This is a genomic window from Nocardioides sp. GCM10023255 (assembly GCF_042653125.1).
GTDB lineage: Bacteria > Actinomycetota > Actinomycetes > Propionibacteriales > Nocardioidaceae > Nocardioides.
The window spans coordinates 217,936-272,981 of record NZ_JBHSHU010000013.1 but is presented as its reverse complement, the minus strand read 5'-3'; the positions used below and the strand labels follow the sequence as shown (position 1 = coordinate 272,981).

The following is a 55,046-nucleotide window of genomic DNA, read 5'->3' as shown; positions in this document are numbered from 1 at the left end:
CGGTGTCCACCCGGTAGGAGTAGGTGTTCCCGCTGCACAGCGAGTTCGCGACGAACGAGTTGATCGCGATCACGGTGTTGGTGCCGCCGACCAGGTTCGGGCCGCCGGAGTCGCCGAAGCAGGTGCCGCCCTTGTTGGAGTGCAGCTTGATGAACTCGTCGCTGATCGAGTTGTTGCTCGCCACCAGGGTGGTGGCGGCGTAGAAGCGGGTGAACGCGTCGCCCGGCGTGGGCTTGCAGTTCGGGTCGCACTTGCCGCCGCCGCGGACGAAGTTCTGCACCCCGAAGCCGACCACGTCGACCTTGCTGTTCATGGCCAGGCTGTCGACGAGGTCCTGGCTCGGCAGCGCGCCGTACTGGCCGAGGGTCGCCGAGGAGGGGATGGCGCCGCACGCGTAGTTGGCGGCCGACGGGGTGTGGCAGCCGGGCTCGCCGAAGACGATCACCGCGACGTCGTGGGTGTCGAAGCCCGGGAGTCCGCCCGCGCCGCCGATCTGGAAGTCGGGGTCGTAGTAGTAGCTGCCGACGTACCACTGCAGCTGCGACGAGGGCGTGTTGGCGAGGTTCGGCTCGAAGGTGACCCGCACCAGCGGCGCGCCCGTCGTCGAGTTGGTGCCGAGCGCCGAGGTGCTGTCGCTGAAGCAGTGGGCCGCGGTCAGCATCACCGTCGGTGAGAGCAGCGTGCCGGAGCAGGCGAAGACCCCGTTGTCCTCGTAGGCCACGTAGGGGTGGTCGTAGCCGTCGTAGGTCCCGTTGGTCACCGCCGAGGCCGGCAGCGCCAGCCCGACCATGGCCAGGACCACTCCGACCGTCATGAGCACGATGCGACGCATGTGAGGTTCCCTTCGTCCCGAGCCGGCAGGGTGCCGGCGTCTGCACCGACGTTCGTCCTCGGAGTGCCCGTGGTCCATGCCCACGATGGGGTATCCGCGGCGGCCGGCGGTGGGCTACGGGTGCCCCGATACGCTCGCGCCATGGACCTGGGCGGCCTCGGATGAGCTGGTTCGAGCGCAACACCCACCACTGGGACGCGTGGTCGCTCGACGAGCTGCTCGCCGCGAAGGGTGACGCGCGCGTGAGCCTGGTCGTCCCGGCCCGCAACGAGGCCGCCACCGTCGGTGACGTCGTCAGCCGGGTGCGCGAGGCGTTGGTGGACACCGTCGCGCTGCTCGACGAGATCGTGGTCATCGACTCCGACTCCACCGACGACACGTACGCCGTCGCGACCGACGCGGGCGCGGTCGTGCACCGCTCCGCCGAGATCCGCCCCGACCTCGGCTCGGTGCCCGGCAAGGGCGAGGCGATGTGGAAGTCGCTGTTCGTGACCCGCGGGGACCTGATCGTGTTCATGGACGCCGACCTCGTCGACTGGGACACCCACTTCGTGCCGGGGCTGCTCGGGCCGCTGCTGACCCGCCCGGAGGTCGCGTTGGTCAAGGGGTTCTACGAGCGGCCGATGCTCCACGGGCCGGGCGCCGGGTCGCTCGACGGCGGCCGGGTCACCGAGCTGGTCGCCCGCCCGCTGGTCGCCCTCGAGCACCCCGCCCTCGCCGGGCTGGTGCAGCCGCTGGCGGGGGAGTGGGCGGTGCGGCGCTCGCTGTTCGAGTCGCTCTCCGTCCCGACCGGGTACGCCGTGGAGCTGGCCGCGCTCGTCGACACCGCCGCCGCCCTCGGGGTGGAGGCGATCGCGCAGGTCGACCTCGGCCGCCGGGCACACCGTCACCAGGACCTGCTCGACCTCGGGGCGATGGCCACCCAGATCCTCGCCGCGATCGGCAACCGATCGGGCACCGGGCAACGAAGAGAGCACGTGGACCAGATCGCCCTGCGCCAGTACCGCCCCGGCCGCACGCCCGGGGACCGGATCGAGCCGGTCGACCGCGTCGTACGCGTCGACGAGCGGCCGCCGGCCCGGACCGTCGTACGGACCGCCCCATGACGCTCAGGCTGCGCCGGCACGCGTTCGGCGACGACGCGACGCTGATGATGGCGATCGTCAACCGGACGCCCGACTCGTTCTACGACCAGGGCGCGACCTGGGCCGAGGACAAGGCGTTCGAGCGGGTCGCGACCGTGGTCGACCAGGGCGCCGAGATCGTCGACATCGGCGGCATCAAGGCCGCGCCCGGCATGTTCATCGACGAGGCCGAGGAGAAGGCGCGGGTCGTGGACTTCGTGGCCCGGGTGCGCTCGGAGTTCCCCGACCTGGTGATCTCGGTCGACACCTGGCGCGCCTCGGTCGGCGCCGCGGTCTGCGAGGCCGGCGCCGACGTGCTCAACGACGCGTGGGGCGGCGCCGACCCCGAGCTGGTCGACGTGGCCGCGGCGTACGACGCCGCCATCATCTGCACCCACACCGGCGGGGTGACCCCGCGGACCAGGCCGTTCCGGATCGAGTACGACGACGTGGTCGCCGCCGCGATCGCCGACACCGTCGCCTACGCCACCCGGGCCCTGGAGGCGGGGGTTGCTCGCGAGTCGGTGGTGATCGACCCGGCCCACGACTTCGGCAAGAACACCTTCCACTCCCTCGAGCTGACCCGCCGGCTGGGGGAGATGGTCGGGACGGGCTGGCCGGTCCTGGTGTCGCTGTCCAACAAGGACTTCGTCGGCGAGAGCCTCGACCTCCCCGTCGGGTCGCGGCTGACCGGGACGCTGGCCGCCACCGCTGTCTGCGCCCTCGCCGGCGCGCGGGTCTACCGGGTGCACGAGGTGGTCGAGACCCGCCAGGTGGTCGACATGGTCAACACGATCGCCGGGCGTCGGCGGCCGGCGCGAGCGATCCGGGGGCTCCAGTGACAGTCCGGCACGTTTCTGCTCCCCAGCCCCGGGTCGGCACGCGAGAACGTGCCGGACTATCCGTAGTGCTCGTCCCCGGGGTGCTCGCGCTGCTGCCGGAGTACGCCGGCCTGACCGACCCGGTGGCCGAGCTGCGGGCAGCGTGCCTGGCGGCGGTCGGGTCGCTGACCGGTGAGGTGGAGGTGGTCGCGTCGGCGCAGGGGCGGCGGGTGGCCGAGCACCTGCTGGAGGTGTCCGGTCCGCGCGCGGGTGGCGAGACGTCGTACCTCGTCGTCGGCAACGGCTCCGCGATGCGCACCGAGAAGGCGCCCGGGCACCTCGACGAGCGGGCGGCCGCCTTCGACGAGGCGCTCGACAAGGCGCTGCGTACGCCCGACCCGGCCGCGCTGGCCGACCTCGACGAGGACCTCGGCGCGCAGCTGTGGGCCGACGTGACCGCCCTGCGGGCGCTCGGTGGCCTGCTCACCGACGCGCACGGGACGACCGTGGACTACGCCGACGACCCGTTCGGCGTGCAGTACTGGGTGATGAGGTGGCGATGCGACTCCTGACCGGTGCCGGCACGACCGGCGCTGAGCTGTCCGACGACGACCTGGCGGAGGTGTACGCCGTCCCGTCGACCCCGTGGCTGCGGGTCAACATGGTGAGCACCGTCGACGGGTCCGCCACCGGCGGCTCGGGGCTGACGGGCTCGATCAACAACCCCGCCGACAAGCGGGTCTTCGACCTGCTGCGCCGGCTGGCCGACGTCGTCGTGGTCGGCGCCGGGACCGCGCGGGCCGAGGGCTACGGCCCCACCGACCTGCCGCTGGTGCTGGTCAGCCGGCGTGCCGAGGTGCCCGAGAAGCTGCGCGGCGCCGAGCCCGGCCGGGTGCTGATGGCGACCTGCGGGCACGCCGAGCGCCTCGAGGAGGCCCGCGAGCTGCTGGGGGAGGAGCACGTCCTGGTCTGCGGCTCGCACCGCGTCGACCTGGCCGACCTGCGCGACCGGCTGGTCGCCCGAGGCTGGACCAGCATCCTCTCCGAGGGCGGCCCGCACCTGCTCCACGACCTGGTCGCGCAGGGCGTCGCCGACGAGCTCGCGTGCACCTGGGTGCCGCGCCTGGTCGCCGGCAGCCACCCGCGGATCACCGACGGCCCGGAGCTCGACGTACCCCTCACCCTGCAGTCGCTGGTCGAGGAGGACGGCACCCTGCTGGGTCGCTGGCTGCTCTGACCCCTCACCGACCGGGGGGCCGCCGGAGGTCCACGACCGGCTCAGTAGGTTCGACCGCGGGAAAACCATGCGTGAGGGAGAACAGATGAACAACGTAGGTGTCGTCGGATGCGGCCTGATGGGCGCCGGCATCGCCGAGGTGTGCGCGCGGGCCGGGCTCGACGTCGTGGTCGCCGAGTCCACGGAGCAGGCCGCGGCCGCGGGGCGCAAGCGTCTCGAGACGTCGCTGGGGCGGGCCGAGGCCAAGGGCAAGATCGAGTCCGCGGCCGAGGTGCTGGAGCGGATCCGGATCGTCACCGACCTCGAGGAGCTGGCCGACCGCCAGGTCGTCGTGGAGGCGATCGTCGAGGACGAGGCGGCCAAGGTCGAGCTGTTCCGGCGGCTGGACGGGATCGTCACCGACCCGGACGCGATCCTGGCCTCCAACACCTCCTCGATCCCGATCATGAAGCTGGGCGTGGTCACCTCGCGCCCGCAGCAGGTGATCGGCATCCACTTCTTCAACCCGGTGCCGGTGCTCAAGCTGGTCGAGCTGGTGCCGAGCCTGCTCACCTCCGACGAGACCGCGAAGCGCTCACGCGAGTTCGTCGAGGGCGCCCTGGGCAAGCAGGCCATCGACTGCCAGGACCGGGCGGGCTTCGTGGTCAACGCGCTGCTGATCCCGTTCGTGCTCTCGGCCATCCGGATGCTCGAGTCCGGGTTCGCGACCGCCGAGGACATCGACCGCGGCCTCGTGCTCGGCGCCGCCCACCCGCAGGGCCCGCTCGCGCTGGCCGACCTGATCGGGCTGGACACCACCAAGGCCGTCGCCGAGTCGCTCTACGAGGAGTTCAAGGAGCCGCTGTACGCCGCGCCGCCGCTGCTCGCCCGGATGGTCGACGCCGGCCTGCTGGGTCGCAAGGCCGGCCGCGGGTTCTACGACTACCGGTGACGCCGGTGCCCGAGGAGCTGCGCGTCGAGCGCACCGGAGCGGTCGTCGAGGTCACCTTCGACCGGCCGCACCGGCACAACGCGTTCACCCGCGAGATGTACGCCGCGATGCGCGACCTGTGCGCGCAGCTGCGTGACGACGAGTCCGCGAAGGTGCTGGTGCTGCGCGGCGCGGGCGGCCGGGCGTTCGCGGCCGGCAACGAGATCAGCGACTTCCTCGAGGCCGACGCGGTCGCCTACGAGACGTGGATCCGTGAGCTCCTCGATGCGCTGTTCGCGCTGCCGCAGGTGACGGTCGCCGCCGTCGACGGGGTCTGCGTCGGCGGCGGCCTGGCGGTCGCCACCCACTGCGACCTGCGGATCGCCACACCTCACTCGCGGTTCGGCTACCCGATCGCGCGCACCCTCGGCAACGCCCTGTCCGCCTCGGTCGTCTACCGCTGCGCGGCCGTGTTCGGGGAGTCGCTGACCCGCGAGATGCTGCTGACCTCCCGGCTCGTCGACGCCGACCGGGCTCACGCCGTGGGCGCGCTGCTCGCGGTCACCGACGACCTCGACGCCGAGCTGGCCACGGTCCTCAACGGGCTCGCGCACGCCTCCGGGGTGACCCTGCGTGCGACCAAGGCGCAGCTGCTCGACCGGGCGCGCCGGCTCGAGACCCCGCCCGCGGGCGACGAGGAGCTGCTGCGCGAGGTCTACACCGGCCCCGACTTCGCCGAGGGCGTCCGCGCCTTCGTCGCCAAGGAGAAGCCGGCCTTCCGCTGACCCCCGCCGAGTCGGCGCTTCTTGACGCGGAAGGCGTCGACGAACGCCGACTCGGCGTGCTGGTGGGGTCGGTCGGGTCAGGCCCAGCGCGGCTCGTCGGCGCCCCACGACCGGCCGATCCAGCGGTACGCCGTGGGGGCGCCGTGGAAGCCCAGCACGGGCGGGGCGCAGGTGACCGTGCCCGCCGAGCCGGTGCCCGTCACCACGGGCAGCTCGGCGTCGTCGACCGCGAGCGGGGCGGGTGCGCCCGGCAGGGGCGGCTGGGCGAGCAGCTCGTGCCCGACCCGCGCGAGCGCCACCGAGACCCGGTGGCTGCCACCCTCGCTGCGCTGGCGGGCCAGCGCGGTCAGCACGCCGGCCGCCAGCAGGTGCCCGGCGGAGTGGTCGAGGGCCTGCGCCGGCAGCGCCCCCGGCGTCTCCCCGCCGTCGGGGCTCTCGGCCAGCGCGATGCCGATGGTGGCCTGGACGATGCTGTCGAAGCCCCGGCGCGCCGACCACGGGCCGCCGGAGTCCCAGGTGCTGACCCGGGCGACCACCAGGCCCGGGTGCCGCTCCGCGAGGTCCTCGTCGTCGAGGCCGAACCGGGCCAGCGACCCCGGCCGGTAGCCGCTGACCACCACGTCGGCGCGCTCCAGCAGCTCCTCCAGGGTGGCGCGACCGTCCCGGCTGCCGAGGTCGAGGAGCGCCGAGCGCTTGCCCTGCCCGGTGTCGAGGTGCTGCATCTCGATCTCGGGCGTGCGCGGGGAGTCGATGCGCAGCACGTCGGCGCCGGCCAGCGCGAGGTCGCGGGTGGCGACCGGTCCCGCGATCACCCGGGTCAGGTCGAGGACCCGGACGCCGGAGAGCGGCAGCGGTCCGGCCTCGGGCCAGGGCCGCGCCTCGGCGTCGCCGAGCAGCCCGTGGTCGAGCAGGGGGCGCCGGTCGATGGCCGCCGCCTGCGGGTGCGCCGCCCAGGTGGCCGCGTCACGGACCCGGAACACGATCGCGCCGGCCTCCGCCGCGTCGTCCTCCAAGGCACCGGCGTCACGAGCCGCCACCGCGGCCCGCATCTCGTCGGGCCCGGCCTCCTCGGACAGACCGAGCAGCGCGCGCAGCCGCTCGGCGTGGTGGGGGTAGTTCGCGTGGCTGCGCACCCAGCCGTCGGCCGCCGGCCAGAACCCGGACAGCGGCGCCCACGCGTCGACCGGCTCGCCGTCGCGGCGGAACATCCGCTCGCTGCGGTACGACGCCGCCACCCGCTCGGGGGCCACCGTCACCGGCCCGACCTGCTCGTGGTGCCGACCGCGGCGTACCTCCCCGACCAGGCCGGCCGCGAGCGACGCCACCGCGACGCTGTCCGCGGCCAGCTCGCCGACGGCCAGCGAGGAGGCCAGCGGCACCGGACGGGGGAGCGGCTGCACGCGCTCGAGGAGCTCGGGGTCACCCCCGAGGTCCGACCACGCCCGCTGTCCGAAACGCCCCACTGCTCCCATGACCTGCTCCTCCCACGGCACCCGGGGGACGGGCGCGCTCCCGGGGTCAACCCTGTCAGCGCCGCATCGCGATCCCGCGCACCGCCCCGGGACGTCATGCGCATCGTGGCCTCCAGCCCTCAGGACGCATGACGTCCGCCCACCGGGATTCAAAGGCTTGTGAATGCAATCACAAAGTCGAGGGGGGTCCGACCCGGCGCCTGCAGGACCTCGACCGGGGATGCGTACCGTCGATGACGTGCTCCCTCAGGCAGCCTCCCCGAAGCTCCTCGCCCTGGTCACCTCCCTGACGGCCGACGCGCCGCCGGGGCTGCTCCCCGCGCGCGAGCAGATGGCGCTCTCGCTGGGCTGGCACATCGTGCTGGCCTGCTTCGGGGTCGCCTTCCCGACGATGATCTTCGTCGTCCACCGCCGCGGCATCGTCCGCGACGACCCGGTGGCCCTCGGTCTCGCGCAGCGGTGGGCGAAGGTCTCGGCCGTCCTGTTCGCGATCGGCGCGGTGTCCGGGACCGTGCTGAGCTTCGAGATGGGCCTGTTGTGGCCCGGGCTGATGGGCCGCTTCGGCGACGTGCTGGGGCTGCCGTTCGCGTTCGAGGGCCTCTCGTTCTTCGTCGAGGCGATCTTCCTCGGCATCTACCTCTACGGCTGGAACCGGATGCCCCCGCGTCGACACCTCGCGATGCTGGTGCCGATGGCCGCGGCCGGCGTGGTCGGGACCTTCTGCGTCATCTCGGTCAACGCGTGGATGAACAACCCCACCGGCTTCCGCATCGTCGACGGCGAGGTCACCGACGTGCAGCCGTGGCGGGCGATGTTCAACGACGGCGTGTGGCTGCAGTTCGCGCACATGTGGGTGGGGGCGTTCATGCTGGTCGGCTTCGTCGTCTCGGGCGTGTACGCCGCCGGCATGCTCAAGGGCCGGCGCGACGAGCACCACCGGCTCGGGTTCACGGTGCCGTTCGTGTTCGCCACGGTCGCCGCGCTGGCCCAGCCCCTGATCGGCCACGTCCTCGGCCTGCGGATCGCGACCACGCAGCCCTCCAAGCTGGCGGCGTTCGAGCTGGCCACCACCACCGAGAGCCCCTCGCCCCTGCACCTCGGCGGCATCCTCGTCGACGGCAAGGTCGAGTGGGCGCTGACCATCCCGCGCCTCGGCTCGATCATCTCCCGCAACTCGTTCACCAAGCCGGTGCCGGGCCTGGACACGATCCCGCCCGCGGACCGGCCGCCGGTCAACATCACCCACCTCGCGTTCCAGTCGATGGTCGGGATCGGGACGCTGCTCGCGCTGGCCGTGCTCGTCTTCTGGCTGGCCCGCTGGCGGGGCCGCGACCTGAGCGCCCACCGGTGGTTCCTGCGCTTCGCGGTCGTCTCGGGGCCGCTGGCCGTTATCGCGCTCGAGTGCGGCTGGATCGCCACCGAGGTCGGCCGGCAGCCCTGGACGGTGTGGCAGGTGCTGCGCACCAACGACGCGGCGTCGACCAGCACCGGCCTGTGGTGGAGCTACGCCGCGGCGTTCGTGGTCTACATCGGCATGACCATCGGGGCGTACGTCGTCCTCCGCTCGATGGCACGTCGCTGGCGGGCCGGTGAGCAGGACCTGCCGAGCCCCTACGCGCCCGGCGCCCGCGAGCTCGACCGTACGACGGGCCGGTGACGCTCCGATGACGCTCGCGCTGGCCGTGGCGGCGGCCCTGTTCGTCGGCGTGATCGCCTACGCGCTGTTCGGCGGTGCCGACTTCGGCTCCGGCTTCTGGGACCTGACCGCCGGTGGTGACGAGTCCGGCAGCGAGCTGCGGACCCTGATCGACCACAGCATCGGCCCGGTCTGGGAGGCCAACCACGTCTGGCTGATCTACGTGCTGGTGATGTGGTGGACGGCCTTCCCGACCGCCTTCGCCGACGCGATGACCACGCTGATCGTGCCGCTGCTGCTGGCGCTGCTCGGCATCGTGCTCCGCGGCGCCAGCTTCGCGTTCCGCAAGTACTCCGCGACCCTCGGCCAGGCCCGGCTCTTCGGGGTCGTGTTCGCGGCGTCGTCGCTGATCACGCCGTTCTTCCTCGGGACCGTGGCCGGCGCGATCGCGTCCGGTCGGGTGCCGGGCGGTGCCTGGGACTCCTGGATCAACCCGACCTCGCTGTTCGGAGGCGCGATCGCGGTCGGCACCTGCGCCTTCCTCGCGGGCGTGTTCCTCACCGCGGACGCCTCACGAGGCGGGCACCCGGCCCTCGCCGCCCGGCTGCGGGTGCGGACGCTGGGCGTCGGCGTGGTCACCGGCCTCGTGGTCTTCGCCGGGCTGGTCCCGATCCAGCACGACGCCCCGACCCTCGCGCACGGGCTCGAGCACCGGGCCGCGCCCCTGATCGTGGTGTCCCTGCTGGCGGGTGCCGCGACCCTGGTCCTGCTGGCGCGCCGCCGCTTCGGCACCGCCCGGCTCACGGCGCTGGTCGCGGTGGGCACGGTCGTGTCGGGCTGGGGCGTCGGGCAGTACCCCTGGCTGCTGGTCGACCACGTCACGATCGCCGACGCCGCGGGCGCGCCCGCGACGCTGCAGGGGCTGCTGGTCGTCGTGGCCCTCGCGGGCGTGATCGTGCTGCCGGCGCTGGCCTACCTGTACACGCTCACCCAGTCCGAGCGCTGGTCGCACGACTGAGGACGCCGGACGTCCGTACGGATCGGTGGCCGGGGCGACCAGGCCGTAGGACGCCCCGGTGTGGCCGGGCCGGAGGTCAGGACTGCACGAGCGCGGTCCAGCACAGGTGCGTCCCTCCGCCGGGCGACTCGTGCATCTCCAGGGTCCCGCCGTGCTGCCGGGCCCGACGGCTCAGGTTGCTGAGCCCGCTGGAGCGCGTCGGGTTCCCGAGGCCGCGACCGTCGTCGGTGGCCCGCACGGTCAGCAGGCCGTCGCTCAGCGTGACCTGCAGCCGCACGCTCGAGGCGCCGGCGTGCCGGGCGGCGTTCGCGAGCGCCTCGCGAGCCACCGCGACGACGTCCTCGGCGAGGTCGTGGGACACGACCTGGTCAAGCGGTCCCGAGAACTCCGCGTGGGCCGCGAAGCCCAGGGCCGGCCGGGACTCCTCGACCACCGCGAGCAGCCGCTCCTTGAGGCCGCCGACCGCGGACGGCCCGCGGCTGAGCCGGAAGATCGTGGTCCGGATCCGCCGGATGGTCGCGTCGATGGCGTCGACGTACTCACCGAGCCTCAGCTGGTGCTCGGGCTCCCCGACCCGGTGGACCATGCTCTGCAGGCCCATCCCGGTCGCGAACAGCTCCTGGATGACGTGGTCGTGCAGGTCCGCGGCGATCCGCTGGTGCTCGCGCAGCACCGCCAGCGCCGCCTGGTCGGCCCGGGACTGGTTGAGCTCGAGGGCGACGCTGGCGTGGCCGACGTACGCCTCGAGCTGGTCGAGGTCGGTGCTGTCGAAGCTGCCGTGCTCGGCGATCCGGCCGACCACGACGGCGCCGACCAGCCGCGGCCCCTGGACGAGGGGGACGGCGATCAGCGAGGCCACCGGCTGGTCGAGGACCGGCTCCGGGTGGTCGCGGTCGCGGTAGGTCTCGACGAGCAGCGGACGGCCCTCGAGCAGCACCTGCCCGAGACGGCTGAGCCCCAGCGGCACGTGCCGGCCGGCCAGGTCCTCGGCGCGCAGCCCGACCGCGGCCTCGCCGACGACCTCGTCGCCCTCGAGCACCGCCAGCACCGCCACGTCACCGTCGGCGCCGTGGAGCGCCCCCTGCAGCGCCACCTCGAGGGGCGTGTCGTGGCCGCCCGCGAACAGCAGCTGGGTCGCCTCGGTCGTGGCGGCCTGCCAGCGGCGTCGGCGCTCGGAGTCCTCGTAGAGCAGGGCGTTCTCGATCGCCACCGACGCCGTGCGGGCCAGGCTGCTGACCAGCTGCTCGTCCTCGTCGGAGAACGCTCCCCGCCTGCAGTCGGTCAGGTAGAGGGTGCCGTACGTAGACCCGCGGACGTGCACGGGGACCCCGAGGAAACCCGTCATCGCGGGCTGCCCCTCCTCGCGGCCGAGCACGTCGACCTGCTCCTCGCTCATGCCGGTGTGCACGAACCGCTCGATGGTCCCGGCCTCGCCCAGCACGGCGAGTGCGGCGTACCGGGCGCCGACGAGGTCGCGGGCCGCCCGCACCAGCCGGTCCAGCACGACCTCCAGCTTGAGGTCGGCGCTCACCAGCGCGTTGGCCCGGAGCAGGGCGCGCAACCGGCCCTGGGCCTTGAGCACCTCGGAAGCACGCTCGGTCAGCCGGACCAGCGAGTCCTCCAGCTCCAGTCGCGGCACGTCGGGGAAGGTCAGCAGCTCGTCCGGTCCGGCGACCGACAGGTCCTCGCCTGTTCCGGGTGCGCTTCCCGGGGTCTCCTCCGCCGACCCCGGGGACTCGGAAGGCAGCCGATCCGGCTCGGCGGGTGCCTGCGGGGGCGGGTGCGTCATCTGGCCCTGCACCTGCCCGCGCGGCCGGGCGATCTCCAGGTCGGGGTGCTCGGCGAAGGAGATCACGGCTCCGGCCGGCTTCCCCCCGTCGAGGTGGGACGCGAAGTACATGTCGGTCCACTGGCTCGTGCCCGGACCCGGGCACGGCGTCAGCACGGTCACCGGACCGGGCAGCTCACCGCGCAGTGCCCTGCCGAGGAGCTTCGCGGCCCGCTGCGCCTCGGGATCGTCGCCCGCGGCCGCACAGATCGCTAGGTAGTCGGTCCCGGGCCCGCACTCGTCGGGGTCGCCGCCGTTGTCCTTGCAGAACGACACCCAGGCGTCGTTCACCCAAACGATCACACCAGCGGCGTCGAGCACCGCGGTGGCGATGGCGTCGGTGCCGGCCGGGGCGCGCTGCTCGTCGACCGAGCTCCCGGGACTTCGCTCCGCCCCCATGGTCCCCTCCGTCCTCGGGGCCGAGCAGGGCAGACCGTTCGTCCGTCGCATGCCCGCAACCCCGAGCTCCCTCCCGGCTTGCGTCGAGCCACACCGGGGACAGGGGCGGGCGGACCTCCGGGGTCCGGGGAGGTGATTTCCTCACCATAACCCCCGCGAACCCCCTGAAGAAGGGAGAATGCGTACGCCCACATGTCGAAACAACGGCATCGGCGTAACGTCGTAGGGCAACGGGGCGACACTCGGGGGCGTCCTGCGGTGACTCGCGCGCCTCAGGGGACGGCAGATGTACGACCACTCGCGCTTCCTGCACACGATGTCGGAGCTCAGCGCCCGGCTGGTGACGCCGGACGACGTCGACGCCGCGCTCGAGGACGCGTGCGCGCGGATGGTCGGCCTCTTCGACCTGGCCGGCGTGGCGATGGCGCTGACGCAGGGGGGCGAGCTGGGCCCGGCCGCCGGCCACCCCGGCGAGATGGTCGCCCTCGGGCGGGCCCAGCGCACGCACGGAGGAGGCCCCGGCGTCGAGGCGTTCCGCACCGGCGAGGTGCTGGCCATCGCCGACCTGGAGGAGTACGCCGGCCGGTGGCCGGAGTGGTGCGCCGCCGCGCGCGCCCGTGGGGTCGGTGCGGCCGTGGGCATCCCGCTGCGGCTCGGCGCCCGGTCCCTGGGCGTGGTCGACCTCTACGCCAAGGGCCTGCGGGACTGGCCCGGTGAGGACCTCGAGGCCGCAGCCGCGCTGGCCGACCTCGTCGTCGCGCTCCTGGTCAGCACCGCCGCGCTGCGCGAGCAGGAGCAGCTCGCCGGGCAGCTCCAGCACGCCCTGGACTCCCGGACCGTCATCGAGCAGGCCAAGGGTGTCGTCTCGGCGCGGCGGGGGGTGTCGGTCGACGAGGCCTTCGAGCTGATCCGGCGTCACGCCCGCAACCACCAGGTCACGGTGCGCGCCGTCGCCGAGGGCGTGGTCGGCCTCGGTCTGGAGGTCTGAGTCAGGCCGGCGCCGGCGCGCCCCGCCCGGCCTCCGGCTCACCCTCCGCGTCCTCCCCCGCGTCCTCGTCCTCAGTCTCGTCCTCCCTTTCGCCGGGCTGGCGTCGCGGCAGCGAGCCCGCGGTGAACAGCGCCCCGAGCGCGATGAGGGCGAGCAGCGCCACCGAGCCCCGCAGGCCCGCGATGCGCGCGGACTCGTTCTCGTCGACCACCGCCGCGGCGGTGTCGCCCTCGACGCCGGCGTCGGAGAGCGCGCTCTCCAGCTGGTCGTTGGACAGGAACGGGATGCCGCCGGCCAGGTCCGTCTCGGCCTGCGACGACAGGTCGGCCGGGACGTCCGGGTTGTCCTGGATCCCGGTCAGGAACGACGACGTCAGTCCGGAGATCAGCACGGCGCCGGCGAGCGCCGTACCGATCGAGGCGCCCAGGTTGGTCACGGTGTTCTGCAGCCCACCCACCTCGGCGCTGCGCTCGTCGCTGACCGCCGACACGGTCACGGCGCCGAGCTGCGAGGCCAGGGCCCCGATCCCGAGCCCCGCGAGGAGCAGCGGCCAGGTGACCACCTCGGGCCCGACCCCGACCTCCAGCGACGCCACCAGGGCGACCAGCGCCACGAAGAGGGTGAGGAAGCCGAGGCGGACGACCCGACGTGGCGAGGCGTGGGGGAAGAACTTCGGGATGCCCACGGCGCCGAGGAGCAGCGTCGCCGACAGCGGCATGATCCGGACACCGGTCTCCACCGCCGACAGCCCGAGCGCGACCGAGAGGAACAGCGGCACCACGAAGAAGAGGCCCGCCTGGAGGAGGTACTGGAAGAAGAACGACATGAGCCCGCTGCGCAGCCTGAGGTTCCGCAGCAGGGCCGGGTCGAGGAGCACCTCCTGGCCGGCCACCTGCCGGCGGTGCTCCCAGGCGAGGAACAGGCGCAGCACCACGCCGCCGCCGAGGACCAGCCAGACCACCGGGGAGAGGCCCAGCCAGGAGGGGGCGTCGGGCTTGGGGTTGACGAACCCCCACTCGCCGCCGCGCAGGACGCCGAGGACGACCATCGCGAGCCCCGTTGCCGACAGCACGGTGCCGACCAGGTCCAGCCGTGCGGAGGAGTCGGCCGGCTCGTCGCTCATCTTGCGCGCCTGCACCACGATGACCAGCACCAGGATGACCTCGCCCGCGAAGACGTAGCGCCAGGACGCGTACGTCGTGAGCAGGCCGCCGATCAGCGGCCCGACCGCCACGGCGATCGCGCCGGAGGCGGCGACCAGCCCGTAGGCGCGCGGCCGCCCGGGGCGTGGGAAGTTCGAGGCGACCAGGGCCACGATCGCCGGCATGATCAGCGCGGCGCCCATCCCCTCGAGGAGCGACCAGCCGATGAGCAGCACGGTGAGGTTCGGCGCCAGCGCCGTGGTGAAGGAGCCGATCCCGTAGACCACGCAGCCGATGGCGAAGGCGCGCTTGCGACCGAGGATCTGGCCGACCTTGCCGCCCGTGATCATCAGGGAGGCCATCACCAGCGTGTAGAGCGTGATCGCGGTCTGGATGCCGGTCACGGTCGTGCCGACGTCGGAGGCGACGGTCGCGATCGACACGTTCATCACCGAGCTGTCCAGCGTCATCAGGAACTGCGCCGTGGCGAGGGTCATCAGCACGGTGCCGGATGCGCTGCGTGCGGTGGCGGTCGTGTCGGTCATGACCTGTCTGCCTGCCTTCCGAGCGCGTCACCCACCGCGCTGACGAGGATGCGCGCCACGATGCCGATCAGGGCGAGGTCACCGAGCATCTGGACGATGACGACGGCTCGGGTCGACTGCGTCGTGGCGGTGATGTCGCCGAACCCGACGGTGGCGAAGACCGTGACGGTGAAGTACGCCGAGTCCAGGCGGTTCAGCGGCTCGTTGAAGCTCCCGGGCGACGAGTCGCTCATCAGGTAGTAGGTGGTCGAGAAGATGGTCAGGAAGAGCACCACCGTCGTGGCCAGTGCCTCGACGGCTCGCAACCTCGGGTGCGAGGAGCGCCGGATCTCCCGGATGTGCCACACCACCAGGGCGGCGACCAGGGCCAGACCGGTGGCGAGCGTCAGCATCGACACCCCGTTCATCCGCGACATCGGGAGGAACGCGTACGCCGCCACGATGCCGAACGCGACCAGCAGCGACCGGACCAGCGACACGAGCGCCTGCCGCCGGCTCGCGGCCGGCCGACGGGTGCCCGTCGGAGCCACAGCGGATCCCATGGTCCGAGTGAAGCGGCCCGGGCCGCGCGCCGTCTCACCCACAGGGGGTGATGTGAGCGGACCGGCCCGGGTCGACGCTGGAGGGGACAGTTGCCAACGAATCAGGAGCTCGTGATGTCCAACACGCACCTGGACTCCTCCAGTGCCACCGGCACTGCCGCGAGCCAGCCCGCCACCTCAGGATCGCGGCGAGCGGAGGAGCCGACCGGCTGGACCGGCTGGATCATCTTCGCCGCGACGATGATGCTGCTCATGGGGACCTTCCACGCCATCGCAGGCCTGGTGGCGCTCTTCCGTGACGAGTACTACCTGGTCGGCCGCAACGGCCTCGTGGTGCACGTCGACTACACGACGTGGGGATGGACCTACCTCATCGCCGGCATCTTGATCGTCGCCGCCGGCGTCGGCCTCTTCGCCGGTCAGATGTGGGCCCGCATCGTCGCCGTCGGGCTCGCGCTGCTCAGCGCCGTGCTCAACATGGCGTTCTTCTCCGCGTACCCGTGGTGGTCGGCGATCATGATCACGCTCGACGTGCTCGTGATCTGGGCGATCACGGTGCACGGCTCGGAGATGAAGGCCATGCGCTGACGCGCACCCGCTGACCACGGGGGGCCAGCACGACGGGACCGACCGCAAGGACGCGGCCGGTCCCGTCGGCACGTCCGGACCGGTCGCCGGACGCGACGGGTCACTCCACGACCGTGATGCTCGCCAGCTGCAGGCCGTGGGCCCGCAGGGCCGCGACCAGGTCGGCGAGGTCGTGCTCGTCGCCGAGCCGGGCGCGCAGCACGCTCTGCACCTCGCTGGGCCGGGCATGGGCCGGCAGCAGGGCGCGTCGTACCGCCGGCCCGAGCTCGCCGCGCACGACGACCTCGTAGCGTCCGGGACGCCCCGGCTCGTCGGCCACGAGACCGGGCACCGACGCGGGCGCGCTCACGGCGCGCCCCCGGCCGGGTCCCGCTCTTCCGGCGTCCCGGGCTCGGCAGTCCCGGGCGCGGGCGTCCCGGGCTCGGGCTCGTCGTCCAGGAGCCGTCTGATCTCCAGCACCTCCAGGCCGTGTGCCCGTAGCCGGCGCAGGAACGCCGACAGGGCAGCCTGGTCCTCGAACCGGCCCGACAGGACGGTGGTGACGTCGTGGCTGGCCATGTCCACCTCACCGAGGTCGTCGAGGACCTCGGTGGTCGGGAGCAGTCCGGTGATGCGGACCTCGTAGGTGTGCTCTGACATGGGTTCGCCCGGTCTCTCGAGGTGACGGTGACGGGTCACTCCCAGCACAACGCACCGCCGGTGGCGGCGTCCTCACCCGGACGGGATGAGCAGGGGTTCGGGCTACCCCACCGGGGGCTGCTGCTCGAAGAGCCCGAGCTCGCGCGCGCGCCGTACGGCGCTGTTGCGGCGGTTGACGCCGAGCTTGCGCAGGATGCTGCGCACGTGGGTGCGGATGGTGTTCACCGAGACGAACATCTTCGCGGCGATCTCCTCGGTGGTGAGCAGCTCCTCGAGGTGACCGAGCACCTCGCGCTCCTTGGCGGTCAGCGGCTCGACCACGAGGTTGCTGAGGTCCGTGGGGTCCTCGCGGGGCACCTGCCGGGTGGCGGGTGTGCCCACGGGCGCGGTGGCGGTCGTCCCGGGGGAGGGGGAGCGGGTCGACTCGCGCAGCCGGGTGGCCGACGAGGTCTTCAACCAGCCGTGCCGACCGAGCAGCTGGGCGTTGCTGGCCAGCAGGTGGCGCACGGCGGGGGCGGCCTCGCGGAAGGGCCGGCGCAGCTCCTCCGAGGCGGCCAGCACGAGCGCCCGCTCGACGAGGGGGGTGGCGTGCCGCGGCGAGTGTCGTCGGGACTCCTGCACTCCCTCGACCAGCAGCCGGGTGACCTCGACCGGCAGCGGCCGCACGGAGCTGCGGGCGAGGGTCAGCGACCGCTCCAGCGCGTCCGGCTCGCCCTGCTCGGCGTACGCCGCCGCGGCGACGACCGCGCCGCCCAGCCCGTCCTCGAGCACGATCCCGTCCAGCGCCGCGAGGGCGCGGTCGGCCCTGCCCTGCGCCACCGACAGCTCGGCGGCCTGCAGCCGCAGCCAGCCCGCCAGCCAGGGGTCGTGGGCGTCGGCGAGCGCGCACACGGACTCCAGCCGTGCCATGACCGGCTGCTCCGCCCCGGCGGCGGCCTCGACGTGCGCGAGGACGCCCGAGGTGATGGTCCGGCAGACCGGGTCACCGACCAGGCCCCGGGAGGCCCGGGCCGCGGTGAGGTGCTGGCGGGTCAGGGCCAGGTCGTCACGCTCGAGCGCGACGAGGGCCAGGGCCACGGACGCAGCCGGGTTGCGGTTCTCGGGCAGGACGTGGGCGTCCTCGGCGAGGGCCAGCGCCTGGAGCGCGCGCCGTCGCGCATGGGTGAGCCGGCCGTCGAGGGCGTCGGCGAGCGCGTGGTAGCCGATCGAGGCGGCACGGACCCGGGCGGGGAGGTCGGTGACCTCCTCGACGCGTGCCAGCGCGGCGCGGGCCTGTCCCAGCTCGCCGCGGCGCAGTGCGATGACGGCGCCCGCGAGGTCGACGAGCCCCTCCAGCTCGGGGCGGACCAGGCCCGCGACGGGCCGGCGCACCGCGTCGAGCGTGCGGACGGCCCGCGCCACCGCCGCCTCCGCGGACCCGGCGTCGTCGGCGGTGCACGCCCGCACCGCGTCGATGACCGCCACGGCCAGCACGATCGGGTCAGCGTCCTCGCTCGACGTGGGGTCGTCCGGCGGCATGGCCCGGCGCGCGCGGGAAAGCTCCTCGGCGCAGGTCGCTGCGTCGGAGGCGGCGAGGGCGAGCGCGGCCCGGACCGCGCACGCCGGCGCGTCGGCGAGGTCGGGCGGGATCCGACGGGCGATGTCGACGAGCCGCTCGTCCTGGCGCAGGACCAGGCGCGCGATGAGCAGGTCGTCGACGAGCCGGGCGGCGACGTCGCCCCACAGGGCGCCCGTGGCCAGCTGGGCCACCGAGCGCGAGGTCATCCCGCGGGCGTGCAGCCAGGCGGCCGCACGCCGGTGCAGGTCGGCCGCCGCGTCCGGGTCCTCCCAGGCGAGCTGGGCGCGCAGCAGGTCCCGGAAGACGGGGTAGTACCGGTGGCAGCCCGGCTGGTCGGGCACCGGCTCGAGGAACATGTTGGCCCGGGCCAGCTCAGCCAGTCTCCGGTCGGCAGCTGGGCCGGCGAGCTCCTCGGCCAGCTCGGGGGTCAGCACGTCGGGCACGCACGTCTGCAGCAGCAGCCTGCGGGTCTCCGGCTCCTGGACGCCCAGGACCTCGGCGAGCAGGTAGGCGTTGATGTCGGCGTCCTGCGCGACCACAGCGGCCACCGACTCCTCGGGGTGCTCGTGCCGCGACAGGGCGCGGGCGGCGAAGCGCAGCCCGGCCGCCCAGCCGTTCAGCCGGGCGTTGAGGTCGTGGACGGTGACGTCGCCGAGATCGGCGCCGCTGCGCCGCAGCAGCTCGCCCGCCTCGGGATCGGTGAGGGCCAGGTCGGCCCCGCGGACCTCGACCAGCGAGTCGTCGAGCCGGTAGCGGTACAGCGGCAGCACCGGGTCGACCCGGGTCGCGAAGACCAGGCGGAGCGCACCGTGGGCGTGGTCGACGAGATAGGACAGCTCGGCGGCCAGCTCGGGGTCGCGCAGCTCGTAGCCGTCGAGGACCATGGTCCATCGTCGTACCGATGCCGAGAGCACCGCGGCCAGTGCTTTCAGCCGGGAGCGTCCCAGCAGCAGGTCCGGGTCCGGCTGCTCGGCGATGCGGGGCAGCCGCATGCCCAGCCGGGTGAGGCAGTCCATCAGCGGCTGCCACAGGCGGGAGTCGTCGTCCTCGAAGGTGATCCAGCCGACGAGGTCCTTGCGGGGCGACCGGCCGTCACGCAGCCACTCGGCGACCAGGGACGTCTTGCCGGACCCCGCAGGGCCGCTGACCAGGACCAGCGGTGTGGCCGTGGCGCCGTCGAGCGCCGCGACGAGACGCGGGCGGCACACGTGGAGCGGTGGCACCTCCGGGATCCCGGCCCGGGACGAGGTCGAGGGGTCGCGCATGGCTGCCTGGCCGGTCGTGCTCGGATCGGTACCCATCACCCTGCCTCGTCGTGGTGCGAGTCTTCCCCCGTCGAAAACGCTAGGAGGGGGTGTGGTGGGCCTCTAGGGGACGAGGGCGGGCAAGTCGGGACCTTCGGCAGGTTGTGTGCAGAACAGCCATCTCATCCGTTTCGTGTGAGGCGAGCCGCCTCTGCTGCGTTGGACAGTGGCGATGACCGTGCTGACCCAGGCGAGGAGGACACCCGTGAGCCAGACACAGGACGTCGAGGTCCTCCGGGCGCGGATCGCCGAGCTGGAGGCGCGGCTCGCGACCGCCGAGGCCCCGCCCGAGGAGAAGCACCACGTGCGCGGGCTCAGCGCCGTGGCCGGTGTGCTGGTGGTCCTGGCGTGCGTGCTGGCGCCGCTGTCGGTCACCTCGGTGTGGGCCAGCCGGGTCATCTCCGACACCGACCAGTACGTCAAGACCGTCGCGCCGCTGATCGACGACCCCGGCGTGCAGGCCGCGCTGGCCGACCAGGTCACCCAGGCGGTGCTGGACAACATCGACGTGGAGCGCGTGACGAGCGGGACGCTCGACGCGCTGGCCGCGCAGAAGGGCGTGCCCCCAGCGGTGTCGTCGGCCATCCCGGGGCTGCAGATCGCGCTGGTCAACGGGATCAACGGCTTCGTGGCCGACCAGGTCGACAAGATCATCGCCTCGGACCAGTTCGCGCAGGTGTGGGACCAGGTCAACCGGGTGGCCCACGAGCAGATCGTGGTCCTCCTCTCGGGGGAGCAGGGCGGGGCGGTGACCGCCCAGGGCGACAGCGTCACCCTCAACCTCGGTCCCGTCGTCGACGAGGTGAAGAGCAGGCTGGTCGCCCAGGGGTTCACGCTCGCGGAGAAGATCCCGACGGTGGACAAGACGTTCGTCCTGGTGCAGTCGAGCTCGGTCACGAAGGTCCAGTGGGCCTACAGCGCGCTGGAGAAGCTCGGGACGTGGCTGCCCTTCATCGCGGTCGCCCTGCTGGTCGGCGGGGTGCTGCTGGCCCGTGACCGGCGCCGTGCGCTGCTGCGCGGCGGCCTCGGCATCGCCGCGGCCATGATCCTGCTCGGGGTCGCGCTGGCCGTCGCCCGTACGTGGTACGTCAACGAGACGCCCGGCAACGTGCTCACGCCGGAGGCGGCCGGCAGCGTGTTCGACACGCTGGTGCGGTTCCTGCGGACCGGGCTGCGGGCGGTCGGCGTGCTGGGGCTGGTGCTGGCGTTCACCGCCTTCCTGAGCGGGCCGTCCACGGCGGCGGCCCGGACCCGGCACGCCTTCACGCACGGCATCGGCTCGGTGCGGGGCAGCGCCGAGGCCGCCGGCTGGCACACCGGCCGGCTGGGCACCTGGACGTGGGCCCACCGGACCGCGCTGCGGCTCACCGCGGCGATCCTGGGCGGCGTGGTGCTGATGTTCTGGAACCAGCCCACCGGCTGGGTCGTCGTGGGCATCGCTCTCGTGGTGGTGCTGGTCCTGGCCGTCATCGAGTTCCTCGCCCGGCCGCCCGCGCCGACATCACCCGCAGCCACGGCGCCCGCAGCGCCAGCGCCGACGCCGACGCCGTCGGAGCCGAAGCCGCCGGTGCCCCAGCCCTGAGAGCGGGGGCCGCTCAGTCCGGGGGGTGGTGGCCGTGGGCGACGCGGGGCTGCCAGTCGTACACCACCGCGGTGCCCAGGAACAGGTCCTGGACCGAGCGGTTGTCGCGGCTGACCGCCACCCACAGCACCCCGACGGGGAGCAGCGCGACGGCGAGTGCCCGGATCGTGCAGCCGACGAAGCCCAGCGCCCGCCCGCCGCGCCCGACCACACGCAGCCCCATGACGAGGTAGCCGTACGTGCGGCCGCTCAGGGTCCACGAGACGGTCAGGTAGCTCACGGTCACGACGAACGCCGACGCGAGGCTGAAGAAGAGCCCGGCGTGGGGCATCTGGAAGCCGCGCGGGTCCACGAGGAACAGGAGGGCGGCGAGACCGAAGTAGCCCGCCAGCAGGGTCAGGGCCACGACCGCGGCGTCGATGACCGCGGCGACCATCCGGGTGACCAGGCCCGCCCGGTGCCCCTGGTAGGGCCGGGCCTCCCGCGGGACGGGGGAGACCCCGCCGCCCGCTGTGCCGGCGGACACCGCGGCCTCAGGCGTTCGCCGGGCCGGGCCGGCGTCCGTGGCGCAGCAGCAGCCGGTCCACCGCGCGACCGACCGCCTGGTCGGCCTCGATGCCCTGCATGCGGACCCCGCGAACGGTCTCCGAGGCCATGGAGCCGGTGGACTCGCGGATGATCTCGGGCAGGTCGACGCCGTCGATCACCTGCTCGGCGAGGGCGATCAGGTCGACCTGCGCCAACGCCGCGTCCACGACCGGCTTCAGGTCCACGCGGCGCAGCACGGTCGAGGTCAGGTCGAGCCGGTCCAGGACGGCCTCGATGTCGAGCCGGCTCGCGACGGCGTCGAGGTCGAGCCGCTGGGCGACGGCGTCGACGTCCACCCGGCTCACCACCTCGCTGATGCTGCGCTCGTCGAGCTGGGCGAGCACCTCGCGGACCACGGCGCGCAGGTCCACGCGCTGGAGGACGGTGGCGGTGAGGTCGAGCCGGTCGAGGACGGCCTCGATGTCCAGCCGCTGCGCGACCGCGTCGAGGTCGACGCGACGTACGACCTCCGCGATCAGCTCGTCGAGCAGCCGGTCCAGCGTCCGGGTCGCGCTGCGGACGGGGGAGGAGCGGGCCACGGACGCGACTGTCGGCCCCAGGACCGGTACGACGACCGATCTCAGGACCGACAGTGGGGACAGCCTGCGCATCGCGTCGGTGGCCGTGGGACTCACGCGGACTCAGACGAGGGCCTTCTCCTTGAGTCGCTCGTACTCGGGCTGGGTGATCACGCCGGCGTCGAGCATCTTGCGCGCCTGGGCGATCTGGTCGGCCGGACTCGCCTTGGCGGCGACCTCGCGGATGTAGGCGTCCTGCTGGGCGCGCATGTCACTGACGTCGCGCTGCTGGCGCTCGGCCATGCCGCGACCCCGGGCGATCAGGTAGACCATCGCGGTCAGGAAGGGGAGGAAGATCAGGCAGATGATCCAGACGGCCTTCATCACCCCGGACGTGTCCCGGTCCCGGAAGAGGTCGGCGATGATCGAGAACATCACCATCAGGTACGCCACGAAGGCGAAAGAGATCACGATGAACCACACAACGTCCCAGAACGACATCGCAGCGTCCTTTCCTTAGGTCTACGACTGCACTCGAAGTGTCCTCGGGCGGGCCGTGGTCCCGCCTCATCCTGCGCGGACGATCCACGCTCACGCCTCCGGGGTGATGCGACCCGGGGCCCGCGGGTGTGGCATGGGCTGACGAGGGCAGCGGGGCCGGGTGAGCGATGGTGGTGGTGTCATGAGGTACGAGGTGCACGTGGCCGGGCTGGTCCCCAGCGAGCAGCTGGCCGAGGAGGTCGCGGGGCTCGGCGAGGCCGGCGTGGTCGAGCACGAGGTGTGCACGGTCCTGTCCGGCACGTTCGCCGACCAGGCGGCGCTGCACGGCTTCCTGCACCGGCTGTGGGCGCGGCGGCTGCAGGTCGTGCAGGTACGCCGCACCCGACGCCGCCAGCCCTGACCGGGTCAGCCGTCGCGGCCGGCCCGGCCGATCTGGCGCACCAGCTCGTTCATCCGCAGCGAGACCTGGTGCACGTGCGGGATGTCGTTGAGCACGACCGTGCCCTCCTCGCTGGCGGCCGACACCTTCAGCGTGCCGCAGCCGACCATCCGGTCGATCAGCCCCTGGTCGAAGGCGACGTCGTTGATCCGGTTCAGCGGGATGTCGCGGCCGGAGCGGCGCAGGATGCCGGTCCGGGTCGCGAGCCGCTCGGTGGTCAGCGTGTAGGTGCGGTTCCACCAGGCCAGCGCCGGCCACACGCCGAAGACCAGCACGACGCCGGCGAACGCCACCCAGCCCAGGGTGTCCAGCCAGGCGAGGAACCCGTCCTCGGGGCCGAGGGCCAGCACCACGACCAGCCCGACCAGCGCCGCGATGCAGATCAGCATGGCGCCGAGCAGGTGCTTCCAGTGCTCGTGCATCTCGAGGACGATCGTCTCGCCGGGCGAGAGCTGGTCGGCAGGCAGTCCCATGCCGCCATGGTCGTGGCCGGGACCGGCTCCCGCTCAGGGTCGGAAGTCCCACGCTGGGGAGAGGGGCACACGCGCGCCCCTCTCCCCAGTGCTCGGGTCAGTCCCCGTCGCGGCCCAGCCCGGCGTGCGCGTCGCGCAGCTCCCGCTTGAGGATCTTGCCGCTCGGGTTCTTCGGGAGCGCGTCGGCCACCACGACGTACTTGGGCGCCTTGTAGTGCGCGAGCACCTCCCGGCTGTGCGCGAGGACCTGCTCGGAGGTGAGCGTGACGCCCTCCTTCGGCACGACCACCGCCGCGACGGCCTCGACCCAGCGGGGGTGGCTGATCCCGAAGACGGCGACCTCGGCGACGCCGTCGAGGCGGTAGATCGCCTCCTCCACCTCGCGGCTGGCGACGTTCTCGCCGCCGGTCTTGATCATGTCCTTCTTGCGGTCGACGACGTAGAGCCGGCCCGCCTCGTCGACGTACCCGAGGTCCCCGGAGTGGAACCAGCCCTCGCGGAACGCCTCGGCCGTCTTCGCCTCGTCGCGGTAGTAGCCCAGCGTCGCGTGCGGCGAGCGGTGCACGATCTCACCGACGGTGCCGGCCGGCACCGGCCGGTCGAGGTCGTCGACGATGCGGGTCTCGACGTTGAGGGCCGCGCGGCCGGCCGAGCCGGCGTGCGCCAGCTGCTCGTCGGGACCGAGGATCGTGGCCAGCGGGGCCATCTCGGTCTGGCCGTAGAAGTTCCAGAGGTCCACGTCGGGCAGCCGACGCTGGATCTCCTTGAGCACCTCGACCGGCATCGGCGAGGCGCCGTAGTAGCCCTTGCGCAGGCTGGACAGGTCGGTGCTGTCGAAGTCGGGGCAGCGCAGCAGCCCGATCCACACCGTCGGCGGGGCGAAGAACTTGGTGACCCGGTGCTCCTCGACGGCGCGCAGGATCGCAGCGGGGTCGGGGCCGGGCAGGATGATGCTGGTCGCGCCGAGGTAGACGTCGGTGCCGAGGAAGCAGTCGAGCTGGGCGCAGTGGTAGAGCGGCAGCGTGTGCAGCTCGACGTCGTCGGCGGTCATGTTGCCGTCGAGGGCGCAGGAGACGTACTGCCACAGCAGCGACCGGCTGGACAGCAGCGCGCCCTTGGGTCGGGACTCGGTGCCGGAGGTGAACATCATCCGGACCGGGTCGTCGTCGGCGACCAGCACCTGCGGCGGGGTCCCGTCGTGGTCGAACCACTCCTGGGCGTCGGTCCAGCCGTCCGGGACCGCCGCGTCGCCGAGGCGTACGACGGCCCGGGTCGCGACCGTCCCCTCGGCGGCCGCCAGCGCCTTCTCCGCGGTCGGGAGCAGGGCGTCCTCGACCACGAAGGCGGTGGCCCCGCTGTGGTCGAGGATGAACGCGATCTCGTCCCCGTTGAGCATGAAGTTCACCGGCACCAGGACGACGCCGGCGCGGGCGGCCGCGAAGCTCAGCACCGCGAACTGCCAGCAGTTGTGGCAGAGCAGCGCCAGCCGGTCGCCCTGGGCCAGCCCCGCGGCCACCAGGGCCGCGGCGGCCCGGTCGACGACCGCGTCCAGCTCGGCGAAGCTCAGCCGGGTGGGGCCGTCGACGATGGCCGGCTTGTCCGGGACCCGGCGCGCGGTGCGCCGCGGCAGGTCGCCGAGCGACTGCTGACGCGCCTGCTGGACGAGCTGCTCGACGGCCATGCGGACTCCTCGGGTCGGTGGTGTGGTGCCCGTCACGTTATCCGCGGTCGGGTTGGTCCCGCGTGGGTCCGCGGCCCACTACCGTTGCGCCATGCGACTCGACTGGATCCCGGCGTCGGCGGCGGCGTTCGTGACCGGGGCGATGGCACTGACCTTCGGGTCGCTGCTGCTCCCGACGGGGTCCGACTCGGCGGACACGCTGCGCATCGTGCAGCAGCAGGACGGCCGGTGGCTGGCCGCGGCCGTCGTCTTCTTCATCGCGGCGGTCGCGCTCACCCTCGGGCTGCCTGCGGCGCTGAGCCTCTTCGACCGCCGCGGCCGAGGGCTGGCGATGGTGAGCACGGTCGTGCTCGCCATCGGGTTCCTCGGCACCGCCGGCTACGCGATGCTGATGGTGTTCTTCCGGGCGATGGTGCTCAACATCCCCATCGACGACCAGGCGCTCGACAACGTCAGCCACGAGGCCGGGCTGGCCGTCTTCCTCTACGGCTGGATCGCCGGCTTCTACGTCGGCGAGCTGCTGTTCGCGATCGCGCTGCTGCGCGCCGGCACGGTGGCGCACTGGGTGCCCGCCGTGCTGCTGGCGCACGTCGCCTCGCTGACGGTGAGCAACCTGCTGCCCCAGGCGCTGTCGCAGAGCCTGGTGCTCCTGGTGGCCGTCGGGTTCGCCGGGGTGGCCATCGAGGCCGTCACCCGCGACAGCGAGCGCCGCCGCGCCACGCCGGTCCGGCTCTGACACCGCCTCGCCCCGGCAGCGGTGGTAGGCCCTAGGGTGGCGCGCGTGATCGACGGGGAGCCCGCGCGGCAGGTCCAGGACGAGCTCGAGGCGGCACAGGAGGCGGTCGCCGACCACCAGCGCCTCACCGGCCGGGTGGACCGGGCGCAGCGGGCGGTGCAGGGGGCGAGCCAGGTTCTCGTCGAGGCCAGGTCGGTGCTGGGTCGGGAGACCTCGGACGTCGCGAAGCTGGAGTCGTTCAGCCCCACGCGCATCTGGGCCGGGCTGCGCGGCAGCCGCGATGTCGACCTGGCCCGCGAGCAGGCGGAGCAGCAGGCGGCGGCGTACGCCGTCGCGCAGGCGGAGTCGCGGCTCGCCCAGGCCCGAGCGGAGCACGACGCCGCGGCGGCCGCGCTGGCGGCCCTCGGCGACGTGGCTGCCCGGCGCGAGCGGGCGCTGGCCGCGAAGGAGGAGCTGCTCACGGCGTCCGGCGCCCCCGGTGGGACCGAGCTCACCGCGATCGCCGGGGAGCTGGGCGGCCTGCGCAGCCAGCTGCACGAGGTCCGCCAGGCACTCGACGCCGCGGGCGCGGCCGCGGCGCGACTGGCCGACGCCGGCGTGATGCTGGGCAAGGCGCACGACTGGTCGACCTACGACACCTTCCTCGACGGCGGCATGCTCGGCGACATGATGAAGTACGACCGGATGGACCGGGCCTCGGCGCTCATGCGCGAGGCGGACCGAGCGATGCGGCACCTGTCGACCGAGCTCGCCGACGTGGGCGTGGCGGGGGTGGGCGGTGTCGAGGTGACCGGTCTGGTGCAGGCCTTCGACGTCTGGTTCGACAACATCTTCAGCGACTGGTCGGTCCGCACCCGGATCGCCGAGGCGGCCCGACGTACCGATGCCGCGGCCGCCGCCGTCCACCGCGTGCGCGCCGGGCTGGGCGCCCGGGAGACCGAGCTGGCGGGCGCCGTCGCGAGGTTGGCCGCCCGGCGCGAGGAGCTCCTGCTCAGCCCTGCCTGACATGGCCGAGTCGGCGCCGGTTGACCCACGGGTGTGTCAACCAGCGCCGACTCGGCGTTGTCGTGCGGCCGGACGGGGCCGACCCGGCTACTTGGACTTGCGGGCCCGGGCGGCGATCTTGGCGCGCTCGTTCTGGTCGAGGATCACCTTGCGGATCCGGACCGTCTCGGGCGTGACCTCGACGCACTCGTCGTCGCGGCAGAACTCCAGGCACTGCTCCAGCGACAGCTTCTTCGGCGGGATCAGCTTCTCGAAGTTGTCGGAGGTGGCGGACCGGATGTTGGTCTGCTGCTTCTCCTTGGTGATGTTGACGTCCATGTCGTCGGCGCGGGAGTTCTCGCCGACGATCATGCCCTCGTAGACCTCGGTGGTCGGCTCGACGAACATCACGCCGCGCTCCTGCAGCGAGGTCATGGCGTACGCCGTCGCGGCACCCTTGCGGTCGGCCACCAGCGAGCCGTTGTTGCGGCTGCGGATCTCGCCGGCCCACGGCTCGTAGCCCTCGGAGATGTGGTGGGCGATGCCGGTCCCGCGGGTGTCGGTGAGGAAGTCGGTGCGGAAGCCGATCAGGCCACGGGCGGGGACCAGGAACTCCATGCGGACCCAGCCGGTGCCGTGGTTGGTCATCTGCTCCATGCGGCCCTTGCGGGTGGCGAGCAGCTCGGTGATCGCGCCGAGGTACTCCTCCGGCGCGTCGATGGTCAGCCGCTCGACGGGCTCGTGCAGCTTGCCGTCGATCTCCTTGGTGACCACCTGCGGCTTGCCGACGGTCAGCTCGAAGCCCTCGCGGCGCATCTGCTCGACCAGGATCGCCAGCGCCAGCTCACCGCGGCCCTGCACCTCCCAGGCGTCGGGGCGCTCGGTCGGGAGGATCCGCAGCGACACGTTGCCGATCAGCTCGGAGTCGAGGCGGTCCTTGACCAGGCGGGCGGTGACCTTGGAGCCCTTGACCCGGCCGACCAGCGGCGAGGTGTTGGTGCCGATGGTCATCGAGATGGCGGGCTCGTCGACGTGGATGAGCGGCAGCGCGACCGGGTTCTCCGGGTCGGCCAGCGTCTCGCCGATGGTGATGTCCGGGATGCCGGCGATCGCGACGATGTCACCGGGGCCGGCGGACTCGCCCGGCTTGCGCTCGAGGCCCTCGGTGACCAGGAGCTCGGTGATCTTGACGTTCTTGACCGAGCCGTCGCGCTTCATCCAGGCGACGTTCTGGCCCTTCTTCAGGTTGCCCTGGTGGATGCGCAGCAGCGCGAGGCGGCCGAGGAACGGCGAGGAGTCGAGGTTGGTGACGTGCGCCTGCAGCGGCGCGCCCTCGTCGTACGTCGGGGCCGGGATCGTCTCGAGGATGGTCTTGAACAGCGGCTCGAGGTCGGGGGAGTCCGGCAGCTCGCCGTTCTCGGGCTGCTCGAGGCCGGCGACACCCGCGCGGCCGGAGGCGTAGACGACCGGGAAGTCGAGCGCGTCCTGGCTGTGGTGCTCGTCGAGCAGGTCCATGAACAGCTCGTAGGTCTCGTCCACGACCTCGGCGATCCGGGCGTCACCGCGGTCGGTCTTGTTGACCACGAGGATCACCGGCATGTCGGCGTTGAGCGCCTTGCGCAGCACGAACCGGGTCTGCGGCAGCGGGCCCTCGGAGGCGTCGACCAGCAGCACGATGCCGTCGACCATCGACAGGCCGCGCTCGACCTCGCCACCGAAGTCGGCGTGGCCGGGGGTGTCGATGATGTTGATCGTCATCGGCTTGCCGTCGGCGGCCGGCCCGGCGTAGTGGACCGCGGTGTTCTTCGCGAGGATCGTGATGCCCTTCTCGCGCTCCAGGTCGCCGGAGTCCATGACGCGCTCGGCGACGCTCTCGGCCTGGTGGGCGGTGAAGGCGCCGGCCTGGCGGAGCATGGCGTCGACGAGCGTGGTCTTGCCGTGGTCGACGTGCGCGACGATGGCGACGTTGCGCAGGTCGTTGCGCTTGGAAGTTCCAGACATGGAGGTACGGCGTCACTTTCGGTGGCGAGTGGGGTGCTGGCCCGGAGGGCCCCGAGGAGTCTACGCGGCTGCGGGGTCGCGTCCCGCATCGTCGCTGGGCCGGCTGGCCCCGCTGTCTAGGGTGGGGAGCATGGTCACGATCGCCACCACCGACCGGGTCGACCGCGACGGACTGCTGGAGTTCGTCCGCCCCCGGCACCAGATGACGCTGATGACGACGCGGCGCGACGGGCGCCCCCAGGTCTCCCCGGTCACCGGCGGAGTCGACGCGGAAGGCCGGATCGTCATCTCCACCTACCCGCAGCGCGCCAAGGCGGCCAACCTGCGGCGCGACCCGCGGGCGACCGTGCTGGTGCACTCCGACGAGTGGAACGGGCCCTACGTCCAGGTGGACGGCACGGCCGAGGTCCTCGACATGCCGAGCCAGGAGGCCGAGGACGCGCTGGTGGAGTACTTCCGCTGCATCTCGGGGGAGCACCCCGACTGGGAGGAGTACCGCCAGGCGATGCGCCGCCAGGGCAAGTCGCTGATCAGGATCACGCCCGAGTCGTGGGGGCCGGTCGCCACCGGAGGGTTCCCGCCCGACCGCGCACCCGCGTGAGCCTGCCCGAGCGCTCGCCGTACCGGGACCGCTGACCCTCTTGCGGGTGTCGGCGGTGTCGTCTTGTCTGGACCCGTGACCACTCTCGGGCCCTGCCAGTTCGTGCCGCCGTACCTCCTCGAGCACCTCGCCGGGGCCGACCCGGCGGCCGCCGACCCCTGCCGGGCGACGCTCGTCGTCGATGCGCGGCTGCGCACGACCAGGCTCGCGCCGCCGACGACGCAGCAGGCGATGGTCGCGCCGAGCGGGCCGGCCTGGACGGTGCACACCGCCGCGAACACCTCCACCCTCCCCGGCACCGCGGTGCGGTCGGCGGGGGAGCCGGAGTCGGGGCACGCGGCGGTCGACGAGGCCGCGACCGGCATCGCCGGCTCGCTGGCGCTGTTCGCGGAGGTCTACGGCCGGGAGTCGTACGACGGCCGCGGGGCGCGGGTCAGCCTCACCGTGCACTACGGCAGGGCCTACGACAACGCGTTCTGGGACGGCACCCAGCTGGTGTTCGGCGACGGCGACGGCAGGGTGTTCGGCCGGTTCACCCGTCCGGTCGACGTGCTCGGCCACGAGTTCACGCACGCCGTCACCGAGCACACCGCGGCGCTCGAGTACGCCGGTCAGCCGGGCGCGCTGAACGAGTCGGTCTCCGACGTGTTCGCCTCGTGCCTCAAGCAGCGGTTGCTCGGGCAGGGCGCGCTCGAGGCCGACTGGCTGATCGGCGAGGGCATCTTCCTGCCCGGGGTGCAGGCGCGGGCGCTGCGCGACATGGCGGCGCCCGGCACGGCGTACGACGACCCGGCGCTCGGCAAGGACCCGCAGGTGGGCCACATGTCCGACTACGTCGACACCACCGACGACAACGGCGGCGTGCACCTGAACTCCGGCATCCCCAACCGGGCCTTCCAGCTCGCCGCGACCGCGATCGGCGGGAGCTCCTGGGAAGGGGCCGGGGCGATCTGGTACTCCGCCCTCACCGGGGGCCTGGTCACCGCGCGGACCGACTTCGCGGGGTTCGCCGCGGCGACCCTGGCGGCCGCCGGGCCGCACGCCGACGCGGTGCGCGGCGCGTGGGAGCAGGTGGGCGTGGACGCCGAGTCAGGGACGGCGGGTGCGCCGACGGGTGGTGCCGGTGCCGGCGCTGGGACCGGTGGCGGCGGTGGCCGCGGGACGGCGCGGGTGGCGGTGCGGCGTACCGGTGGCTTCACCGGCCGCCCGGTCGACGGCGTGCTGGAGCTCGACGACGACCCCCGCAGCCACGAGGCGCGGACGCTGCTGGACCGGATCGACCTCCGGGCGGCCCGCACCGGCCTGCCGCACCCCGACATGTTCGTCTACGAGTTCGACCTCGACGGCGACCGCGCGGTCGTCCCCGAGCAGCACCTCACCGAGGACCTGCGCCGGCTCGCCGACCTGGTGCTCGCCCCTGACCAGGGATAGTCCGGCACGTTCCTGACACCGGGTCGAGCAGCGACGAGAACGTGCCGGACCACCCGTGAAGACGTGCCGGACCCCCCGATCAGTCCAGGGCGCGGTCGAGGGCGGCCTCGACGTGCAGCGTGGTGCAGGGGAAGACCGGCAGCTCGACGTCGGCCTGCTTGATCAGCAGCTCGAGCTCGGTGCAGCCGAGCAGGACCCCGCCCGCGCCGGCGTCCCACAGCTCCTCGACGATCGAGACGACCCGCCGGCGGGTGCGGTCGAGGACGTGCCCGTGGACGAGCTCCTCGTAGATCGCGGTGTTGAGCCACTCGTGGTGCTCCTGCGCCGGGACGATCGCGGTCACGCCGTGGGTGGCGAGCCGGTCGGTGAAGAAGCTGTCCTCCATGGCGACCTTGGTGCCGATGAACCCGACGGTGCTCACGCCCTGGTCGAGGCAGGCCCGCGCCACCACGTCGGCGAGGTGGATGAGCGGGATGTCGACGGCGGCCTCGACCTGGTCGGCCACCTTGTGGAACGTGGTCGTGCACAGGAGCAGGAAGTCGGCGCCCGCGCGCTCCACCCCGCGGGCCGCGTCGGCGAGCAGCTCACCGACCTGCTGCCAGCGCTCGTCGTCCTCGAGGTGGGTCACCTCGGCGAAGTCCACCGTGCTGAGCACCAGCTTGGGCGAGGAGAGCCCGCCGAGCCGCTGCTGCACGCCGAGGTTGAGGTCGCGGTAGTACACCGCGCTGCTCTCCCAGCTCATCCCGCCGATCAGTCCGATGGTCTGCACGGGGGCGAGTCTGGCACGTCCGGCGTACGACGAGGACGTGGCTCAGTCCCCGGAACGCCCGGGGGGTTGTCAGCCAGTTCCTGTGCTTGTCAGCCGTTGCACCGGCCGACAAGCACAGGAGTCACCGGCCAGCCGGTGAGTCCTGCACGCGGTGCACCTTGTGCTGGGCCGCCTGCGCCCGCGGGCGGATGACCATCTCGTCGACGTTGAAGTGGCTGGGCAGGCTCGCGATCCACCGGACCGCCTCGGCCACGTCCTCGGCCACCAGCGGCTCGGGGACGCCGGCGTACACCGCGTCGGCCTTCGCCTGGTCGCCGCCGAAGCGCACGACCGCGAACTCGTCGGTGCGGACCATGCCCGGCGCGATCTCGGAGACCCGGATCGGCTCGCCGCACAGCTCGAGCCGCAGCGTCTCGGTCACCACCTGGGTGCCGTGCTTGGCGGCGGTGTAGCCCGCGCCGCCCTCGTAGGCGATCCGCCCGGCGGTGGAGCCCATGTTGACGATCAGCCCGTCGCCGCTGGCGCGCAGGGCCGGCAGCAGCGCCTGGGTCACGTTGAGGAGGCCGAGCACGTTGACCTCGTACATCGCCCGCCAGTCCGCGGGGTCGGCCTGCTCGACGTACTCCGACCCGAAGGCGCCGCCGGCGTTGTTGACCAGCACGTGCAGCGTGCCGCCCACGGCCTCGACCAGGCCCCGCACCGACTCCGGCGAGGTCACGTCGCACTCCACAGCCACCCCGCCGATCTCCTCGGCGAGTGCCTCGACGCGGTCCCGGCGGCGGGCCGCGCAGACGACCCGGAAGCCGTCGGCGGCGAGGGCCCGGGCGGACGCGGCGCCGATCCCGCTGCTGGCTCCGGTGACGACGGCGGTGCGCGAGGTGCTCATGCGCCGATTGTGCCGTGACGGTGCCCACGCTCCGTGGTGGGGTGGCCGCGCCGGTGGCATCATGACCTGTCGATCGCACCGCCCTTCCCGAAGCTGGAGCCCATGGATCTGCGCAGCCTCGCCCGTCTCGCGGGCCTCGTCGGCGGCCTCTGCTGGCTGGTCCGTCTCGTGCTCGACCTCGGTGGCAGCGGCGGAGCCGCCGGTCTCCTGCACTGGCTCGGGCTGGTGCTGCTCGCGGTGGCGCTCGTCGGCGCAGGTGCCGCGCTGGTCAGCACCAGCGCCACCTGGCTGCGCGCCATCGTCGCCGTCGCGTTCCCGCTGCTGGTCTGGTCGGTCCTCGAGGTCCTGCACGACGGCGGCGACCCCGAGGTGATCGACGGCCTCTTCGGCCTGGTGGTGGCCGTGGTGGCGGCCGTCGCGCAGGCCAGGTCGCGCCCGGAGCCGGTGCGCCGGTCGCGCTCCACCGGCGCGCACGCCCGCTGACGCGGGGCCCTGAGTTCGCGCGTCCACCGTTCGGGTACGACGTACCGGTCGAGGGTGGGAATCAGCGGGGGCCCGCGCTGGTTCTTGTTGGTTGGATCAATCGACGGAAGGGACCCAGTGGATCGCATCAGGCGCCTGGCGATGATCAGCCTGCACACCTCCCCGCTCGACCAGCCGGGCACCGGCGACGCCGGCGGCATGAACGTCTACGTGATCGAGCTGTCGCGCCGGCTGGCCCAGCAGGGCATCGAGGTCGACATCTTCACGCGCGCCACCAGCTCCGCGCTCGACCCGGTGGTCGAGGCCGCGGACGGGGTCTGGGTGCGGCACATCCACGCCGGGCCGTTCGAGGGGCTGACCAAGGGCGAGCTGCCGGGCCAGCTGTGCGTCTTCGCCCGGGAGGTGCTGCGCGCCGAGGCGGCGCAGCCGGTCGGCCACTACGACGCCGTGCACTCCCACTACTGGCTCTCCGGGCAGGTCGGCGCGCTCGCCCGCGACCGCTGGGGCGTGCCGCTGGTGCACACCATGCACACGATGGCGAAGGTCAAGAACGACGCGCTCGCCACCGGTGACACCCCCGAGCCGGTCGCCCGGATCATCGGCGAGGAGCAGGTGGTCGAGGCGGCGGACATGCTGATCGCCAACACCGACCTCGAGGCCAAGCAGCTGATCAACCTGTACGACGCCGAGGCCGGCCGCGTCGAGGTGGTGCACCCGGGCGTCGACCTCTCCGTCTTCCGCCCGCTCGACCGGGCCGCCGCCCGGGCCGACCTGGGCCTGCCCGCCGATGCGCACGTGCTGCTGTTCGCCGGCCGCATCCAGCCGCTCAAGGCTCCGGACGTGCTGCTGCGGGCCGTGGCCGAGCTGCTCGCCCAGACGCCGGGGCTGCGGTCGCGTCTGGTCGTCCCCGTGGTCGGCGGCCCGTCCGGCTCGGGCCTCGAGCACCCCGAGTCCCTCGCCCAGCTCGCCAGCGAGCTCGGCCTCGACCACGTGGTCAGGTTCGTCCCGCCGGTCGCCCAGTCCGACCTGGCGCGCTGGTGCGCGGCCGCGACCCTGGTGGCCGTGCCCTCCTACAACGAGTCGTTCGGCCTGGTCGCCGTCGAGGCCCAGGCCACCGGGACCCCGGTCCTCGCGGCCGCGGTCGGCGGTCTCACCACGGTGGTGCGCGACGGCCACAGCGGGCTGCTCATCGAGGGTCACGAGCCGCGCGACTGGGCCGCGGCGCTGCGCCGGGTGATCGAGGACGACGAGCTGCAGGTGCGGCTCTCGGCCGGCGCGCTGGAGCAGGCGCGCCAGTTCGCGTGGGAGCGGACCGCGGAGCGCACCCTCGAGGTGTACGAGCGGGCCCGCTCGTTCATGCGAGAGTCCGTGTCGTGACCTCGCCCGCCGCGACCATCCGCGACCACCTCACCGAGAACGACATCGAGTTCGAGGAGCTCTCCGACGGCGTCTTCTCGTTCTCGCTTCCCGGGGAGAAGAAGCTGCAGACGGCCGTCCGGCTCGACGTCGGCGAGCACGCGCTCGGCGTGCACGCCTTCGTCTGCCGCCGACCCGACGAGAACCACGAGCGGGTCTACCGCTGGCTGCTCGAGCGGAACCTGAAGATGTACGCCGTCTCCTTCGCCGTCGACCGGCACGGCGACATCTACCTCGACGCCCGGCTGCCGCTGTCCGTGGTCACGCCCGACGAGCTGGACCGGCTGCTCGGGTCGGTGCTCTCGAACGCCGACGAGTCGTTCAACGCCATCCTCGAGCTCGGTTTCGCCTCCTCGATCCGCAAGGAGTGGGAGTGGCGCAAGCTGCGCGGCGAGTCGACGAAGAACCTCGAGGCTTTCCGCGGCTGGCTGGAGTCGGGCGAGGAGCCCGAAGCCGGCTGATCAGCAGGCCTTCGCGGGCTCCTGCGCGATCGTCCGCGGCTTGCGCCGGGCCACGGCGACGCCGACGAGGGCGAGCGCGCCGCCGGCGTACGCCATCGTGGGCGGCGCCTCGCTGAGGAAGACCACGCCCATCACGATGGTCAACGGCGGCACGAGATAGGTCGTCACGCCCAGGCTGCTCGCGCTCATGTGCGTGAGGGCGAAGGCGTACGTCGTGAAGGCGATCGCGGTCGGGAAGACCCCGAGGTAGACTACCCACGCGATCGAGGAGGCGGGTGCGTCGGCGGTCTCGCGGACCAGGTCCCCGGCGAACGGCAGGCACGCGAGCGCGCCGACCGTGCACGCGAGCCAGGTGACGTGGACGGCCTGGACCCGGGCCATCAGGGGCTTCTGCAGGATCACGCTGACCGAGTAGACGACGGCGCTGAGCACGCAGAGCAGGACGCCGAGGACGTCGTGGTTGCTGCCGGGGGAGGTCGAGAGGCCGATCAGCGCCACGCCGCCGAACGCCAGCGCCAGCCCGATGCCGAGGAAGACCGTGAACCGCTCCGAGAGGAAGAGCGCGGCCAGCAGCGCGATCAGCACCGGAGAGACCTGGATCAGCATCGCCGCGGTGCCCGCGTCGACGCGACGCTCGCCCTCGTTGAGCGCGACGTTGTAGACGCCGAACCACAGCACCCCGATCACCACGATCGAGAGCAGGTCGCGCCGGCTCGGCCGGGGCACGCCGCGGCTCAGCGCGACCACGCCCAGGCACAGCGAGCCCACCACGAGGCGGCCCAGCGAGAGGGCGCCGGGGGAGAAGTCGTCGCCGAGGTAGCGGATGGCGACGAACGCGCTCGCCCACAGCAGCAGCGTGACGGCGACCGCGGCGACCGGCACCCAGGCGGCGGGCGCGCCGGTCGGGGTGCGGGCGGGGTCGGTGGTCCGGGTGATCGTCACCGGACCAGCCTAGGGACGCCCACCGACAGCCGACACGCGGTTTTCGGACGCAGCACCACGAGATCCGGCCAGCTCCCGAGGCACCGGCACGACAGGGCCCGCGCCGCCCGGGGATCCGGGCGACGCGGGCCTGAGGTGGGACGCCGGGCGTGCCGGCGGCGTCAGCGGCGAGCGGCTCAGCGGACGGCGTCGAGGGCGTCGACGACTCCGTCACCGAAGTAGCTGTTCTCCGCTGCCGTGCCGACGCAGGGCGCGCCGGCCGTGGTCGTGCCGCAGGCCTTGTCGTCGGCCTGGGCGCGCAGCTCGGCCACCATCCGGGAGGGGCTCCAGGACGGGTGCGCGGACTTCATCAGCGCGAGCACTCCGGCGACGTGCGGGGTGGCCATCGACGTGCCGCTCTTCAGGCCGTAGCCGTTGTCCTTGACGATCGTCGACAGGATCCGCGAGCCGGGCGCCGCCACGTCGATGACGCCGAGCCCGCGGTTGGAGAACCCGGAGAGCCGGCTGTCCGCCGAGTCGGCCGGGTAGCGCTCCAGCGAGGCGACCGTGACGACGCCGTCGAGCTCGGTGGGGATGTCGTTGCACCCGGCGTTGACCGTCCGGGTGATCGGCGTGCTGTCGTCCGGGCTGGTGCTGTCGGTGGTCTTGTGCGCGAGGTCGTCGTGCTCGTTGCCGGCGGCCGCGGCGGAGACGACGCCCTGGTCGATCGACCAGGCGACTGCACGGCGCACGGCCTCCTTGGCGGCGGCCTGGTCGGGCTGGTCGTCGCAGTAGTACCGGAACGGGTCGACGTAGTAGCTGTTGTTGGTCACGTCCATGTGGTGGGTCGCGGCCCAGACGAACCCGCAGACGGCGTACTCGGGGTAGATGAACCCGGCGTCGTTGACCACCTTGACCGAGGCCAGTCGCACGTTCGGCGCGACGCCCACGATGCCGACGCCGTTGCGCGCGGCGGCGATGGTCCCGGCCACGTGGGTGCCGTGGTCGCTGGTGGTGGGGTACCAGCCGGTCGCCGAGCGGTCCGGGCGTCCCGCGTCGGTGCAGTTCACCGAGTCGGCGGTGTCGATGTTCGCGGCCAGGTCCGGGTGGTCGGGGTCGATGCCGCTGTCGAGCACGCCGACGAGCACGTCGCGGTTCCCGTCGGTGATCGCGTGGGCCTGGTCGGCCTTGATCATCGGCAGGTCCCACTGCTCGCCCTCGCGGGGGTCGGTGGCGGTGGCAGCCGTGGGCTCGGAGCCGACGTCACCGTTGACGTCCTTCGTCGCGCCGCGCTTGTAGTCCGACGCGCCGCGGCCCCAGGGGGCACCAGCCTCCTCCGGGGTGCCCTCGGAGACGGCGACCGTGCGCGTGGCCCCGACGGAGTCGAGCGCGTTGCCGGCGCTGGCCGCGACGTCCTCGCGGAACGTCGACACGTCCGCGTGCGCCACGACGACGCCGATCTGCGGCCAGCTCTGGACGACGACGCCGCCGGCCTCGGCCACGGCGCGCTCGACCAGACGGGTCTGACCGGGGTTGGCGGCCTTGGCGTTGAGCAGGTAGCTCGAGACGACGCCGTCCGGCGTGATGACGGGCACCGGGGTGGACGCCGGCGCGGCGTCGGGGGTGGTGGCGGTCGCGCCGGGTCCGGAGAGCGCCACGAGGGCCGAGGCGAACAGCCCCGCCGTCGCGGTGGAGAGAGCGGCGGGTCGCCGCATGAAGATCATCGTGATGCCTCCCGAGAGATGAAGAGCGTCGGATCGGACGCCGGGCTCATCCTGCACTCGGAGGGGGTGCTGTGACCAGAGGTGCACGACAGGCTTTCGTGGCTGATGGGCCTGCTGGGACTTGAACGGTTCTGGCGCGGTGCCAGACTCGGGCGCATGACCGCACCCGTCGCCGGGCCCGAGCTGCTGGGCCGGGCCTACTCACTGGTCACGGCCGCCGTCGAGGACCTCGCGCCGCCGGAGCTGCTGCTCGGGACCCGGTGCCGGGGCTGGACGGTCCAGGACCTGGTCTTCCACCAGCTGCTCGACGCCCAGCGGGCGCTCGTGGCGTTCGCGACCCCCAGCGGACAGGAGCCGGACGTGGACGCGGTGACCTACTGGGCGCCGTTCCGGCCCGGGTCGGCCGGGTCCGGCGAGGGCGGCGGTCCGGGCGGGGACGACTGGGCGGGGGCGCACGCCCGCTTCGTGCGCGTGGCCTCCTCGGCGTACGTCGATCCGCGCACCCTGGTCTCGCACTGGCGCACCACCTGCGAGGCGACCGTGCGGGCGGCCGCGGCGGCCGACCCCGGAGGCCGGGTGAGCACGCAGGGCCACGTCCTCGACGTGCCTGACTTCGTCTCCACCCTCGTCGTCGAGGCGACCGTGCACCACCTCGACCTGGTCGTCGAGCTGCCCCCCGGCGCACCGGGCACCGCGCCCGACCCCGAGGGGCTGGCACTGACCCGGGCGGTGCTCGAGGGCATCCACGGCGAGCCGCTGCCTGCCACCTGGGACGACACCGCGGCCGTGCTCAAGGGCACCGGCCGGCTCGAGCTGTCCGCCGACGACCGGCAGCAGCTCGGGGCGAGCGCGGACCGGCTGCCGCTGCTGGGCTGAGGTCACCGGCGGACCGGTGCGGGGCCCGCCCTACAGGTCGAGCTTATACCCCAGCCCGCGCACGGTCACGAGGTACTTCGGCTCGCCCGGGTCGGGCTCGAGCTTGGCGCGCAGCCGCTTCACGTGCACGTCGAGGGTCTTGGTGTCGCCGACGTAGTCCGACCCCCACACCCGGTCGATGAGCTGTCCGCGGGTGAGCACCCGGCCGGGGTTGCGCAGGAACATCTCGAGCAGCTCGAACTCCTTGAGCGGCAGCCGCTGCTCCTGCCCGTCGACGGTCACCACGTGGCGCTCGACGTCCATCCGCACCGGCCCCGCCTCCAGCGCAGCCGGCTCGAGGTCGCCGGAGTCCTGGCCACGGCGCAGCACCGCCCGGATCCGGGCGACCAGCTCGCGGGGGGAGTACGGCTTGGTGACGTAGTCGTCGGCACCGAGCTCGAGGCCCACCACCTTGTCGACCTCGTCGTCCTTGGCGCTCACCATGATCACCGGGACGCTGGAGGTCTGCCGGATCTGCCGGCACACCTCGGTGCCGGGGATGCCGGGCAGCATCAGGTCCAGCAGCACGATGTCGGCGCCGTTGCGGTCGAACTCGGTCAGGGCGTCGTCGCCGGTGGCGGCGATCGCCACCTCGAAGCCCTCCTTGCGCAGCATGTACGCGAGCGCCTCGCTGTAGCTCTCTTCGTCCTCGACGACGAGTACGCGGGTCAACGGCTTGCCTCCTGGTTCCAGCGGGGGAGGGTCAAGGTGAATGTAGAGCCTTGTCCCTCCACCGACCACACACGGATGTCGCCGCCGTGGGTGGCGGCGACGTGCTTGACGATCGAGAGGCCGAGCCCGGTGCCGCCGGTGGACCGGTGGCGGGCCGGGTCGACCCGGTAGAAGCGCTCGAAGATCCGGTCGATCTCGTTCTCGGGGATGCCGATGCCCTGGTCGACCACCGAGATCTCGACGGTGGTGTCGTCGGCCTTGGTGCTGACCAGCACCGTGGAGTCGCACCCGGAGTACGACACCGCGTTGGCCACCAGGTTCGCGACCGCGGCGGTCACCTGCTCCTCGTTGCCGAGCACCTCGAGCCCCTGGGTGCCGCCGGTGACGATCGAGATCCGCTTGGAGTCGGCATCGATCGCGGAGGTGTCGACGGCGACCGCGATCACCTCGTCGAGGGAGACCGGCACCGGCGCCTCGAGCGGGTCGTCGCCCTGCAGCCGGGACAGCTCGATGATCTGCTGCACCAGCCGCGAGAGCCGGTCGCTCTCGTGCAGCATCCGGCCGGCGAACCGCTTGACGGCCTCCGGGTCCTCGGCCGCGTCGGAGACCGCCTCGGCGAGCAGCCGGATCGCGCCCACCGGGGTCTTCAGCTCGTGGCTCACGTTGCCGACGAAGTCGCGGCGTACCGCCTCCACCCGGCGCTCGCGGGTCCGGTCCTCCACCAGCGCCAGCACCAGCCGGGAGCCCAGCGGGGCGACCCGCGCGGTGACGTGGCGCGCGGGTGCGCCGGGTCGCGACATCAGCAGCTCGGTCTCCCGGATCTGCCCGTCGCGACGCACCTGGCGCACCAGGTCGGCCAGCTCGTCGGAGGACAGCGAGCTGCCGCGCACCAGCCCGAGGGCGTACGCCGGGGCCGAGGCCTTCAGCACCACGTCGCTGTCGTCGACGACGACCGCGCTCGAGCGGAGCACGGAGAGGACGGTGGCGACGCCCGGCGGGACCACGGGCTCCTCGACGTGCGTGGTGGCCTGCTGCTGACGCTCGCTGACGTGCCAGGCCAGCACGGCGCCGCCGGCGACGATGGCCCCGATGACGGCAGCCAGGAACGCCTGTGTCGTCGGATCCACGGCACCAGAGTACGCAGCGATTCACCCGCCGTTGGCACGCGAGGAGACCGGCTTCGCAACGTTCACCCGGCGTTCACGTCCTGGCCCCGGCCTGTCATTCCGCGCACCTAGGCTCCCCGTCATGCGTCAGGCCTTCCATGAACAGCTCGACTCCGTCTTCGACGACCTCTCCGGCATCGCCCAGCGGGTGGAGGACGCCGTCCGGCTCGCGACGAGCGCCCTGCTCACCGGTGACGCCGAGACCGCCGAGCGGGTGATCAGCGACGACGTCGAGATCGACCGTGCCCGCGAGCGCGTGGAGGACAAGGCGTTCTCCCTGCTGTCGTTGCAGCAGCCCGTCGCCGGCGACCTGCGCACCATCGTGGCGGCGCTGCGCATGGTCAGCGAGCTCGAGCGGATGGGCGACCTCTCGGTCCACGTCGCCAAGATCGCGCGGCTGCGCACGCCGTACGTCGCGGTGCCCGAGGAGGTGCGTCCCACCATGTCCCGGATGGCCGAGGTCGCCGAGGACATGGTCGCCCAGCTGCTGCAGATCATCACCGCCCGCGACGTCGAGGCCGCCATCGAGCTCGGCCGCGACGACGAGGAGATGGACCAGCTGCGGCGTACGTCCTTCACCGAGCTGCTCTCCGACGACTGGAGCCACGGCGTCGAGGCGGCCGTCGACATCGCCCTGCTGGGCCGCTACTACGAGCGGATCGCCGACCACGCCGTCTCGGTCGCCAACCGGGTGGTCTTCGTCGTCACCGGCGAGAACCCGCGGGCGGTCGACGCCTGAGAAAATGCGATAGTCCGGCACGTTTCCTCGTCGGGCCTCTCGGCCCGGTGTGGGAAACGTGCCGGACTATCTCTGCTTCAGCGGCCCTGGTTCGCGACGGCGGCAGCAGCGGCGGCCGCGGCCTCGGGGTCGAGGTACTCGCCACCCGGGACGGTCGGGCGCATCTGGTCGTCGAGGCGGTAGACCAGCGGCATGCCGGTGGGGATGTTCAGCCCGGCGATGTCCTCGTCGCTGATGCCGTCGAGGTGCTTGACGATGCCGCGCAGGCTGTTGCCGTGGGCGGCGACGAGCACGGTGTGGCCGGCCCGAAGGTCGGGCACGATGCCCGACTCCCACCAGGGCAGCATCCGGGCGATGACGTCCTTGAGGCACTCCGTGCGGGGCATCTCGTCGCCGAGGTCGGCGTACCGCGGGTCGCCCGCCTGCGAGAACTCGCTGTCGTCGTCCAGCGGCGGGGGAGGTACGTCGAAGCTGCGGCGCCAGAGCATGAACTGCTCCTCGCCGTACTGCTCGAGCGTCTGCTTCTTGTCCTTGCCCTGCAGCGCGCCGTAGTGGCGCTCGTTGAGGCGCCAGGAGCGCCGCACGGGGATCCAGTGCCGGTCCGCGGCGTCCAGCGCGAGCGCGGCGGTGTTGATCGCGCGGCGCTGCAGCGAGGTGTGCACCACGTCGGGGAGCAGCCCGGCGTCGCGCAGCTGCTCACCGCCACGGACGGCCTCGGCGCGACCCTTCTCGCTGAGGGCGACGTCGACCCAGCCGGTGAAGAGGTTCTTGGCGTTCCACTCGCTCTCGCCGTGGCGGAGCAGGACGAGCGTGTGGGTCATGGTCACTCCGAGGGGGAGGAGGAGGGGGACTCGGTCGCCGACTCCGAGGGGGTCGCGGACTCCCCGGTCGAGGGCGTGGCCGACTCGGACGCCGAGGTGTCGAGGCCCTCGTAGATGTCGGTGTCGGTGACGACCGGGACCTTCATCTCGGCCTTCTCGCCGGAGCCGAAGGTCACCGTGACCGGGACGAAGTTGCCGGCCTTGAAGGTGCCCGAGACGGGGATGCCGCCGTCGGTGGCCAGGTTGACCAGGCCGCCGGCGTCGATCGTGATCGGGGAGAACGACCCGGACTGGATCGGGCTGTCGCCCGCGCCGTCGAGCGACTCGACGGTGTTCTCCTTCTCGGTGTCGTTGTTGGAGAAGGTGGCGATGAAGGTGCCGGAGTCGTCCTGCCCGGAGACGATCACCGCGCCGAGGACGTCGACGGACGCGTCCCGGTCGTTGACGCCGTTGGCCGGCGTGTAGACCCGGTCGGTCGCGTAGTTGAACCCGCACGACGTGAGCACGGGAGTGGCGAGCACGATCCCGCCCACGGCGAGCGCCAGGGAACGGCGGAGCGGGCGGCGGGGACTGCGTCGCAGGTGCATCTTCTGGGCCTTCGCAGGTCGTCGTCGGGCCGTTCGGCAGCGCCGGTACGGCGGTGTGCGGTGCACGGTTTCGCGCACAGCCTAGCGGTCGCCCGTCGCGCTCACTGGGCCAGCCCGACCATGCTGGCCGCGGCCAGCAACCCGGCCACCGTCAGCGCGATCCACGCCAGCGAGATGACCAGCAGCTTGGTCGCTCCGGTCTTCAGCGCGATCCGCAGCGGCAGGCTGCGCCAGCCGTCCTCGTGGTCGGCCACCAGGCCCGGGAGCGCGCGGGCGACGTGCACGCCGACGCCGAGCAGGGCCGCGAGCACGGTGACCGAGATCTCCGGCGGCGCACCGGTCGCGTCGCCGCCCCAGCCGCCGTACGAGAGGAACGCCGGGTAGAGGGCGTACGCCGCCGCCCAGGGCAGCCAGGAGAGCAGCCCACGGCGGAGCACGACGTTGCCGAGCAGGCCGAGCACCAGGGAGATCAGGTAGGCGCTGCCCGCGGTGACACCGTTCTGGATCGACAGCGGCACCACCAGCAGGACCGCGCAGACCAGCGCGAACCAGACGGTGCCAGGGTCGAGCAGGCCGCCGCCGACCGGCTTCCCGACGGGGTCGTGGCGCCGGTCGCGGGCGCGGTCGACCAGGTCGTTGTGCCAGCCGAGGATCGCCTGGCCGACGAGCACGGTGACCAGCACCAGGCCGATCTCCCGCGCGGGGCGCCCGGCGATCGCCGCGGCGGCCGCCAGCCCGGCGGCGGTCAGGAGCGCCTGTCGGGGGTGGGCGGCGCGCAGCAGCAGCACCGGCCAGGTCCGGGCGAGCGAGTGCTGACGCGGAGCCCGGCGCATCGGCCGGGTCGATCGGGCGGGGTCGGGACGCGGGGAGTCAGGGGTGGCCAGCCGCTCCTGCGCGGGCGCCGGGTCGCGGGTCTCGGCGGGCTCCGCGGACGCCTCGCGCGAGCTGCGCCCGCGCGTGCGCGCGCGCTTGAGGATGGCCATGCCCGGAAGTATCGACCACGGGGGCGCCGAGCGGCGGGATTCGGCGCTTCCCGACCCGGCGAAACCGGTTCGCGACGAGGGTGCCACCACACGCGACGGCGATCTGTCAAGCCCGGAATGCGCCTCTGACCTGCGGAAACGTCGAAGGAGGGGTTTCGAAGACGTGTTAGACTAGTCACCTAGGAAGGGGTACCTGACACATGACTTTCACCGTCGGCGAAACGGTCGTCTATCCAAACCACGGGGCCGCAGTCATCGAGGACATCGAGATGCGGAAGATCAAGGGAGAGGACCGGCAGTATCTCGTACTGCGGATCGTCGCCCAGCAGGACCTGGTCGTGCGCGTGCCGGCCTGCAACCTGGACCTGGTCGGGGTCCGCGACGTCGTCGACAAGGAGGGCCTGGACCGCGTTTTCGACGTCCTGCGCGCTGCGCACGTCGAGGAGCCGACCAACTGGTCGCGTCGCTACAAGGCCAACCTCGAGAAGCTGCACAGCGGTGACGTGATGAAGGTCGCCGAGGTCGTCCGCGACCTGTGGCGCCGCGAGCGGGACCGCGGTCTCTCCGCCGGCGAGAAGCGGATGCTGGCCAAGGCGCGCCAGATCCTCGTCTCCGAGCTGGCCCTGGCCGAGCACACGAACGAGGACAAGGCCGAGGCCATCCTCGACGAGGTCCTCGCCTCCTGATCGACCTCCGACGGACCCCCGGGTGACCACCCGGGGGGCCGTCGCATTTCGGACCACGACGTCATACGTTGGGGCTGCTATGACGACCGATCCGTACGACGTCCCGGACGCACCGCCCGCCCTCGGCTCGGTGGTGGAGCAGGGCCGCGGCTCCCTCCCCTTCACGCTCATCCACGGCGAGGCGCTGGTGGCCTGCGCCGCGTGGGCCCTCGGCGACGCCGGCGTCACCCCTGCCGACCTCGGCACCGAGTGGGCCGGCCTGGTCGACTCCGGCGAGGCGTTCGTCCTGCACGACTCGCTGTGCCCGATGACGCCCGCGTCGTTCATCGCCGCCTGCCTGGCCACCGCCGTCGAGCGTGACGTCGTCGTGGTCGGCTGCCGGCCGGTCACCGACACCGTGAAGTCGGTCGCCGACGGCTTCGTGGGCGAGACCGTGGACCGCAACGCCCTCGTGCAGGTCGCCTCGCCCGTCGTGCTCCCGCCGTCGGTGGTGGCCGCCCTCGACGGTCTCCCCACCCTGGACTTCGCTGACCTCGTCGCGGCCCTCCGCCAGCGGTTCCCGGTCGAGCTGATCGAGGCCCCTCCCGCCGCCCGCCGGGTCGCCTCGGTCGACGACGTGCGGCTGCTGGAGGCCCTGACCGCTGGATAGTCCGGCACGTTCTCCACCACCGGGGCGGACCTCCGACGGCAGGAATGTGCCGGACTACCCCCTCGAAGACAGGAACGTGCCGGACTATCCCTGGAGACGGGAGGCGAGGGTGACGTCCTCGGGGAAGGTGATCTTCAGGTTGACCGGGGTGCTGGGCACGGCCGCGACCGGGAGGGTGGCGTACCGCTCGAGGCAGGCGGCGGTGTCGGTGCCCTCGAAGCCGTCGTGCGCGGCCCGGGTGTAGGCGTCGAGCAACGGGGCGGCGCGGAAGGCCTGGGGGGTCTGGACGCCGGCGAGCCGGCCGGGGACGGACGCCGCGGCGGGGTCGCGGGGGAGCAGGGACCCGACGGGGACCACCGGGATCGCGCCGCCGTGCTCGCGGGCCGCGGCGATCGTGGCCTCGAAGAGACCCACGCCCGCCAGCGGCCGGGCCCCGTCGTGGATCGCCACCACGTCCACCTCGCCCGCCCCGATGTCGGAGGCGAGCACCCGCAGCGCGTTCCACTCCGAGGCGTGCCGGGAGCCGCCGCCGGTGACGACCAGGACCTCCCGGTCGTCGATCTGGGGGGCGACCGCCTCGGCGATCGCGTCCTCCTCGCCGGGCCGCACGACGAGCACCACGCGACGTACGTCGGCCACGGCCAGCGCCGCGCGGACCGACCACGCCACCACCGGGGCGTCCCCCAGCGGCAGCAGGACCTTGTTGACCTCGGCCCCCACCCGGCTCCCCGAGCCGGCGGCGAGGATCACGACGGCGGCGGGCACGCCGGGATCCTACGAGGTCAGTAGATCTCCTGGCCGGACCGGAGCCCCGGGTAGGCCCGGATCGAGGGCAGGTCGCCCACCCGCTCGTGGTCGGGGCCGGTGCCGGACCCGTCCATCGCCTCGGCGGCGATCGGCTTCCCGGCCGCGTCCAGGAAGGTGATCCGCTCGATCGGCTGGTAGTCCATGGCCATCGGGTCGGTCGACGCGCCCGGAGGGACGTCGCCGAGGTGGTTGAGGACGATGTAGCCGTCCCGGCTCTCGACCGTCGTGGTCCGGCCGTCGCCGGTCACGAACTCCACGGCGGCCACCGCGGCGGGCCGGCGGTCCACCCAGCTGACGGAGAACTTGGTGCAGCTCGGGTCGACCTCCCCGTCGACCAGGCCGCAGCCGCCTCCGGAGGAGTACGACGTGTCGGCGCTGCGCCCGGAGGCGTCGTACACCGTCATCCCGGACGCGAACTCCTGGCTGTCGAGGTGCACGAAGCACTCCGCCCAGTGGGACCCGTCGCCGGACTCGATCGCCAGGATCACCTGGTGCGCGGTGCGGGAGACCGCCTTGACGACCGGGTCGCCGGACCCGAAGACGGCCGCCGTCGCCCGGTCGGACTGGTTGCCGTCGCGGCACTGCTCCAGCAGCGCCGCATCGGTCCTCGGGACGTCCTGCGAGGTCGGCCCGGTCACCACCGGCGCGCCTCCGCGGTCGGTCGCCGAGTCGCTGCCGGGGGCGACCGCCCACGCCGTGCCGGCGATGGCGACCACCGCGGCGGCGGACCCCAGCGTGACCACCGCACGTCGGCGGCGCAGCAGCCTCCGGCCGACGGCGACGTCGGCGGCCACCTCGCCCTGCGGCGGCTCGGGCGTGACGGCCGCGACCATCAGGTCGTGGAACTTCTCCGGAGTCATGCTCATCGGTGCGATCCTTCCTCGGTCATCAGTGCGTGGAGCCGCTCGAGGGCCCGCGAGGTGTGGCTCTTCACGGTGCCCTCGGAGATCCGCAGGTCCTGCGCGGTCTCCGCGACCGACAGCCCCAGCCAGTGCCGCAGCACGACGGTGCGGCGCTGCATCTCGGGCAGCTGCTGGAGGGCGGCCACCAGGTCCTGCCGGTCGCCGGGGTCGAGGCCCGGCGCGGCCGGGTGGTCGAAGCCGTCGAGACCGGCCCGCTCCCGACGCCACGGCCGGCGGGACTCGTCGATCGTGGCGCGCAGGATGGTCTGCCGGACGTAGGCGTCCTCGGCGGAGGTGCGCCGCACCCGCGGCCACGCGACGTACAGCCTCGCCAGCGCGGTCTGCACGATGTCCTCGGCGGTGTGCCAGTCCCCGCAGAGGGCGTAGGCCATCCGCCGCAGCTGGGGCCGGCGTGCCTGCGCGTAGTCCACGAACTCCGCGCGCCTGTCCCGATCCGTCACGCCTGCTCCCGTCGTCGATCCCTCGCCCGTGCAGGGCTCCCGAGAAGGACGGACGCCCCCGGAGATCGGTTGTCATCCTCCCCCGGAAACCGGCCCGGACCGGTGAGGTCGTGAGGTCCGTGAGGTCGTGAGGACAAGTTGACGTCGGCGAGACCGCGGGGCGGCGGACGCGAAACCTCGGCTCCCGAGAGTGGGCGCACGACCGGATCTCACCCCGCAGGAGCACCCCATGTCCGTGACCGACGCCGCCACCCCCGGCCACCGCACCGGCCGCTGGATCGACGACTGGCGACCCGAGGACCCCGACTTCTGGGAGGGAGGTGGGAAGGCCGTCGCCCGGCGCAACCTGACCTGGTCGATCCTGGCCGAGCACCTCGGCTTCTCGGTGTGGCTGTTCTGGAGCGTGAGCGCCGCGCTGCTGGCCAAGATGGGCTTCGAGTTCTCGGTGTCGCAGCTCTTCTTCCTGGTCGCCGTCCCGAACCTCGTCGGGTCGCTGCTGCGGCTGCCCTACACCTTCGCGGTGCCGAGGTTCGGCGGTCGCAACTGGACCGTGGCCAGCGCGCTGCTGCTCCTCGTCCCGACGCTGCTGTTCGCGGTCGCGGTGCAGGACCCGGGCACGCCGTACTGGGCCTTCGTGCTGATCTCCGCCACCGCCGGTGTCGGCGGCGGCAACTTCGCCTCCAGCATGGCGAACATCAACTTCTTCTACCCGGCCAAGCGCAAGGGGCTCGCCCTCGGGCTGAACGCCGCCGGCGGCAACATCGGCGTCGCCGTGCTGCAGCTGGGGCTGCCGGTCGTGGTGGGCGGGGCCGGCCTCTTCGGGCTGGTGGCGGCCAGCAGCGGCGGGATCCACCTCGAGCGCGCGGGCTACCTGTACGCCGGCCTCGCGGTCGTCGCCGCGGTCATGGCGTTCCTCTTCATGGACAACCTGTCCGCGGCCCGCTCCAACGCCCGCGACGTCGCGGTGGTCGTCAAGCACCGGCACACGTGGGTGGTGGCGCTGCTCTACATCGGCACCTTCGGCTCGTTCATCGGCTACTCCGCCGCGCTGCCGCTGCTGATCAAGCTCGAGTTCTACGTGCCCACCCCGCTGCCCGCCGGCACCGGCATCAACTTCGCCTACTACGCCTTCCTCGGCGCGCTCGTCGGCTCGGTCACCCGGCCGCTCGGCGGCTGGCTCGCCGACAGGTACGGCGGCGCCCGGGTCACCCTGGCCACTTTCGGGGCGATGATCCTCGGCACCCTGGCGGTGCTGGCCACGCTCGCGCAGCTCACCCCGAACCCGACCTCGGACCCGGCGATCGCCACCGGCAACACCGCGATGTTCCCCTGGTTCCTGGTCGCCTTCCTCTTCGTGTTCGCCGCCACCGGCATCGGCAACGGCTCGACGTTCCGGATGATCCCGGCGATCTGGAAGGGCGACACCCGGCAGTCCTCCGCGGTCATCGGCATCGCCTCCGCGGTCGGCGCGGTCGGGGGCTTCCTGATCCCGCTCGCGTTCGGCGCTCCCTGGATCGACGACCCGGTCGCCGCCGTCCGCAGCTCGCTGGTCGTCTTCACGCTCTTCTACGCCCTGTGCCTGGCGGTCACCTGGGCGGTCTACGTCCGCCGGGCCTCGGTGGCCCGGGTCGCCGGGCTCGCCGACGCCCGCATCTGACCGGCGACCACCCGCACCCTCACGAGGAGCTCCGATGACCGACACCCACTGCCCCTACTGCTCCCTGCAGTGCGGCATGCGGCTGGGCCGGTCCGGCGCCGGCGGCCGGACGCCGGAGGTCACCGCGTGGCCGGAGTTCCCGGTCAACGAGGGGGCGCTGTGCCGCAAGGGCTGGAACGCCGCGGGCCTCTACGGCAACCGTGAGCGGCTCACCACGCCGCTGCTGCGCGACCGGGCCACCGGCGAGCTGCGGCCGGCCTCCTGGGACGAGGCGCTCGACCTGGTCGCCGGCCGGCTCGCCGCCCTGCGCGAGGACCACGGCCCCGACACGGTGGCGGTCTTCGGCGGCGGCGGGCTCACCAACGAGAAGGCCTACCAGCTCGGCAAGCTCGCGCGGGTCGCCCTCGGCACCAGCCAGATCGACTACAACGGCCGCTGGTGCATGTCCTCGGCCGCCACCGCGGGCACCCGGGCGTTCGGCCTGGACCGCGGGCTGCCGTTCCCGCTGGCCGACCTCGAGCAGGCCGACGTGGTGGTCCTGGTCGGGTCGAACCTCGCCGAGACGATGCCGCCGGCCGCCCGCCACCTCGACGCCCTGCGGGCCCGCGGCGGCCGGGTCGTGGTCGTCGACCCTCGGCACACGCCGACCGCCGCCCGGGCCGACCTGCTCGTGCAGCCGGTGCCCGGCACCGACCTCGCGCTCGCCCTGGGCGTGCTGCACCTCCTGGTCGCGGGCGGGCACGTCGACGAGGCGTACGTCGCCGCGCGCACCACCGGCTTCGAGCAGGTGCGCCGCTCGGTCGCCGCCTGGTGGCCCGAGCGGGTCGAGCGCACCACCGGCGTCGAGGTCGCCGAGCTGCGCGCGCTCGCCGACCTGCTCGCCGGGGCCGACCGGGTCATGGTGCTGACCGCGCGCGGCGCCGAGCAGCACGCCCAGGGCACCGACACGGTGCTCGCGTGGATCAACGTCGCGCTCGCGCTGGGACAGTGCGGCACGCCGTACGCCGGCTACGGCTGCCTCACCGGCCAGGGCAACGGCCAGGGCGGCCGCGAGCACGGACAGAAGGCCGACCAGCTCCCCGGCTACCGGATGATCGACGACCCGGCCGCCCGGGCCCACGTCGCCGGCGTGTGGGGCGTGCCCGCGGAGTCGCTGCCGGGGAAGGGCCGGTCGGCGTACGAGCTGCTCGACGCGCTCGGCACCGACGCGGGGCCCAAGGCGCTGCTCGTCCTCGGCTCCAACATCGTGGTCTCCGCCCCCAACGCCACCCACGTCACCCGCCGGCTCGAGTCCCTCGACCTGCTCGTCGTCGCCGACGTGGTGCTGTCCGAGACCGCTGCGCTCGCCGACGTCGTGCTGCCGGTGACCCAGTGGGCCGAGGAGACCGGCACCCTCACCAACCTCGAGGGCCGGGTGGTCCTCCGCCAGCGGGCCGTCACCCCGCCGGCCGGGGTGCGCACCGACCTCGAGGCCATGCAGGGCCTGGCCGAGCGGCTGGGCGCGCCGGTGCCGTTCGCCACCGACCCCGAAGAGGTCTTCGAGGAGCTCGGGCGCGCCTCCGCCGGCGGCCGGGCGGACTACTCCGGCATCACCTACGCGCGGATCCGTGAGGAGCAGGGCGTGTTCTGGCCCTGCCCGGCCACCACCGACGGGGAGGACCACCCGGGCACCCCGCGGATGTTCCTCGACCGCTTCGCCACCCCCGACGGCCGGGCGGTGTTCCACGCCGTCGCGCACCGCGGCCCCGCCGAGCCGCCCTGCGCCGACTACCCGGTGCACCTGACCACCGGCCGCGTGCTCGCGCAGTACCAGTCCGGCGCCCAGACCCGGCGGGTCCGCGCCCTGCCCGACGAGGGCCCGTACGTCGAGCTGCACCCGAGCCTGGCCGCCCGGATCGGCGCGGGGGAGGGCGACCCGGTCCGCATCGCCACCCGCCGTGGCGAGATGACCGCGCCGGCCCGGGTCGTGGCGAGCATCCGCCCGGACACCGTCTTCGTCCCGTTCCACTGGGTCGGCGCCAACCGGCTCACCAACGACGCGCTCGACCCCGCCAGCCGGATGCCGGAGTTCAAGGTGTGCGCCGCGACGGTGGTGCCGGCGTGACCCGCGAACGGCTCGTGGTGGTCGGCAACGGGATGGCCGCCACCCGGCTGGTCGAGGAGCTCCTCGCGCGGGGGTACGCCGGTCACGTCACCGTCCTGGGCGACGAGCCGACGCCGGCGTACAACCGGATCCTGCTCAGCGCCGTGCTCGAGGGCACCCACGCGCGCGACGCGATCGAGCTCGCCGACCCGGCGGCGTACGACCGCCACCGGGTCGACCTGCGGCTCGGCTGCCGGGTCCTCGAGATCGACCGCGACCGCCGCGAGGTGATGCTGGTCGACGGCGAGCGCGTCGCCTACGACCGGCTGGTGCTGGCCACCGGCAGCATCCCCACGCTGCCCCCGATCCGCGGCCTGGTCCGGATGGACGGCCGGCTGCACCCGCGCGTGCACGCGTTCCGCAGCCTCGCGGACTGCGAGCGGCTGGACGCGGCCGTCGCGTCCGGACCGGCGCGACCGTCGGGGATGCGCGCCGTCGTGGTCGGCGGCGGCCTGCTCGGGCTGCAGGTCGCCCGCGCCTTGACCGTGCGCGGCCTGGCGACCGAGGTGGTCGAGGGGACCGAGCACCTGCTCTCCCGGCAGCTCGGCGCCCCGGGCGGCCGCGTCCTGGCCCGCGACCTGCGCCGCCTCGGCACCGAGGTCTACACCGGCACCCGTGCGGTCCGGCTCGTCGAGGCAGGCCCGACCTGCGGGCTCGTCCTCGACAACGGGTTCACGCTCGAGACCGACCTCGTCGTGCTGACCGCGGGCGGCCGCCCGTCCACGGCGCTGGCCCGCCGGGCCGGACTGCTGGTCCGCCGTGGCGTCGTCGTCGACGGCCGGCTCGCGTCGGTCACCGACGAGCGCATCCACGCCATCGGCGACTGCGCCGAGCGGCGCGGCGTCACCACCGGCTTCGTGCCGCCCGCCTGGGAGCAGGCGGAGGTGCTCGCCGGCCTGCTCACCGGCGGCACGCATGAGTACGCCGCGTCGCGCACCGTCGCGCGGCTGCGGGCCACCGGCCTCGACGTGGCCGTCCTCGGGGACCCCGAGCGGACCGACGGCGAGGTGGTCGAGATGACCAACCCGCTGGTCGGCAGCCACCGCCGCCTCGTCGTCCGGGACGGGGTGGTCGTGGCCGCCGCGCTGGTGGGCGACCTCTCCCGGGTCGGGCAGATCACCCAGCACTACGACCGGCGCACCGTCCTCGGCCCCCACGAGCCGGGTCAGCTGCTCGCCCCCGAGCCGGTCGAGGGTGCGGCCACCCCGCCGGAGATCGACGACGACGTCGAGGTGTGCGCCTGCGCGGGGGTGACCGCCGGCCGGGTCCGGTCCTGCACCGGCCTCGACCAGGTCCGCAGCAGCACCCGCGCGACCACCGGCTGCGGCGGGTGCGAGCCCGTCGTGCGCCGCCTGCTGGACGCGACCCCGGCGGGGGTCTGAGCAGCCTCCGACCAACCGTTTTCACGGCTGTTACACGCCGAAACAGCACCTCAACACAGTCGGCCTACCGTCGACGCACCAGGAAGGGACACTCCCATGACGCACCTCCCGACGAACCGGCGCCGCAAGACGCTGGTCGTGGCCGGTCACGGCATGGTCGGCCACCGCTTCGTGCAGGCCGCAGTCGAGCGCGGGCTCACCGAGACCTACGACGTGGTCGTCGTGGGCGAGGAGCCCCGCCCGGCCTACGACCGGGTCGCCCTCACGTCCTTCTTCTCCGCGGCCGGCGCCGAGGAGCTCTCGTTGCTCCCCGAGGGCTCCTACGACGACCCGCGGGTGCGCCTGGTGCTCGGCACCACGGTGACCGGGCTGGACCGCGCGGCCCGCACGGTCACGCTGGGTCGCGACGGAGCCGACGACGAGGTGCTCGCCTACGACGCGCTGGTGCTGGCGACGGGGGCGGCGCCGTTCGTGCCCCCGGTGGAGGGCCGCGACCTCGACGGCTGCTTCGTCTACCGCACCATCGAGGACCTCGAGGCGATCCGAACCGCCTCGATCACGGCGACGCGGGGCGTCGTGATCGGTGGCGGGCTGCTCGGCCTGGAGGCGGCCAACGCGCTGGTCCAGCTCGGCCTGGAGACGCACGTGGTCGAGATGGCGCCCCGGCTGATGCCGGTGCAGCTCGACGAGGGCGCCGGCACCGCCCTGGTGCGCCACATCGAGAAGCTCGGCGTGCGCGTGCACACCGGTGCGGCCACGAAGGCGATCACCGGCGGGGACCGGGTCCGGGCCCTCGAGACCGCGGAGGGGACCATCGAGACCGACCTCGTGGTGTTCTCCGCCGGCATCCGGCCGCGCGACCAGCTGGCCCGCGACGCCGGGCTGGACGTCGCAGAGCGGGGCGGCGTGCTCGTCGACGAGCAGTGCCGCACCTCCGACGACCGGGTCTTCGCGATCGGCGAGTGCGCCGCCCCGGGCGGGCGGATGTACGGCCTGGTCGCCCCCGGCTACGCGATGGCCGAGGTCGTCGTCGACGCGCTGCTCGACGGGCCGGGCACGTTCACCGGCGCCGACATGTCCACCAAGCTCAAGCTGCTCGGCGTCGACGTGGCGTCGTTCGGCGACGCGTTCGCCACCACCGAGGGCGCCCTCGAGCTGGTCTTCGCCGACGCGGTCGCCGGGGTCTACAAGAAGCTCGTCGTCGCTCCGGACGAGTCAGGTGACGGCACCGTCCTCCTGGGCGGGATCCTGGTCGGCGACGCCTCGGCGTACGGCGTGCTGCGCCCGATGGTCGCCAGCGGCATCACGCTGCCGGCCAACCCCGAGGAGCTGATCCTCCCGGCCACCCGGGCCGGCGCGTCGACGGGCGTGGCCGCGATGCCCGACGAGGCGCAGGTCTGCTCCTGCAACGACGTGAGCAAGGGCGACATCCTCTCCGCGGTCTCGGCCGACCCGACGGGGGAGGGTCACGCCTGCGAGGACGCCGCGTGCGTCAAGAGGTGCACGCGCGCCGGCTCCACCTGCGGCTCCTGCGTGCCGGTCGTCAAGAGCATCATCGAGGACCACTTCGCCGCCGTCGGGAAGGTCGTCGACAAGGGGCTGTGCGAGCACTTCGCGCTGACCCGCCAGGAGCTCTTCGACCTCGTCGCGGTGCACGGCTACCGCCGCTTCGACGACATCGTCGAGGCGCACGGCCGCGGCCGTGGCTGTGACGTCTGCAAGCCCGCGATCGCGAGCATCCTGGCCAGCCAGTTCAACGGCCACGTGCTGGCCGCGGAGACCGCGCCGCTGCAGGACACCAACGACACCTACCTCGCCAACATCCAGCGCAACGGCACCTACTCCGTGGTCCCGCGGATCCCGGGCGGCGAGATCACGCCGGAGAAGCTGATCGTGATCGGCGAGGTCGCCCGCGACTTCGGTCTGTACACCAAGATCACCGGCGGCCAGCGCATCGACCTGTTCGGCGCTCGCGTCGAGGAGCTGCCCGCGATCTGGCGCCGGCTGGTGGACGCGGGCTTCGAGTCCGGCCACGCCTACGGCAAGTCGCTGCGCACGGTGAAGTCCTGCGTGGGCTCGACCTGGTGCCGCTACGGCGTCCAGGACTCCACCGGCCTCGCGATCCAGCTCGAGCTGCGCTACCGCGGCCTGCGCTCGCCGCACAAGCTCAAGGGCGGCGTGTCCGGGTGCGCCCGCGAGTGCGCGGAGGCGCGCGCCAAGGACTTCGGCGTGATCGCGACCGAGAAGGGCTGGAACCTGTACGTCGGCGGCAACGGCGGCGCCAACCCCGCCCACGCCCGGCTGCTGGCCGGCGACCTCGACACCGACACCCTGGTCCGCTACCTCGACCGGTTCCTCATGTACTACGTCCGCACCGCCGACCGGCTGCAGCGCACCGCGGCCTGGATCGACTCCCTCGACGGGGGCCTGGACCGGGTCCGCGCGGTGGTGGTCGACGACTCCCTCGGCCTCGGCGCCGAGCTCGAGGAGGCGATGGCGCGCCACGTCGGGTCCTACTTCGACGAGTGGCGGGCGACCGTGGAGGACCCCGAGAAGCTGGCCCGGTTCGTGTCGTTCGTGAACGCACCCGGCACCCCCGACCCCAACATCTCCTTCGGCACCGAGCGCGGCCAGATCCGGCCGGAGGTCTCCGACCAGCCGGTCGTGCTCGGTGCCACGATCCCCGTGGGAGCGCCATGACGTCCGAGAGCCTGATCCACGACTGCGGTACCGACGACTGGCAGCCGGTCTGCCGGGTCGCCGAGCTCGAGGTCGAGCGCGGCGCCACCGCGCTCGTGCACGGCCAGGCGATCGCGATCTTCCGCACCCACGACGACACCGTCTACGCGCTGGGCAACCACGACCCGTTCGCGAAGGCCTCGGTGCTGGCCCGCGGGATCGTCGGCACCCGCG

The 55,046-nt window shown here is 73.2% G+C and carries 54 protein-coding genes (2 of these 54 only partly in view); 28 read left to right on the top strand and 26 right to left on the bottom strand.

Features of this window, described 5'->3' with window-relative positions:
* Window positions 1–832 carry the 5' portion of a trypsin-like serine protease gene (locus ACFO9I_RS22290; protein ID WP_379184949.1) on the bottom strand. The gene continues 56 nt to the left of window position 1, outside the view, so only the first 832 of its 888 coding nucleotides appear in the window; its start codon is at window positions 830–832; its stop codon lies beyond the left edge, outside the window.
* A gap of 161 nt (window positions 833–993) precedes the next feature.
* Between ACFO9I_RS22290 and ACFO9I_RS22285 the strand changes: the two genes are divergently transcribed.
* The 6 genes from ACFO9I_RS22285 (at window position 994) to ACFO9I_RS22260 (ending at window position 5,709) form a co-directional block, all read left to right on the top strand.
* Window positions 994–1,938: a glucosyl-3-phosphoglycerate synthase gene (locus tag ACFO9I_RS22285; protein WP_379184947.1), complete on the top strand. Its 945-nt coding sequence runs from the start codon at window positions 994–996 to the stop codon at window positions 1,936–1,938.
* Complete coding sequence (gene folP, locus ACFO9I_RS22280) at window positions 1,935–2,798, top strand: dihydropteroate synthase (RefSeq protein WP_379184945.1); 864 nt, start codon at window positions 1,935–1,937, stop codon at window positions 2,796–2,798. Before ACFO9I_RS22285 ends, folP begins: the two co-directional genes overlap by 4 nt.
* Window positions 2,799–2,863: 65 nt before the next feature.
* Window positions 2,864–3,349: a hypothetical protein gene (locus tag ACFO9I_RS22275; RefSeq protein ID WP_379184943.1), complete on the top strand. Its 486-nt coding sequence runs from the start codon at window positions 2,864–2,866 to the stop codon at window positions 3,347–3,349.
* The gene (locus tag ACFO9I_RS22270) at window positions 3,337–4,014 is read left to right on the top strand and encodes a dihydrofolate reductase family protein (protein ID WP_379184941.1); all 678 of its coding nucleotides are present in this window, start codon (window positions 3,337–3,339) and stop codon (window positions 4,012–4,014) included. Before ACFO9I_RS22275 ends, ACFO9I_RS22270 begins: the two co-directional genes overlap by 13 nt.
* 85 nt (window positions 4,015–4,099) lie before the next feature.
* Window positions 4,100–4,945 (top strand): 3-hydroxybutyryl-CoA dehydrogenase, encoded by an 846-nt coding sequence (locus ACFO9I_RS22265; RefSeq protein ID WP_379184939.1) that lies wholly within the window; start codon window positions 4,100–4,102, stop codon window positions 4,943–4,945.
* A complete protein-coding gene (locus tag ACFO9I_RS22260) occupies window positions 4,942–5,709 on the top strand; it encodes an enoyl-CoA hydratase-related protein (protein ID WP_379184937.1) in 768 nt (255 codons plus the stop codon). The genes ACFO9I_RS22265 and ACFO9I_RS22260 overlap by 4 nt, the downstream gene beginning before the upstream one ends.
* A gap of 77 nt (window positions 5,710–5,786) precedes the next feature.
* Here the strand turns inward: ACFO9I_RS22260 and ACFO9I_RS22255 are convergent, their stop codons facing one another.
* On the bottom strand, window positions 5,787–7,181 hold the full coding sequence (locus ACFO9I_RS22255; protein ID WP_379184935.1) for a CoA transferase: 1,395 nt from the start codon (window positions 7,179–7,181) through the stop codon (window positions 5,787–5,789).
* Between the two features lie 238 nt (window positions 7,182–7,419).
* Between ACFO9I_RS22255 and ACFO9I_RS22250 the strand changes: the two genes are divergently transcribed.
* Both ACFO9I_RS22250 and ACFO9I_RS22245 read left to right on the top strand, forming a co-directional pair.
* Window positions 7,420–8,838 carry a cytochrome ubiquinol oxidase subunit I gene (locus tag ACFO9I_RS22250; RefSeq protein WP_379184933.1) on the top strand — a complete coding sequence of 473 codons (1,419 nt, stop codon included), beginning with the start codon at window positions 7,420–7,422 and terminating at the stop codon, window positions 8,836–8,838.
* 7 nt (window positions 8,839–8,845) lie between these two features.
* Entirely contained in the window at window positions 8,846–9,835 is a 990-nt protein-coding gene (locus ACFO9I_RS22245) for a cytochrome d ubiquinol oxidase subunit II (RefSeq protein ID WP_379184931.1), read from the top strand.
* Between the two features lie 76 nt (window positions 9,836–9,911).
* Here ACFO9I_RS22245 and ACFO9I_RS22240 read toward each other — a convergent pair whose 3' ends face one another.
* The gene (locus ACFO9I_RS22240) at window positions 9,912–12,062 is read right to left on the bottom strand and encodes a GAF domain-containing sensor histidine kinase (RefSeq protein WP_379184929.1); all 2,151 of its coding nucleotides are present in this window, start codon (window positions 12,060–12,062) and stop codon (window positions 9,912–9,914) included.
* Between the two features lie 286 nt (window positions 12,063–12,348).
* Here ACFO9I_RS22240 and ACFO9I_RS22235 point away from each other — a divergent pair, with 286 nt between their 5' ends.
* Window positions 12,349–13,050: an ANTAR domain-containing protein gene (locus tag ACFO9I_RS22235; protein ID WP_379184927.1), complete on the top strand. Its 702-nt coding sequence runs from the start codon at window positions 12,349–12,351 to the stop codon at window positions 13,048–13,050.
* Between the two features lies 1 nt (window position 13,051).
* Here ACFO9I_RS22235 and ACFO9I_RS22230 read toward each other — a convergent pair whose 3' ends face one another.
* Window positions 13,052–14,737: an MFS transporter gene (locus ACFO9I_RS22230; RefSeq protein ID WP_379184925.1), complete on the bottom strand. Its 1,686-nt coding sequence runs from the start codon at window positions 14,735–14,737 to the stop codon at window positions 13,052–13,054.
* Window positions 14,734–15,279, bottom strand: a complete 546-nt coding sequence (locus ACFO9I_RS22225) for a potassium channel family protein (RefSeq protein ID WP_379184923.1) — start codon at window positions 15,277–15,279, stop codon at window positions 14,734–14,736. The genes ACFO9I_RS22230 and ACFO9I_RS22225 overlap by 4 nt, the downstream gene beginning before the upstream one ends.
* A gap of 114 nt (window positions 15,280–15,393) precedes the next feature.
* On the opposite strand from ACFO9I_RS22225, the gene ACFO9I_RS22220 reads away from it, so the two are divergent.
* Window positions 15,394–15,867 (top strand): DUF7144 family membrane protein, encoded by a 474-nt coding sequence (locus ACFO9I_RS22220; RefSeq protein WP_379184921.1) that lies wholly within the window; start codon window positions 15,394–15,396, stop codon window positions 15,865–15,867.
* 100 nt (window positions 15,868–15,967) lie between these two features.
* On the opposite strand, the gene ACFO9I_RS22215 is transcribed toward ACFO9I_RS22220, so the two are convergent.
* From ACFO9I_RS22215 to ACFO9I_RS22205, 3 genes are all read right to left on the bottom strand, one after another.
* Entirely contained in the window at window positions 15,968–16,216 is a 249-nt protein-coding gene (locus ACFO9I_RS22215; protein ID WP_379184920.1) for a hypothetical protein, read from the bottom strand.
* Window positions 16,213–16,506: a hypothetical protein gene (locus ACFO9I_RS22210; protein ID WP_379184918.1), complete on the bottom strand. Its 294-nt coding sequence runs from the start codon at window positions 16,504–16,506 to the stop codon at window positions 16,213–16,215. The genes ACFO9I_RS22215 and ACFO9I_RS22210 overlap by 4 nt, the downstream gene beginning before the upstream one ends.
* Window positions 16,507–16,608: 102 nt before the next feature.
* Entirely contained in the window at window positions 16,609–19,365 is a 2,757-nt protein-coding gene (locus ACFO9I_RS22205) for a LuxR C-terminal-related transcriptional regulator (protein WP_379184916.1), read from the bottom strand.
* A gap of 208 nt (window positions 19,366–19,573) precedes the next feature.
* On the opposite strand from ACFO9I_RS22205, the gene ACFO9I_RS22200 reads away from it, so the two are divergent.
* The gene (locus ACFO9I_RS22200; RefSeq protein WP_379184914.1) at window positions 19,574–20,950 is read left to right on the top strand and encodes a hypothetical protein; all 1,377 of its coding nucleotides are present in this window, start codon (window positions 19,574–19,576) and stop codon (window positions 20,948–20,950) included.
* Window positions 20,951–20,963: 13 nt separating this feature from the next.
* Here ACFO9I_RS22200 and ACFO9I_RS22195 read toward each other — a convergent pair whose 3' ends face one another.
* The 3 genes from ACFO9I_RS22195 to ACFO9I_RS22185 form a co-directional block, all read right to left on the bottom strand.
* A complete protein-coding gene (locus ACFO9I_RS22195; protein WP_379184912.1) occupies window positions 20,964–21,476 on the bottom strand; it encodes an RDD family protein in 513 nt (170 codons plus the stop codon).
* Window positions 21,477–21,483: 7 nt separating this feature from the next.
* Window positions 21,484–22,077, bottom strand: a complete 594-nt coding sequence (locus ACFO9I_RS22190) for a hypothetical protein (RefSeq protein ID WP_379184910.1) — start codon at window positions 22,075–22,077, stop codon at window positions 21,484–21,486.
* Window positions 22,078–22,179: 102 nt separating this feature from the next.
* Window positions 22,180–22,557, bottom strand: coding sequence for an SHOCT domain-containing protein (locus ACFO9I_RS22185; protein WP_379184908.1), 378 nt, complete (start codon window positions 22,555–22,557; stop codon window positions 22,180–22,182).
* 181 nt (window positions 22,558–22,738) lie between these two features.
* Here ACFO9I_RS22185 and ACFO9I_RS22180 point away from each other — a divergent pair, with 181 nt between their 5' ends.
* A complete protein-coding gene (locus tag ACFO9I_RS22180) occupies window positions 22,739–22,957 on the top strand; it encodes a hypothetical protein (protein ID WP_379184906.1) in 219 nt (72 codons plus the stop codon).
* 5 nt (window positions 22,958–22,962) lie between these two features.
* On the opposite strand, the gene ACFO9I_RS22175 is transcribed toward ACFO9I_RS22180, so the two are convergent.
* Together ACFO9I_RS22175 and ACFO9I_RS22170 are read right to left on the bottom strand one after the other, a co-directional pair.
* Window positions 22,963–23,469: a PH domain-containing protein gene (locus tag ACFO9I_RS22175; RefSeq protein WP_379184904.1), complete on the bottom strand. Its 507-nt coding sequence runs from the start codon at window positions 23,467–23,469 to the stop codon at window positions 22,963–22,965.
* A 97-nt stretch (window positions 23,470–23,566) separates the two neighbouring features.
* Window positions 23,567–25,150 (bottom strand): fatty acyl-CoA synthetase, encoded by a 1,584-nt coding sequence (locus ACFO9I_RS22170; RefSeq protein ID WP_379184902.1) that lies wholly within the window; start codon window positions 25,148–25,150, stop codon window positions 23,567–23,569.
* Between the two features lie 91 nt (window positions 25,151–25,241).
* Here ACFO9I_RS22170 and ACFO9I_RS22165 point away from each other — a divergent pair, with 91 nt between their 5' ends.
* Both ACFO9I_RS22165 and ACFO9I_RS22160 read left to right on the top strand, forming a co-directional pair.
* Complete coding sequence (locus ACFO9I_RS22165; protein ID WP_379184900.1) at window positions 25,242–25,886, top strand: hypothetical protein; 645 nt, start codon at window positions 25,242–25,244, stop codon at window positions 25,884–25,886.
* A 45-nt stretch (window positions 25,887–25,931) separates the two neighbouring features.
* Entirely contained in the window at window positions 25,932–26,891 is a 960-nt protein-coding gene (locus ACFO9I_RS22160; protein ID WP_379184898.1) for a hypothetical protein, read from the top strand.
* Between the two features lie 87 nt (window positions 26,892–26,978).
* Here ACFO9I_RS22160 and typA read toward each other — a convergent pair whose 3' ends face one another.
* Window positions 26,979–28,871 carry a translational GTPase TypA gene (typA, locus tag ACFO9I_RS22155; RefSeq protein WP_379184896.1) on the bottom strand — a complete coding sequence of 631 codons (1,893 nt, stop codon included), beginning with the start codon at window positions 28,869–28,871 and terminating at the stop codon, window positions 26,979–26,981.
* Window positions 28,872–29,001: 130 nt separating this feature from the next.
* Between typA and ACFO9I_RS22150 the strand changes: the two genes are divergently transcribed.
* Window positions 29,002–29,472: a PPOX class F420-dependent oxidoreductase gene (locus ACFO9I_RS22150; RefSeq protein WP_379184894.1), complete on the top strand. Its 471-nt coding sequence runs from the start codon at window positions 29,002–29,004 to the stop codon at window positions 29,470–29,472.
* A 75-nt stretch (window positions 29,473–29,547) separates the two neighbouring features.
* Window positions 29,548–30,903, top strand: coding sequence for a M4 family metallopeptidase (locus tag ACFO9I_RS22145; RefSeq protein ID WP_379184892.1), 1,356 nt, complete (start codon window positions 29,548–29,550; stop codon window positions 30,901–30,903).
* A gap of 79 nt (window positions 30,904–30,982) precedes the next feature.
* Here the strand turns inward: ACFO9I_RS22145 and ACFO9I_RS22140 are convergent, their stop codons facing one another.
* Together ACFO9I_RS22140 and ACFO9I_RS22135 are read right to left on the bottom strand one after the other, a co-directional pair.
* Complete coding sequence (locus ACFO9I_RS22140) at window positions 30,983–31,672, bottom strand: aspartate/glutamate racemase family protein (RefSeq protein WP_379184890.1); 690 nt, start codon at window positions 31,670–31,672, stop codon at window positions 30,983–30,985.
* A 121-nt stretch (window positions 31,673–31,793) separates the two neighbouring features.
* Window positions 31,794–32,558, bottom strand: a complete 765-nt coding sequence (locus ACFO9I_RS22135; RefSeq protein WP_379184888.1) for an SDR family oxidoreductase — start codon at window positions 32,556–32,558, stop codon at window positions 31,794–31,796.
* 102 nt (window positions 32,559–32,660) lie between these two features.
* On the opposite strand from ACFO9I_RS22135, the gene ACFO9I_RS22130 reads away from it, so the two are divergent.
* The 3 genes from ACFO9I_RS22130 (at window position 32,661) to ACFO9I_RS22120 (ending at window position 34,918) form a co-directional block, all read left to right on the top strand.
* Window positions 32,661–33,041, top strand: a complete 381-nt coding sequence (locus tag ACFO9I_RS22130) for a hypothetical protein (RefSeq protein WP_379184886.1) — start codon at window positions 32,661–32,663, stop codon at window positions 33,039–33,041.
* Between the two features lie 117 nt (window positions 33,042–33,158).
* Window positions 33,159–34,418 carry a D-inositol-3-phosphate glycosyltransferase gene (mshA, locus tag ACFO9I_RS22125; RefSeq protein ID WP_417608215.1) on the top strand — a complete coding sequence of 420 codons (1,260 nt, stop codon included), beginning with the start codon at window positions 33,159–33,161 and terminating at the stop codon, window positions 34,416–34,418.
* A complete protein-coding gene (locus ACFO9I_RS22120; protein WP_379184884.1) occupies window positions 34,415–34,918 on the top strand; it encodes a YbjN domain-containing protein in 504 nt (167 codons plus the stop codon). The genes mshA and ACFO9I_RS22120 overlap by 4 nt, the downstream gene beginning before the upstream one ends.
* On the opposite strand, the gene ACFO9I_RS22115 is transcribed toward ACFO9I_RS22120, so the two are convergent.
* Entirely contained in the window at window positions 34,919–35,860 is a 942-nt protein-coding gene (locus ACFO9I_RS22115; protein ID WP_379184883.1) for a DMT family transporter, read from the bottom strand. It abuts the gene before it with no gap.
* 176 nt (window positions 35,861–36,036) lie between these two features.
* The gene (locus tag ACFO9I_RS22110; RefSeq protein WP_379184881.1) at window positions 36,037–37,554 is read right to left on the bottom strand and encodes a S8 family serine peptidase; all 1,518 of its coding nucleotides are present in this window, start codon (window positions 37,552–37,554) and stop codon (window positions 36,037–36,039) included.
* Between the two features lie 165 nt (window positions 37,555–37,719).
* On the opposite strand from ACFO9I_RS22110, the gene ACFO9I_RS22105 reads away from it, so the two are divergent.
* Window positions 37,720–38,439: a maleylpyruvate isomerase N-terminal domain-containing protein gene (locus ACFO9I_RS22105; RefSeq protein ID WP_379184879.1), complete on the top strand. Its 720-nt coding sequence runs from the start codon at window positions 37,720–37,722 to the stop codon at window positions 38,437–38,439.
* A gap of 30 nt (window positions 38,440–38,469) precedes the next feature.
* On the opposite strand, the gene ACFO9I_RS22100 is transcribed toward ACFO9I_RS22105, so the two are convergent.
* Complete coding sequence (locus ACFO9I_RS22100) at window positions 38,470–39,150, bottom strand: response regulator (protein ID WP_379184878.1); 681 nt, start codon at window positions 39,148–39,150, stop codon at window positions 38,470–38,472.
* Window positions 39,147–40,277, bottom strand: a complete 1,131-nt coding sequence (locus ACFO9I_RS22095; protein WP_379184876.1) for a sensor histidine kinase — start codon at window positions 40,275–40,277, stop codon at window positions 39,147–39,149. Before ACFO9I_RS22095 ends, ACFO9I_RS22100 begins: the two co-directional genes overlap by 4 nt.
* A 121-nt stretch (window positions 40,278–40,398) precedes the next feature.
* Here ACFO9I_RS22095 and phoU point away from each other — a divergent pair, with 121 nt between their 5' ends.
* Window positions 40,399–41,055 (top strand): phosphate signaling complex protein PhoU, encoded by a 657-nt coding sequence (gene phoU, locus ACFO9I_RS22090; protein ID WP_379184874.1) that lies wholly within the window; start codon window positions 40,399–40,401, stop codon window positions 41,053–41,055.
* Window positions 41,056–41,132: 77 nt separating this feature from the next.
* On the opposite strand, the gene ACFO9I_RS22085 is transcribed toward phoU, so the two are convergent.
* From ACFO9I_RS22085 to ACFO9I_RS22075, 3 genes are all read right to left on the bottom strand, one after another.
* Window positions 41,133–41,876: a phosphoglyceromutase gene (locus ACFO9I_RS22085; protein ID WP_379184873.1), complete on the bottom strand. Its 744-nt coding sequence runs from the start codon at window positions 41,874–41,876 to the stop codon at window positions 41,133–41,135.
* 2 nt (window positions 41,877–41,878) lie between these two features.
* The gene (locus ACFO9I_RS22080; protein ID WP_379184871.1) at window positions 41,879–42,463 is read right to left on the bottom strand and encodes a hypothetical protein; all 585 of its coding nucleotides are present in this window, start codon (window positions 42,461–42,463) and stop codon (window positions 41,879–41,881) included.
* A 101-nt stretch (window positions 42,464–42,564) separates the two neighbouring features.
* Window positions 42,565–43,446, bottom strand: a complete 882-nt coding sequence (locus tag ACFO9I_RS22075; RefSeq protein ID WP_379184869.1) for a hypothetical protein — start codon at window positions 43,444–43,446, stop codon at window positions 42,565–42,567.
* A 200-nt stretch (window positions 43,447–43,646) separates the two neighbouring features.
* On the opposite strand from ACFO9I_RS22075, the gene ACFO9I_RS22070 reads away from it, so the two are divergent.
* Both ACFO9I_RS22070 and ACFO9I_RS22065 read left to right on the top strand, forming a co-directional pair.
* Window positions 43,647–44,132 carry a CarD family transcriptional regulator gene (locus ACFO9I_RS22070; RefSeq protein WP_180934452.1) on the top strand — a complete coding sequence of 162 codons (486 nt, stop codon included), beginning with the start codon at window positions 43,647–43,649 and terminating at the stop codon, window positions 44,130–44,132.
* A 79-nt stretch (window positions 44,133–44,211) separates the two neighbouring features.
* Window positions 44,212–44,781: a 2-C-methyl-D-erythritol 4-phosphate cytidylyltransferase gene (locus ACFO9I_RS22065; protein ID WP_379184867.1), complete on the top strand. Its 570-nt coding sequence runs from the start codon at window positions 44,212–44,214 to the stop codon at window positions 44,779–44,781.
* An 84-nt stretch (window positions 44,782–44,865) separates the two neighbouring features.
* Here ACFO9I_RS22065 and ACFO9I_RS22060 read toward each other — a convergent pair whose 3' ends face one another.
* The 3 genes from ACFO9I_RS22060 to ACFO9I_RS22050 are packed head-to-tail and all read right to left on the bottom strand — an operon-like array spanning window position 44,866 to window position 46,951.
* Window positions 44,866–45,546, bottom strand: coding sequence for an IspD/TarI family cytidylyltransferase (locus tag ACFO9I_RS22060; protein WP_379184865.1), 681 nt, complete (start codon window positions 45,544–45,546; stop codon window positions 44,866–44,868).
* A 17-nt stretch (window positions 45,547–45,563) separates the two neighbouring features.
* Window positions 45,564–46,454, bottom strand: coding sequence for a hypothetical protein (locus ACFO9I_RS22055; protein ID WP_379184863.1), 891 nt, complete (start codon window positions 46,452–46,454; stop codon window positions 45,564–45,566).
* On the bottom strand, window positions 46,451–46,951 hold the full coding sequence (locus ACFO9I_RS22050) for a SigE family RNA polymerase sigma factor (RefSeq protein ID WP_379184861.1): 501 nt from the start codon (window positions 46,949–46,951) through the stop codon (window positions 46,451–46,453). The genes ACFO9I_RS22055 and ACFO9I_RS22050 overlap by 4 nt, the downstream gene beginning before the upstream one ends.
* Window positions 46,952–47,180: 229 nt before the next feature.
* Here ACFO9I_RS22050 and ACFO9I_RS22045 point away from each other — a divergent pair, with 229 nt between their 5' ends.
* From ACFO9I_RS22045 to nirD, 5 genes are all read left to right on the top strand, one after another.
* Complete coding sequence (locus tag ACFO9I_RS22045; protein ID WP_379184859.1) at window positions 47,181–48,608, top strand: MFS transporter; 1,428 nt, start codon at window positions 47,181–47,183, stop codon at window positions 48,606–48,608.
* A gap of 34 nt (window positions 48,609–48,642) precedes the next feature.
* A complete protein-coding gene (locus ACFO9I_RS22040; protein WP_379184857.1) occupies window positions 48,643–50,712 on the top strand; it encodes a molybdopterin oxidoreductase family protein in 2,070 nt (689 codons plus the stop codon).
* Window positions 50,709–52,133, top strand: a complete 1,425-nt coding sequence (locus ACFO9I_RS22035) for an FAD-dependent oxidoreductase (RefSeq protein WP_379184856.1) — start codon at window positions 50,709–50,711, stop codon at window positions 52,131–52,133. Before ACFO9I_RS22040 ends, ACFO9I_RS22035 begins: the two co-directional genes overlap by 4 nt.
* Window positions 52,134–52,229: 96 nt before the next feature.
* Complete coding sequence (nirB, locus tag ACFO9I_RS22030) at window positions 52,230–54,833, top strand: nitrite reductase large subunit NirB (protein ID WP_379184854.1); 2,604 nt, start codon at window positions 52,230–52,232, stop codon at window positions 54,831–54,833.
* On the top strand, window positions 54,830–55,046 hold the 5' portion of the coding sequence (nirD, locus tag ACFO9I_RS22025; RefSeq protein ID WP_379184852.1) for a nitrite reductase small subunit NirD. It continues 158 nt past the right edge of the window; the window shows 217 of its 375 coding nt (coding positions 1–217); its start codon is at window positions 54,830–54,832; its stop codon lies beyond the right edge, outside the window. Before nirB ends, nirD begins: the two co-directional genes overlap by 4 nt.

What these genes read in the sequence shown, in the direction of transcription:
- ACFO9I_RS22180 (WP_379184906.1), top strand. Translation starts at nt 22,739, where the DNA reads ATGAGGTACGAGGTGCACGTGGCCGGGCTGGTCCCCAGCGAGCAGCTG.
- folP (WP_379184945.1), top strand. Translation starts at nt 1,935, where the DNA reads ATGACGCTCAGGCTGCGCCGGCACGCGTTCGGCGACGACGCGACGCTG.
- ACFO9I_RS22040 (WP_379184857.1), top strand. Translation starts at nt 48,643, where the DNA reads ATGACCGACACCCACTGCCCCTACTGCTCCCTGCAGTGCGGCATGCGG.
- ACFO9I_RS22170 (WP_379184902.1), bottom strand. Translation starts at nt 25,150, where the DNA reads ATGGCCGTCGAGCAGCTCGTCCAGCAGGCGCGTCAGCAGTCGCTCGGC.
- ACFO9I_RS22165 (WP_379184900.1), top strand. Translation starts at nt 25,242, where the DNA reads ATGCGACTCGACTGGATCCCGGCGTCGGCGGCGGCGTTCGTGACCGGG.
- ACFO9I_RS22065 (WP_379184867.1), top strand. Translation starts at nt 44,212, where the DNA reads ATGACGACCGATCCGTACGACGTCCCGGACGCACCGCCCGCCCTCGGC.
- ACFO9I_RS22045 (WP_379184859.1), top strand. Translation starts at nt 47,181, where the DNA reads ATGTCCGTGACCGACGCCGCCACCCCCGGCCACCGCACCGGCCGCTGG.
- phoU (WP_379184874.1), top strand. Translation starts at nt 40,399, where the DNA reads ATGCGTCAGGCCTTCCATGAACAGCTCGACTCCGTCTTCGACGACCTC.
- ACFO9I_RS22285 (WP_379184947.1), top strand. Translation starts at nt 994, where the DNA reads ATGAGCTGGTTCGAGCGCAACACCCACCACTGGGACGCGTGGTCGCTC.
- ACFO9I_RS22210 (WP_379184918.1), bottom strand. Translation starts at nt 16,506, where the DNA reads ATGTCAGAGCACACCTACGAGGTCCGCATCACCGGACTGCTCCCGACC.
- ACFO9I_RS22185 (WP_379184908.1), bottom strand. Translation starts at nt 22,557, where the DNA reads ATGTCGTTCTGGGACGTTGTGTGGTTCATCGTGATCTCTTTCGCCTTC.
- nirB (WP_379184854.1), top strand. Translation starts at nt 52,230, where the DNA reads ATGACGCACCTCCCGACGAACCGGCGCCGCAAGACGCTGGTCGTGGCC.
- ACFO9I_RS22110 (WP_379184881.1), bottom strand. Translation starts at nt 37,554, where the DNA reads ATGCGGCGACCCGCCGCTCTCTCCACCGCGACGGCGGGGCTGTTCGCC.
- ACFO9I_RS22075 (WP_379184869.1), bottom strand. Translation starts at nt 43,446, where the DNA reads ATGGCCATCCTCAAGCGCGCGCGCACGCGCGGGCGCAGCTCGCGCGAG.
- ACFO9I_RS22175 (WP_379184904.1), bottom strand. Translation starts at nt 23,469, where the DNA reads ATGGGACTGCCTGCCGACCAGCTCTCGCCCGGCGAGACGATCGTCCTC.
- ACFO9I_RS22230 (WP_379184925.1), bottom strand. Translation starts at nt 14,737, where the DNA reads ATGACCGACACGACCGCCACCGCACGCAGCGCATCCGGCACCGTGCTG.
- ACFO9I_RS22240 (WP_379184929.1), bottom strand. Translation starts at nt 12,062, where the DNA reads ATGGGGGCGGAGCGAAGTCCCGGGAGCTCGGTCGACGAGCAGCGCGCC.
- ACFO9I_RS22105 (WP_379184879.1), top strand. Translation starts at nt 37,720, where the DNA reads ATGACCGCACCCGTCGCCGGGCCCGAGCTGCTGGGCCGGGCCTACTCA.
- ACFO9I_RS22130 (WP_379184886.1), top strand. Translation starts at nt 32,661, where the DNA reads ATGGATCTGCGCAGCCTCGCCCGTCTCGCGGGCCTCGTCGGCGGCCTC.
- ACFO9I_RS22055 (WP_379184863.1), bottom strand. Translation starts at nt 46,454, where the DNA reads ATGAGCATGACTCCGGAGAAGTTCCACGACCTGATGGTCGCGGCCGTC.
- ACFO9I_RS22235 (WP_379184927.1), top strand. Translation starts at nt 12,349, where the DNA reads ATGTACGACCACTCGCGCTTCCTGCACACGATGTCGGAGCTCAGCGCC.
- ACFO9I_RS22255 (WP_379184935.1), bottom strand. Translation starts at nt 7,181, where the DNA reads ATGGGAGCAGTGGGGCGTTTCGGACAGCGGGCGTGGTCGGACCTCGGG.
- ACFO9I_RS22070 (WP_180934452.1), top strand. Translation starts at nt 43,647, where the DNA reads ATGACTTTCACCGTCGGCGAAACGGTCGTCTATCCAAACCACGGGGCC.
- ACFO9I_RS22150 (WP_379184894.1), top strand. Translation starts at nt 29,002, where the DNA reads ATGGTCACGATCGCCACCACCGACCGGGTCGACCGCGACGGACTGCTG.
- ACFO9I_RS22135 (WP_379184888.1), bottom strand. Translation starts at nt 32,558, where the DNA reads ATGAGCACCTCGCGCACCGCCGTCGTCACCGGAGCCAGCAGCGGGATC.
- ACFO9I_RS22245 (WP_379184931.1), top strand. Translation starts at nt 8,846, where the DNA reads ATGACGCTCGCGCTGGCCGTGGCGGCGGCCCTGTTCGTCGGCGTGATC.
- ACFO9I_RS22225 (WP_379184923.1), bottom strand. Translation starts at nt 15,279, where the DNA reads ATGGGATCCGCTGTGGCTCCGACGGGCACCCGTCGGCCGGCCGCGAGC.
- ACFO9I_RS22080 (WP_379184871.1), bottom strand. Translation starts at nt 42,463, where the DNA reads ATGCACCTGCGACGCAGTCCCCGCCGCCCGCTCCGCCGTTCCCTGGCG.
- ACFO9I_RS22085 (WP_379184873.1), bottom strand. Translation starts at nt 41,876, where the DNA reads ATGACCCACACGCTCGTCCTGCTCCGCCACGGCGAGAGCGAGTGGAAC.
- ACFO9I_RS22265 (WP_379184939.1), top strand. Translation starts at nt 4,100, where the DNA reads ATGAACAACGTAGGTGTCGTCGGATGCGGCCTGATGGGCGCCGGCATC.
- ACFO9I_RS22270 (WP_379184941.1), top strand. Translation starts at nt 3,337, where the DNA reads ATGCGACTCCTGACCGGTGCCGGCACGACCGGCGCTGAGCTGTCCGAC.
- ACFO9I_RS22205 (WP_379184916.1), bottom strand. Translation starts at nt 19,365, where the DNA reads ATGGGTACCGATCCGAGCACGACCGGCCAGGCAGCCATGCGCGACCCC.
- ACFO9I_RS22220 (WP_379184921.1), top strand. Translation starts at nt 15,394, where the DNA reads ATGTCCAACACGCACCTGGACTCCTCCAGTGCCACCGGCACTGCCGCG.
- typA (WP_379184896.1), bottom strand. Translation starts at nt 28,871, where the DNA reads ATGTCTGGAACTTCCAAGCGCAACGACCTGCGCAACGTCGCCATCGTC.